Source organism: Segniliparus rotundus DSM 44985, from assembly GCF_000092825.1.
Lineage (GTDB): Bacteria > Actinomycetota > Actinomycetes > Mycobacteriales > Mycobacteriaceae > Segniliparus > Segniliparus rotundus.
In genome coordinates, this window is sequence record NC_014168.1 from 1,167,077 (window position 1) to 1,223,514 (window position 56,438).

At 67.6% G+C, this 56,438-nt stretch carries 53 protein-coding genes and 1 riboswitch (1 of these 54 cut by a window edge); of the genes, 33 read left to right on the forward strand and 20 right to left on the reverse strand.

The features are described from left to right. Positions 1-51 precede the first annotated feature (51 nt). From SROT_RS06005 to SROT_RS06020, 4 genes are all read left to right on the forward strand, one after another. Positions 52-1,443 carry an FAD-binding oxidoreductase gene (locus SROT_RS06005; protein WP_013138125.1) on the forward strand — a complete coding sequence of 464 codons (1,392 nt, stop codon included), beginning with the start codon at positions 52-54 and terminating at the stop codon, positions 1,441-1,443. A gap of 78 nt (positions 1,444-1,521) precedes the next feature. Next, the gene (locus tag SROT_RS06010) at positions 1,522-2,805 is read left to right on the forward strand and encodes a class I SAM-dependent methyltransferase (RefSeq protein WP_083777912.1); all 1,284 of its coding nucleotides are present in this window, start codon (positions 1,522-1,524) and stop codon (positions 2,803-2,805) included. 25 nt (positions 2,806-2,830) lie between these two features. Next, a complete protein-coding gene (locus tag SROT_RS06015) occupies positions 2,831-4,609 on the forward strand; it encodes an HSP90 family protein (protein ID WP_013138127.1) in 1,779 nt (592 codons plus the stop codon). Next, on the forward strand, positions 4,599-5,666 hold the full coding sequence (locus SROT_RS06020; protein WP_013138128.1) for a hypothetical protein: 1,068 nt from the start codon (positions 4,599-4,601) through the stop codon (positions 5,664-5,666). Before SROT_RS06015 ends, SROT_RS06020 begins: the two co-directional genes overlap by 11 nt. Positions 5,667-5,844: 178 nt before the next feature. Here the strand turns inward: SROT_RS06020 and SROT_RS06025 are convergent, their stop codons facing one another. From SROT_RS06025 to SROT_RS17020, 5 genes are all read right to left on the reverse strand, one after another. Continuing rightward, entirely contained in the window at positions 5,845-6,093 is a 249-nt protein-coding gene (locus SROT_RS06025) for a hypothetical protein (RefSeq protein WP_013138130.1), read from the reverse strand. Between the two features lie 257 nt (positions 6,094-6,350). After that, positions 6,351-6,824, reverse strand: a complete 474-nt coding sequence (locus SROT_RS15575) for a hypothetical protein (RefSeq protein ID WP_013138132.1) — start codon at positions 6,822-6,824, stop codon at positions 6,351-6,353. Between the two features lie 17 nt (positions 6,825-6,841). Next, positions 6,842-9,094 (reverse strand): WXG100 family type VII secretion target, encoded by a 2,253-nt coding sequence (locus SROT_RS17265; RefSeq protein ID WP_013138133.1) that lies wholly within the window; start codon positions 9,092-9,094, stop codon positions 6,842-6,844. 35 nt (positions 9,095-9,129) lie between these two features. Continuing rightward, on the reverse strand, positions 9,130-9,465 hold the full coding sequence (locus SROT_RS06040) for a hypothetical protein (RefSeq protein ID WP_013138134.1): 336 nt from the start codon (positions 9,463-9,465) through the stop codon (positions 9,130-9,132). Beyond that, the gene (locus SROT_RS17020) at positions 9,462-9,911 is read right to left on the reverse strand and encodes a helix-turn-helix domain-containing protein (protein WP_013138135.1); all 450 of its coding nucleotides are present in this window, start codon (positions 9,909-9,911) and stop codon (positions 9,462-9,464) included. The genes SROT_RS06040 and SROT_RS17020 overlap by 4 nt, the downstream gene beginning before the upstream one ends. A 213-nt stretch (positions 9,912-10,124) precedes the next feature. Here SROT_RS17020 and SROT_RS06050 point away from each other — a divergent pair, with 213 nt between their 5' ends. Further along, on the forward strand, positions 10,125-11,477 hold the full coding sequence (locus tag SROT_RS06050; RefSeq protein WP_013138136.1) for a M20/M25/M40 family metallo-hydrolase: 1,353 nt from the start codon (positions 10,125-10,127) through the stop codon (positions 11,475-11,477). 86 nt (positions 11,478-11,563) lie between these two features. Then, positions 11,564-12,091 (forward strand): YbhB/YbcL family Raf kinase inhibitor-like protein, encoded by a 528-nt coding sequence (locus SROT_RS06055; protein WP_013138137.1) that lies wholly within the window; start codon positions 11,564-11,566, stop codon positions 12,089-12,091. 7 nt (positions 12,092-12,098) lie between these two features. On the opposite strand, the gene SROT_RS06060 is transcribed toward SROT_RS06055, so the two are convergent. Then, complete coding sequence (locus SROT_RS06060; protein WP_013138138.1) at positions 12,099-13,157, reverse strand: quinone-dependent dihydroorotate dehydrogenase; 1,059 nt, start codon at positions 13,155-13,157, stop codon at positions 12,099-12,101. A gap of 13 nt (positions 13,158-13,170) precedes the next feature. Further along, a complete protein-coding gene (locus SROT_RS06065) occupies positions 13,171-14,109 on the reverse strand; it encodes an aldo/keto reductase (RefSeq protein WP_013138139.1) in 939 nt (312 codons plus the stop codon). Positions 14,110-14,199: 90 nt separating this feature from the next. On the opposite strand from SROT_RS06065, the gene SROT_RS06070 reads away from it, so the two are divergent. Genes SROT_RS06070 through SROT_RS06080 form a run of 3 tightly spaced genes read left to right on the forward strand, consistent with a single transcriptional unit; the run spans position 14,200 to position 16,350 of the window. Continuing rightward, entirely contained in the window at positions 14,200-14,955 is a 756-nt protein-coding gene (locus tag SROT_RS06070) for a histidine phosphatase family protein (protein ID WP_013138140.1), read from the forward strand. Beyond that, positions 14,955-15,515 (forward strand): DUF3090 domain-containing protein, encoded by a 561-nt coding sequence (locus tag SROT_RS06075; protein ID WP_013138141.1) that lies wholly within the window; start codon positions 14,955-14,957, stop codon positions 15,513-15,515. Before SROT_RS06070 ends, SROT_RS06075 begins: the two co-directional genes overlap by 1 nt. 10 nt (positions 15,516-15,525) lie before the next feature. After that, positions 15,526-16,350, forward strand: coding sequence for an SCO1664 family protein (locus SROT_RS06080; protein WP_013138142.1), 825 nt, complete (start codon positions 15,526-15,528; stop codon positions 16,348-16,350). Positions 16,351-16,465: 115 nt separating this feature from the next. On the opposite strand, the gene SROT_RS17025 is transcribed toward SROT_RS06080, so the two are convergent. Then, the gene (locus tag SROT_RS17025; RefSeq protein ID WP_013138143.1) at positions 16,466-16,645 is read right to left on the reverse strand and encodes a hypothetical protein; all 180 of its coding nucleotides are present in this window, start codon (positions 16,643-16,645) and stop codon (positions 16,466-16,468) included. Between the two features lie 10 nt (positions 16,646-16,655). Here SROT_RS17025 and SROT_RS06090 point away from each other — a divergent pair, with 10 nt between their 5' ends. The 8 genes from SROT_RS06090 to dcd all read left to right on the forward strand — a co-directional run bounded on the left by SROT_RS06090 (position 16,656) and on the right by dcd (position 24,456). Continuing rightward, on the forward strand, positions 16,656-18,266 hold the full coding sequence (locus SROT_RS06090) for an alpha/beta hydrolase (protein WP_245535370.1): 1,611 nt from the start codon (positions 16,656-16,658) through the stop codon (positions 18,264-18,266). 5 nt (positions 18,267-18,271) lie between these two features. Continuing rightward, on the forward strand, positions 18,272-18,928 hold the full coding sequence (locus SROT_RS06095; protein ID WP_013138145.1) for an LppA family lipoprotein: 657 nt from the start codon (positions 18,272-18,274) through the stop codon (positions 18,926-18,928). Further along, a complete protein-coding gene (locus SROT_RS06100; RefSeq protein ID WP_013138146.1) occupies positions 18,925-19,248 on the forward strand; it encodes a type VII secretion target in 324 nt (107 codons plus the stop codon). Before SROT_RS06095 ends, SROT_RS06100 begins: the two co-directional genes overlap by 4 nt. 34 nt (positions 19,249-19,282) lie before the next feature. Then, a complete protein-coding gene (locus SROT_RS06105; RefSeq protein ID WP_245535371.1) occupies positions 19,283-19,948 on the forward strand; it encodes an LppA family lipoprotein in 666 nt (221 codons plus the stop codon). A gap of 113 nt (positions 19,949-20,061) precedes the next feature. After that, entirely contained in the window at positions 20,062-21,324 is a 1,263-nt protein-coding gene (gene mshC / locus SROT_RS06110; RefSeq protein WP_013138149.1) for a cysteine--1-D-myo-inosityl 2-amino-2-deoxy-alpha-D-glucopyranoside ligase, read from the forward strand. A gap of 110 nt (positions 21,325-21,434) precedes the next feature. Further along, positions 21,435-22,301 (forward strand): DUF6159 family protein, encoded by an 867-nt coding sequence (locus SROT_RS06115; protein WP_013138150.1) that lies wholly within the window; start codon positions 21,435-21,437, stop codon positions 22,299-22,301. A 34-nt stretch (positions 22,302-22,335) separates the two neighbouring features. Then, complete coding sequence (locus SROT_RS06120) at positions 22,336-23,844, forward strand: alpha/beta fold hydrolase (RefSeq protein WP_245535372.1); 1,509 nt, start codon at positions 22,336-22,338, stop codon at positions 23,842-23,844. Between the two features lie 9 nt (positions 23,845-23,853). After that, the gene (gene dcd, locus SROT_RS06125) at positions 23,854-24,456 is read left to right on the forward strand and encodes a dCTP deaminase (RefSeq protein ID WP_013138152.1); all 603 of its coding nucleotides are present in this window, start codon (positions 23,854-23,856) and stop codon (positions 24,454-24,456) included. A 27-nt stretch (positions 24,457-24,483) separates the two neighbouring features. Here dcd and SROT_RS06130 read toward each other — a convergent pair whose 3' ends face one another. From SROT_RS06130 to SROT_RS17275, 4 genes are read right to left on the reverse strand one after another with little or no spacing between them, the layout of a single operon-like run. Then, complete coding sequence (locus SROT_RS06130) at positions 24,484-25,956, reverse strand: glycoside hydrolase family 32 protein (protein WP_013138153.1); 1,473 nt, start codon at positions 25,954-25,956, stop codon at positions 24,484-24,486. 26 nt (positions 25,957-25,982) lie between these two features. Further along, positions 25,983-26,213 carry an MFS transporter gene (locus SROT_RS17030; protein ID WP_245535373.1) on the reverse strand — a complete coding sequence of 77 codons (231 nt, stop codon included), beginning with the start codon at positions 26,211-26,213 and terminating at the stop codon, positions 25,983-25,985. Next, positions 26,113-26,577 (reverse strand): MFS transporter, encoded by a 465-nt coding sequence (locus SROT_RS17270; protein WP_281042354.1) that lies wholly within the window; start codon positions 26,575-26,577, stop codon positions 26,113-26,115. The genes SROT_RS17030 and SROT_RS17270 overlap by 101 nt, the downstream gene beginning before the upstream one ends. Next, positions 26,534-27,175, reverse strand: a complete 642-nt coding sequence (locus SROT_RS17275) for an MFS transporter (protein ID WP_281042239.1) — start codon at positions 27,173-27,175, stop codon at positions 26,534-26,536. The genes SROT_RS17270 and SROT_RS17275 overlap by 44 nt, the downstream gene beginning before the upstream one ends. Before the next feature lie 323 nt (positions 27,176-27,498). Here SROT_RS17275 and SROT_RS06140 point away from each other — a divergent pair, with 323 nt between their 5' ends. Beyond that, entirely contained in the window at positions 27,499-28,821 is a 1,323-nt protein-coding gene (locus SROT_RS06140; RefSeq protein ID WP_041407736.1) for a UDP-glucose dehydrogenase family protein, read from the forward strand. A 69-nt stretch (positions 28,822-28,890) separates the two neighbouring features. On the opposite strand, the gene SROT_RS06145 is transcribed toward SROT_RS06140, so the two are convergent. From SROT_RS06145 to SROT_RS06155, 3 genes are all read right to left on the reverse strand, one after another. Beyond that, the gene (locus SROT_RS06145; RefSeq protein WP_013138155.1) at positions 28,891-30,255 is read right to left on the reverse strand and encodes a YibE/F family protein; all 1,365 of its coding nucleotides are present in this window, start codon (positions 30,253-30,255) and stop codon (positions 28,891-28,893) included. An 8-nt stretch (positions 30,256-30,263) separates the two neighbouring features. Continuing rightward, the gene (locus tag SROT_RS06150) at positions 30,264-31,517 is read right to left on the reverse strand and encodes a pyridoxal phosphate-dependent aminotransferase (protein WP_041406995.1); all 1,254 of its coding nucleotides are present in this window, start codon (positions 31,515-31,517) and stop codon (positions 30,264-30,266) included. A 99-nt stretch (positions 31,518-31,616) separates the two neighbouring features. After that, the gene (locus SROT_RS06155; protein ID WP_013138157.1) at positions 31,617-34,637 is read right to left on the reverse strand and encodes a (Fe-S)-binding protein; all 3,021 of its coding nucleotides are present in this window, start codon (positions 34,635-34,637) and stop codon (positions 31,617-31,619) included. Between the two features lie 367 nt (positions 34,638-35,004). Here SROT_RS06155 and SROT_RS06160 point away from each other — a divergent pair, with 367 nt between their 5' ends. Together SROT_RS06160 and SROT_RS06165 are read left to right on the forward strand one after the other, a co-directional pair. After that, a complete protein-coding gene (locus SROT_RS06160; RefSeq protein ID WP_013138158.1) occupies positions 35,005-35,517 on the forward strand; it encodes a hypothetical protein in 513 nt (170 codons plus the stop codon). A gap of 84 nt (positions 35,518-35,601) precedes the next feature. Then, positions 35,602-36,237 (forward strand): NUDIX hydrolase, encoded by a 636-nt coding sequence (locus SROT_RS06165; protein WP_013138159.1) that lies wholly within the window; start codon positions 35,602-35,604, stop codon positions 36,235-36,237. Positions 36,238-36,251: 14 nt separating this feature from the next. Here SROT_RS06165 and thiE read toward each other — a convergent pair whose 3' ends face one another. Further along, complete coding sequence (gene thiE, locus SROT_RS06170; RefSeq protein WP_013138160.1) at positions 36,252-36,911, reverse strand: thiamine phosphate synthase; 660 nt, start codon at positions 36,909-36,911, stop codon at positions 36,252-36,254. Positions 36,912-36,957: 46 nt separating this feature from the next. On the opposite strand from thiE, the gene thiO reads away from it, so the two are divergent. The 5 genes from thiO to SROT_RS06195 are packed head-to-tail and all read left to right on the forward strand — an operon-like array spanning position 36,958 to position 40,868. Then, a complete protein-coding gene (gene thiO / locus SROT_RS06175) occupies positions 36,958-38,082 on the forward strand; it encodes a glycine oxidase ThiO (RefSeq protein ID WP_013138161.1) in 1,125 nt (374 codons plus the stop codon). Positions 38,083-38,091: 9 nt separating this feature from the next. Continuing rightward, positions 38,092-38,298 carry a sulfur carrier protein ThiS gene (thiS, locus tag SROT_RS06180; RefSeq protein ID WP_013138162.1) on the forward strand — a complete coding sequence of 69 codons (207 nt, stop codon included), beginning with the start codon at positions 38,092-38,094 and terminating at the stop codon, positions 38,296-38,298. Continuing rightward, complete coding sequence (thiG, locus tag SROT_RS06185) at positions 38,291-39,052, forward strand: thiazole synthase (protein ID WP_013138163.1); 762 nt, start codon at positions 38,291-38,293, stop codon at positions 39,050-39,052. Before thiS ends, thiG begins: the two co-directional genes overlap by 8 nt. A 17-nt stretch (positions 39,053-39,069) precedes the next feature. Beyond that, the gene (locus tag SROT_RS06190) at positions 39,070-40,110 is read left to right on the forward strand and encodes an ABC transporter ATP-binding protein (RefSeq protein WP_013138164.1); all 1,041 of its coding nucleotides are present in this window, start codon (positions 39,070-39,072) and stop codon (positions 40,108-40,110) included. Then, on the forward strand, positions 40,107-40,868 hold the full coding sequence (locus SROT_RS06195) for an ABC transporter permease (RefSeq protein ID WP_013138165.1): 762 nt from the start codon (positions 40,107-40,109) through the stop codon (positions 40,866-40,868). The genes SROT_RS06190 and SROT_RS06195 overlap by 4 nt, the downstream gene beginning before the upstream one ends. Here SROT_RS06195 and SROT_RS06200 read toward each other — a convergent pair. Both SROT_RS06200 and SROT_RS06205 read right to left on the reverse strand, forming a co-directional pair. Further along, the gene (locus tag SROT_RS06200; RefSeq protein WP_013138166.1) at positions 40,865-41,443 is read right to left on the reverse strand and encodes a TetR/AcrR family transcriptional regulator; all 579 of its coding nucleotides are present in this window, start codon (positions 41,441-41,443) and stop codon (positions 40,865-40,867) included. The genes SROT_RS06195 and SROT_RS06200 overlap by 4 nt on opposite strands. A 79-nt stretch (positions 41,444-41,522) precedes the next feature. After that, a complete protein-coding gene (locus SROT_RS06205) occupies positions 41,523-42,836 on the reverse strand; it encodes an ammonium transporter (RefSeq protein WP_013138167.1) in 1,314 nt (437 codons plus the stop codon). Positions 42,837-42,952: 116 nt separating this feature from the next. On the opposite strand from SROT_RS06205, the gene yaaA reads away from it, so the two are divergent. Continuing rightward, positions 42,953-43,696: a peroxide stress protein YaaA gene (yaaA, locus tag SROT_RS06210; protein ID WP_013138168.1), complete on the forward strand. Its 744-nt coding sequence runs from the start codon at positions 42,953-42,955 to the stop codon at positions 43,694-43,696. Positions 43,697-43,950: 254 nt separating this feature from the next. Here yaaA and thiD read toward each other — a convergent pair whose 3' ends face one another. Continuing rightward, a complete protein-coding gene (gene thiD, locus SROT_RS06215; RefSeq protein ID WP_013138169.1) occupies positions 43,951-44,799 on the reverse strand; it encodes a bifunctional hydroxymethylpyrimidine kinase/phosphomethylpyrimidine kinase in 849 nt (282 codons plus the stop codon). A 156-nt stretch (positions 44,800-44,955) separates the two neighbouring features. On the opposite strand from thiD, the gene SROT_RS06220 reads away from it, so the two are divergent. The 6 genes from SROT_RS06220 to SROT_RS06245 all read left to right on the forward strand — a co-directional run bounded on the left by SROT_RS06220 (position 44,956) and on the right by SROT_RS06245 (position 52,243). Further along, complete coding sequence (locus SROT_RS06220; protein WP_013138170.1) at positions 44,956-46,407, forward strand: cytochrome ubiquinol oxidase subunit I; 1,452 nt, start codon at positions 44,956-44,958, stop codon at positions 46,405-46,407. Positions 46,408-46,425: 18 nt separating this feature from the next. Further along, positions 46,426-47,484, forward strand: coding sequence for a cytochrome d ubiquinol oxidase subunit II (cydB, locus tag SROT_RS06225; RefSeq protein ID WP_013138171.1), 1,059 nt, complete (start codon positions 46,426-46,428; stop codon positions 47,482-47,484). Between the two features lie 9 nt (positions 47,485-47,493). Further along, positions 47,494-49,023, forward strand: a complete 1,530-nt coding sequence (locus SROT_RS06230; RefSeq protein WP_013138172.1) for an ABC transporter ATP-binding protein/permease — start codon at positions 47,494-47,496, stop codon at positions 49,021-49,023. Next, a complete protein-coding gene (gene cydC / locus SROT_RS06235; RefSeq protein WP_013138173.1) occupies positions 49,016-50,677 on the forward strand; it encodes a thiol reductant ABC exporter subunit CydC in 1,662 nt (553 codons plus the stop codon). Before SROT_RS06230 ends, cydC begins: the two co-directional genes overlap by 8 nt. Further along, positions 50,674-51,600, forward strand: coding sequence for an AEC family transporter (locus SROT_RS06240; protein WP_013138174.1), 927 nt, complete (start codon positions 50,674-50,676; stop codon positions 51,598-51,600). Before cydC ends, SROT_RS06240 begins: the two co-directional genes overlap by 4 nt. Positions 51,601-51,946: 346 nt before the next feature. Next, a complete protein-coding gene (locus tag SROT_RS06245; RefSeq protein WP_013138175.1) occupies positions 51,947-52,243 on the forward strand; it encodes a hypothetical protein in 297 nt (98 codons plus the stop codon). A gap of 184 nt (positions 52,244-52,427) precedes the next feature. Here the strand turns inward: SROT_RS06245 and thiC are convergent, their stop codons facing one another. Beyond that, positions 52,428-54,086, reverse strand: a complete 1,659-nt coding sequence (gene thiC, locus SROT_RS06250) for a phosphomethylpyrimidine synthase ThiC (RefSeq protein ID WP_013138176.1) — start codon at positions 54,084-54,086, stop codon at positions 52,428-52,430. Further along, positions 54,079-54,187: riboswitch (TPP riboswitch) on the reverse strand. (Overlaps the previous gene by 8 nt.) A 387-nt stretch (positions 54,188-54,574) precedes the next feature. On the opposite strand from thiC, the gene mfd reads away from it, so the two are divergent. Next, positions 54,575-56,438, forward strand: the 5' portion of a protein-coding gene (gene mfd / locus SROT_RS06255; RefSeq protein WP_049773408.1) for a transcription-repair coupling factor. The gene runs 1,712 nt beyond the window's last position; the window shows 1,864 of its 3,576 coding nt (coding positions 1-1,864); the start codon lies at positions 54,575-54,577; its stop codon lies beyond the right edge, outside the window.

Sequence of the window (56,438 nt, forward strand, 5' to 3'; positions counted from 1 at the left end):
GATAGCACCCTGGGCAGGACAGCTCGTGTTCGGATTGGCTACGGTGGAGGCATGGCGGTCGACCACGAGGCCGGTATGCTCCGACTCGCAGACTCGTACCGGCGGATCCCCGCCGGGGAGCCCGTGCGCCTTGCGAAGCAGACGTCGAACCTCTTCCGGGAGCGGGCGAAGCGCTCCGCGCCAGGCCTGGACGTCTCGGGCCTCAGCGGGGTGATCGCCGTGGACCCGCAGTCGCGCACGGCGCACGTCGGCGGGATGTGCACGTACGAGGACCTTGTCGCTGCCACCTTGCCCCACGGCCTCACGCCGCTGGTGGTCCCGCAACTGAAGACCATCACCCTCGGCGGGGCGGTCACCGGCATGGGGGTGGAGTCCGCCTCGTTCCGAAACGGCCTGCCGCACGAGTCGGTGTTGGAGGCCGACGTGTTCACCGCCTCCGGCGAGGTGGTCACCGCTCGGCCCGACGGCGAGCACAGCGATCTCTACTTCGGTTTTCCGAACTCGTACGGGACGCTCGGCTACGCCACGCGGTTGAAAATCGAATTAGAACCGGTCTCACAGTATGTGGCGTTGCGCTCGGTGCGGTTCGACGACCTCGGCGTGCTGAGCGAGGCGGTCGCCTCGATCTGCGCCGAGAAAGCCTGGGAGCGCGAGGCGGTGGACTACCTCGACGGGGTGGTTTTCTCGACCGAGGAGGCGTACCTGCTGCTCGGGCGACGGACCGAAGAGCCAGGGCCGACAAGCGACTACACGGGCCAAAAGATCTTTTACCGGTCGATCCGGCACGCGAGGACCGGCGAAGCGAAACGCGACCGGCTCACCACGCACGACTACCTGTGGCGCTGGGACACGGACTGGTTCTGGTGCTCGCGCGCTTTCGGCGCGCAACACCCGGTCGTTCGCCGGTTGTGGCCGAAAAGATGGCGCCGGTCGAGCGTGTACTGGAAACTGATGGCCTTGGACCGCCGGTTCTGCATCGCCGACCGGATCGAGCGTCGCGCGGGCCGCCCTGCGCTGGAGCGAGTCGTGCAAGACGTCGAGGTGCCGGTGGAGCGGCTTGCCTCCTTCGTCACATGGTTCCTCGCCGAGACCGGGATCGAGCCGGTGTGGCTCTGCCCGATCGTGCTGCGCGAGCCGCATCCCAACACCGACCCGGCGCGGCCATGGCCGCTCTACCCGCTGGAGTCGGGCAAGGTGTGGGTGAACGTCGGCTTCTGGTCCGCGGTCTCGCAGGCCCCTGGCGACCCGAGCCGGACAAACCGCCTGATCGAGCAGACGGTCGCGGAGCACGGAGGGCACAAGTCCTTGTACTCGGAGTCGTTCTACACCCCGGAGGATTTCGAACAGCTCTACGGAGGCCAGCACTACCGCGACCTGAAAGCCCGGTACGACCCGGAGGGCAGATTCCTCACGTTGTACCAGAAGACAGTCCGGAACAAATAACGACAAGAAGCCCAGGAGCCCGCAATGACCACCGCATTGCCGAAAACAGGAGAAGCCAAGGCCGAAGGCCTCGCGCAGATGCTCGCCGCCTGCATGATGCCGCACAAGGCAAGCCCAGAGCTGCCCCAAGCCGGGCGGACGGCGCTGCGGTTCACCGCGTTCGACGGGAGCGAGGCCGGGCCGTCGGATGCGCCGTTCGGCTTCCACCTCGCCAGTGAGCGGGGCGCGCGCTACCTGTTGAGCGCTCCCGGCGAGCTCGGGCTGGCCCGCGCCTATGTTTCGGGCGAGCTGCATTTGTCCGGCGTGCCCGGCGGGGACCCGTACGACGCGTTGAAGCTCCTCGCGGAGGGATTGGAATTCCACCCGCCGTCAGCGAGGGACTTGGTCAAAGCGGTGACGGCGCTCGGCCCCAAAGCGTTCGCCCCGATCGCGCCGCCCCCGCAAGAAGCCCGGCCGCGTTGGCGGCGTGTGGCCGAAGGCATCAGGCATTCCAAGGCGCGAGACGCCGAAGCCATCCACCACCACTACGACGTTTCCAACACGTTCTACGAGTACGTTTTGGGCCCGTCGATGACCTACACCTGCGCCTGTTACCCAGACGCTGATGCGACGCTCGAAGCCGCTCAGGAGCACAAATACCAGCTCGTGTTCGAAAAGTTGCGCCTGAAGCCGGGGGACCGGCTGCTCGACGTCGGCTGCGGTTGGGGCGCCATGGTCCGCCACGCCGCCCGGCAGGGGGTGCGCGCGCTCGGTGTGACGCTCTCGGCCCAGCAGGCTTCGTGGGCGCAGCAGGCGATTGAGCGCGAAGGCCTCGCGGATCTCGCCGAAGTGCGCCACAGCGACTATCGAGATGTGGCGGAAGGAGAGTTTGACGCGATTTCCTCCATCGGGCTGACCGAGCACATCGGGGTGGGCAATTACCCGGCGTATTTCGCATTTTTGCGCGACAAGCTCAAGACAGGCGGTCTGTTGCTCAACCACTGCATCACCCGCCCGGACTCGAAGCTGGTGCACCGCGCGGGGGCGTTCATCGACCGCTACGTTTTCCCCGACGCCGAGCTCGCGAGCTCCGGGCGGGTCACCGCCGAGATCCAAGACGTCGGGTTGGAAGTGCGCCACAGCGAGAACTTGCGCGAGCATTACGCGATGACGCTCAGAGATTGGTGCCGCAACCTCGCAGCCCAATGGGACGCGGCCGTTGACGAGGTGGGCGAGGGCACCGCTCGGGTGTGGGGCCTCTACCTCGCGGGATCGCGGTTGGGTTTTGAGCGCAACAACATTCAGCTGCACCAGGTGCTCGCGGTCAAACTGGGCGAGCGCGGCGAAGCCGGTTTGCCGCTGCGCCCCTGGTGGCGGCCATGACCGCGGGGCCGTACACTGCTCGGCAATGAGCGACGCGTTCCAGGTCGACCTTCGAGGAGTCGTCGATCTCCTGTCCCACCACCTGTACTCGAGCCCGAGGGTCTACCTCCGAGAAATGCTGCAGAACGCCGTCGACGCCATCACCGCCCGCCGGGAGCACGAACCCTCGGCCCCGGCCGAGGTCAGGATCGAGGCGGACGGCGCCGCGCTGACCGTGGCGGACACAGGGATCGGCTTGCGGCCTGAGCAGGCGCGCGAGTTCCTCGCCACCATCGGGCGCTCCTCCAAACGTGACGATTTCGGTTTCGCCCGGCACGAGTTCCTCGGCCAGTTCGGCGTGGGTTTGCTCTCGGCCTTCCTCGTCGCAGACGAGATCGAGGTTGTGACGAAGGCGCAAGGCTGCTCGCCGGTGCGGTGGGTCGGGCGTTGCGAAGGGGCGTACTCCATCGGCCCCGCCGAACGCGACGAGGTCGGCACGACTGTCCGGCTCGCCGCCCGCCCAGGCGCGCAGGAGTGGTTCGACCCCCGAACAGTCCGCGACATCGTCGCGCATTTCGGCTCGATGCTGCCGTGCCCGGTCACCGTCAACGGAGAACGAGTCGCGGGGGACGGGTTGCCGTGGGAGCGCGACGGGCGCAGCACGGGCCGCCGCGCCGCAGACCTCGTCGGTTACGCGCAGGACGTGCTGGGGTTCACCCCGTTCGATTTCGTGGAGCTCGACGTCCCCGAGGCAGGACTGACCGGCGTCGCCTACATCATGGGGAACACGGTGAACCCGGCGCGACCAGGCGCGCACCGTGTGTATGTGAAGCGGATGCTCCTCAGCGAGGAGGCGGACGGGCTGCTGCCGGACTGGGCGTTCTTCGTCCGCTGTGTCGTGAACGCGCAAGAGCTGCGGCCGACCGCCAACCGCGAGGCGCTGTACGAGGACGAGCTTCTCGCGAGCGTGCGCGAGACGCTGGGGGGACGTCTGCGGTCCTGGCTGATCGGTCTTTCGGCGACCGATCCCACCAGGTTGGGCGCGTTCCTCCAGGCGCACCATCTGGCCGTCAAGTCTCTTGCGGCCCATGACGACGAGATGTTGCGGCTGATCGGGAAATTCTGGCCGGTGCAGACCAGCCACGGGCCCAAGACGTTGGCCGAGCTCGCGCAGCGCGAAGGGACGCTCGGCTACACGTCCCGTTTGGACGAGTTCCGGCAGCTGGCCCAGGTCGCGGCGGCGCAAGGCATGGTTTTGATCAACGCGGGCTATGTGTACGACACGGAGCTCGTCGAGCGGTACCCCCGAGTCGATCCGGCGTTTTCGGCGCAGCGCATCGGCCCTGGCGATCTCGCCACCCAGCTTGACGAACTCGAACCAGAGCTCGCCCGCGCGCTCCAGCCGTTCCTCACCGCCGCGGGCCAGGTCCTTGAACCTCTTGGCTGCGAGGTCGTGTTGCGCAGCTTCGAACCAGCCGGAATCGCCGCTTTGTACCTGCTGGACCGCGCCGATGCGTGGCAGAATGATGTGAAGGCCACGAAAGCCCAGGCAGATGAGCTGTGGGCGCAGCTTTTGTCCGTGTTTGAGAAGCCTGCGCCAGCCCGCCCGAGGCTGGTGCTCAACATCCGCAACCCGCTGGTCGAGCAGATCGTCGGCCTCACCGGTCGGCCTTCGTTGTTGCGGCCTGTGCTCGAAGGCGTCTACGGGCACGCGCTGCTTTTGGGGCAACACCCCCTCAAGGACGCTGATGCAGCGTTGCTGAACCGCTCGCTGCTCAGCCTCGCGGAGCTTGCTTTGGCGCAGGGGGCCGCTGATGAACGCTGAAGAAGACCTGATGGTGGAGCTTCGCGAGGCAGTCGCTCTCGGCCATGGGCGCACGCAGATCGAGGCCATGGAGCGGGTGCTCGCCAAGGCGCAGTCCCAGGGGCAGGCCGAGGCGGAGCACGCGGTGCGTGTGCGGCTCATCGAGGCGTACACGTTCGGCGGCGAGCCGCAAAAGCTGTTCTCGTCCTTCGCCTGGTGTCTCGCAGCCTATGATCGGGGCGAGCGGCAGCACGAGTTCCGGCTGCTCTGGGCGTTCAAGTGGATCGCGCATGGGTTCACCAGATTCCCGCAGATACCCCTAGCGCAGGGGCGGGCCATGCACGACGAGATGGAGCGCCGCTTCCGTGAGAGCGGGCAGTCGATGCAGCCGGTGCACCAATACCGATGCCAATTCGCACAGCACATCGGGGATACGGCCAGCGCCGCCGAGGAGTTCCGCCTCTGGGGCCTCAGCGCCAGGGGCGCGCTGTCGAACTGTCCGGTGTGCGATCCGACTGCTCGGATGGCCTACCACAACTGGACGGGGGATTACGACGAATCGGTGCGGATCGCGCGGGCTTCGCTGGATTCGGGCAAGCGGTGCGTCTCTGAGCCTCAGGCGATGCTGACCATGCTCCTCGAGCCGTGCCTGAAGATCGGACGCCCGGATCAGGGCTTGCGCGCGCACAAAGCAGCCTACCCCGCTTTGTGCGACAACCGTTTTGAGACCGGCCTTGTTGCCGAGCACATCAAATTCTGTGCGCACGCGGGCGAGGCGGACCGCGCTTTCGAGCTGGCGCAGAAGCATCTGCATTGGCTGGACGGGGTCGCGACGCCATCGGAGGACATGCGTCTTTCGGCCGCTTGCGCCGTCGCGTTCCGGGTGGCCGCGGCTGCGGGCCGGCGAGGCGAATTAGTCCGCCGCGCAGCGTGGGGGAACCGTCCTGCGGGCGAGACGGAAGTGGCGGAGCTTGCTGACGAGCTCGCCGCGCGGGCTTTCGGGGTCGCCGCCCAGTTCGACGAGCGCAATCAGAGCGCGGAGCAGTCCAATGGCGTGCGGGAGTGGCTTGAGGTGTGAACGCGCTTGTTCAGCTCGCCGGCTTCCGCGCTTGCGCTGCCGTCTTTTTGTTCAGCGTCTTGTTCGGCTCCCCATATCCCAAAAGCTTGTGCCAACCAGATGGAGTGCTCGATGAGGACGTCGTGGAAAGTCGGGTAGACACCGAAGCGCCCGTCGCTGTTTTGGTACACCGGGTCGTTTATCTGGAAGGACGCCGAATCCACGCGCACATCGGAGTGAACGCCGCATGGGCGCGGCAATTCGAGGCGTAGGGGCATTGGGAGGGGAAGTTGATCGTGGGATCGTCCATGACGTGCGCGGCGACGGTCTTGATCCGGCGCTCCCAGGCTTTGTTCATGCGCTGGTGCTTGCCGGGGATGTGCCGTCTGGCGTCCGCCCCGCTGCCTTGCGGCGAAAGGTCGTGGAATTCGCAGTTCTGCTGTTCCACACCGAGATTCGGGTCTTCGCAGAGCAGATTGTCCTGGAGCTGTTTTCTCAGCGATTCGGTTGTGTCCCGCTGCCCGGTGGCGCCCGTTTGCTCGGTGCTTGTTTTTCTTGGTGCTTCTTTTTCTCTGTGCTTGTTTGATGTGCGGGGCTGTTCGTGCGCTTGGGCTTGAGCGGGACGAGGCAGGCGGTCATGGAGAAGGCCATGGCGAGGCGGAGAAGGGCGGCTTTGCCTGGGGAGAAGCGCACCAATCCAGTCCTTCAGTCGTCTTCGTTGTTGTGGTTGCCGATGCGTCTGGTGGAGCGGCCCCAGTCGCGGTGCGGGGAGGGGGTTGGTGGTTTTTCTTCGTGGTGGTTTTGGTCGTGCCAGTGTTGTGGTCTGCGGTAGGGTTCGGGTTCTTCGTCTTCGTCTTCGTCTGGGTGGTTCGGTGTGATGTTGCGGTTGGTGGGGTCGTTGTCTCGGATGGCGCGGGTGTGGGGTGTGTCGGTTCCGGGGTCTTCGTGGGTGTGGCCGATTTTGCGTTGGCTGGCGGCTTCGAGTTCGTCGTGTTTGGCGTGTTGGGATTTCTCGTGGAGTTGTTGTTCTTGCTCTTCGACGAGTTTTTCGTTGGCCGTGGTGGCTTTTCGGTGTTCGTGTCGGATTTGTCGGAAGGCTTCTTGGGTTTCTTTGCGGAATCGGGTGAGCTCTTCGCGGTTGTTTTCGGCGAGTTGCGCGAGTTCTTCGACCATGCCCATTGCGTGTTGCCTCGTTTTTATTCGAATCCGGTGATGTGGCCTTGGTTGCCGGCGGCGGGGCCGATTTGGTGGACGGTGGCTTGGACTTCGAAGTCGCCGTGGTTGTTCTGGGTTTGTTCGTGGGCGTTGTCGTCGTGGGTCGGGGCGGGTGCGCGGCCCATGCCCGCGGGCGCGGCAGCGGTGGGCGCGGCGGGGTGGTGCGGGCTGTTGGGGGCCTGGCTCGGGCTCGCGCCGGGTTGGCCGGGTTTGGGCTGTTCGCTGTTGTTTTCCGTGTCGTCGCCCTCGTGGTCGGTGTTTTTCTCGCCGTTCTTGTCCTTGTCGTCTGGGCCCTGGTCTTCCTCCTCCGGGTCTTCCTCGTGCTCGGTGCGCTGCTCTTGGGCATGTTGCTGCTGTTGGGCTTGTTGCGCGGCCTGGGCGGCGGTTTGGATGATCTGCCCGATGCTGCCCAACAGGCCCGAGAGGACCCCGCCGAGGGCGGAGCCCAGGCCGCTCGCCGCTTGCCCGAGGGCTTGCCTTGCCGAGCCGAGGGCCTGCCCTGCCGAGCCGAGAGCCTGCCCGGCCGAGCCGAGAGCCTGTCCGGCCGAGCCGAGCGCCGAACCCCCGCCGCTCCCGGTCCCGCCGCTGCCGGCGTTGGAGAGCTCCGAGCCGATCGGGGAGCCGTCTGGCGGCGTCCCGCCGCCCGCGCCCCCGCCTCCCGCGCCCGAGCCCGCGCCGCCGTTTTGGCCGGGCGGGGCCGGGGCCTGCCCGGGGTCGGGCGGGAGCTTCTGGAGGATTTCGTGGCCCTTGGCGTGGACTTTGTCGCACAGCCCCGCCACCTTCTGCTCGGCGGTCTGCAAGGCTCTCACGAAGGTCGTCAGCTCGACCATGGCCTGGTGCAGGTTGGGCAGGGACAGCTCGTCGAGTTTGGCTTTGAGCTTGTTCGCCAGGTCGGTCCCGGGGTGGTCCTCGGCTTTCGGGGCGGGCACGGCCCCGAAGGTCAGGGCGTGGGCGGCCGACTGGGCGCGGCTCTTCATCGTGTCGTAGAGCGCGCCGAGGAAGCTCGCCACTTTTTCCGTGATGGAGCGGACGCCGTCCACGGCGTCGACGCCGACCTGCGCGAGCTCGTTGGCGATCTCCGGGATCCCCGGAGTGACGAACATGCCGGGTCTGACCAGGTCGACGAGTTGCTGGTAGTGCTCCTCGGTCTTGTCGCCGACGACGCCGCGGAGCTCGCGGGCGATGTCCTCGACGGTCTGTTTCTTCATGTTGAGCAGTTCGGCGATGGTGTGGGCGCCGAGCGAGATGCCGGCGTTGGCCGTGTGCAAGGCGTTGATGGTGTCGTCCGCGGACGCGCCTTTGTTCGCGCCGTAGTGGGCCCTGGCCGCGTCGGCGCCCTCGCCCGCCCATGCCTGGCCCATCGAGCCCATGTCCGCCTCCTGCTGGCGCGCGCCGTCCCGCGCGGCGTCGTGGGCCTGGCCCGCCCGCTCGGCCAGGGCCCGGATGGCGCCGAGGTCCACCTCGTCCTCCCAGTGGTACATCGCGTAGAGGGCGGGGGCGAGCGAGCCGGAGCCGGCGTCCCCGCCGAACGCGCCGCGCCAGACCCCCGAGGCGCTGTTCTTGAAGACCTCCCAGGCCCTGCCCGCGATGCCGTCGGCGTGCCCGTACCCGTAGAGGCAGAGGACGTCCTTGTTCTTGTTGGCGAAGTCCTCCCACCCCATGATGTACTCGACGAACCCGTCGTCGGCCAGGATGTCCCTGCCGGTCCGCGCGTCACTGGCCGCCTGGTTGTCCTTCTCGCGCTGCTGGCCGTCCACGTCCGCCAACGCGTGCTTGCCCATCGTGTCGCGCACGCCGGTGGAGACCTCCCGCCCACCGCCAGGACGGTCCCCGGGCCCCCAACCCACCGCGCGCTCCCCAGCAGAAACCCCACCCCGAGCACCCCTGGAAACGCTCGGGGCTTCGTTCGCGGCGGGACCCGGCGTGCCGTCGGCGTTCTTGATGATCTTTCCGGCCTTGTCGCGCAGATTCCCTGCCGCGTCGATGATCCCGCCAACGTTTTCCAAGGCGGTCTTCGTCTCACCGGTTCGGTCGGCCACTCGTTTTGTGAGGGGGTCTTTCGGCGTGTAGTGCGTTGTCGTCTCTGTCGACGTCGTGCCGTTGCGGTCGGTGGTTGTTGTGTGTTCGACCGGTCCGGGCCGGTAGCCGCTTGGCGCGAACGGTTTTCTTTGCCGCAGCGGCGGTGTGCGCGCGGTGTTCTGCAGCGGCGGTGTGCCGGCCTCTTCGAAAAGCATGTGCCGCCCCAATTCCCTGTCCTCTCTGGCCGTGGTTAGTTGTTCCCGTCGGCAATGCCGACGTTCGCCAGGCTCTGGCCCCCGTCGTCGTCTTTGCCCTGGTAGTGGTCGACGCTCTCGTGCAGGGCGGCGCCGTAGCCGGCGCAGTACCCGGCCCAGCCGCCCAGGCCCGCCCCGATCTTCTGGACCTGCGCCTCCAACGGTTTCGCCGCCTGCGCCCATGGCCCGTAAGCCGAAGCGATCGCCGCGCCCGCCAGCCCCCGCGCGTGCGGCGCGAGCTCCTCGGCGTGGTCGCGGAAACGCTGCCCAATGCCCCGCACCGCCTCCGGATCAATCCGAAAACGCCCCCCAGCGCCCCCAAGAGCCGTCATCCCCGGCTTCTTTCGTTTTCCGGCGCCTTCGCGGAGTTCCGCCCGTTCGCCTCGGACGTTTTCGGCGCGCCCGGCAAAACCGAGGCTTCGTGCTCGGCCCGCTCCGCCCGTGCCGAGCCGGGCGACGGCTCTTGGAGGGGTTCGAATCGGAGGACCGAGGTTTCGAACTCGAACGGGTCCTCTCCGATGGCGGCCCTCCGCTGCGCTTGCGGTCTGCGCCCGCTGTATCCGGCGTGTTTTGGGAACAACAGGTCCGAGACGCTGATGTCGAGCCATGCGGCCACGGTCTCGATCTCGTCCACGCGCCAGGGCCGCCGTTCTCCGAGCAGGTCGCTCACGGTGCGAAGGCTGACTTTGAGGATGTTCGCCATGTCGTTCCGTTTTAATCTGCGCCGGGCCAGGTGCCCCCGCACCTCCAATGTCACCGTCTGATTGAGATCTCCCATAAACGGATGCTAGCACGCCTTATATGAATCTTAACACCTTAAAAGAGAATAGATTATTGAATAAGCAGAAAAGCAATAACAATACGCAGATGCAACCCATGAAGTAGGTAAAAAATCGCAAAAAACAGCAAGAAATCCACAGAGCGCGTCAACGCGGCGGAATGGCGCGAACGCCGGGTCGCCACCCGCGGCCCCGATCCGCCGATGGTAGACATGGAAGCCATGCAAGCAGCGCAGCCCCAATCCCGAGCCGAGCGCGAAGTCGTGGACTTCGTGTCCCGCCTGATCCAGTTCGACACGAGCAACACCGGCGAGCTCGCGACCACGAAAGGCGAGGCCGAGTGCGCTCGATGGGTCCAGGCGCAACTCGAAGAAGCCGGTTACGAGACGCAGTACGTGGAATCCGGCGCGCCGGGCCGGGGCAATGTCTTCGCCCGGCTCAAAGGAGCCGAAACCGGGCGGGGGGCCTTGCTCATCCACGGGCATTTGGACGTTGTTCCCGCCGAGCCCGCCGACTGGAGCGTGCACCCGTTCTCCGGCGCTGTGCGGGACGGGCATGTCTGGGGCCGGGGCGCGGTGGACATGAAAGACATGGTCGGGATGACGCTGGCAGTCGCCCGCCAGTTCAAAGCCGAAGGGGTCCAGCCGCCCAGAGACTTGGTCTTCGCCTTCGTCGCGGACGAGGAGGCGGGCGGCGCGTATGGCTCGCATTGGCTTGTCGAGCATCGGCCAGACCTGTTCGTCGGGGTGACCGAAGCGATCGGCGAAGTCGGCGGTTTCTCGATGACCGTGCCGGACAAGGAAGGCGGGACCCAAAGGCTGTACTTGATCTCCACCGCCGAGAAGGGCCTCTACTGGATGCGGCTGACCGCCAAAGGACGGGCTGGGCACGGCTCTTTCCTCAACGGCGACAACGCGGTCACCGTCCTCGCTGAAGCAGTCGCCAAGCTGGGCAGGCATGTCTTTCCCATCGTCATCACCGACACGGTCGCGCGGTTCCTGCGAACGGTCTCCGAGGTCACCGGGCTCGACCTCGACCCGGACGCGCCCGATTTGGAGGGGCGGATCGCCAAGCTCGGCGCGTTCTCGAGCTCCTTGAACGCGACATTGCGGGACACCGCCAACCCGACGATGCTCAAGGCCGGGTACAAGGCCAATGTCATCCCGCAGGTCGCGGAGGCTGTGGTCGACTGCCGGATACTGCCGGGGCGCCGAGCTGCTTTCGAGAGGGAAGTGGACGCGATCCTCGGCCCGGACGTCGAGCGCAGCGCCATCACCGACCTCGATGCCTATGAGACGGTGTACGAGGGGACGTTGGTCGACGCGATGAACGCGGCGCTCTTGGCGCACGACCCGCAGGCCAGGCCAACCCCGTACATGCTTTCCGGCGGGACCGACGCGAAGGCTTTCGACAAGCTCGGAATCCGCTGCTTCGGCTACGCCCCGTTGCGACTGCCCCCGGACTTGGACTTCGCGTCCCTGTTCCACGGGGTGGACGAGCGCGTGCCGGTGGACTCGCTGATTTTCGGAACGCGCGTGCTGGCAGACTTCTTGCTCCGCAGCTGACCGCCCGCGGCCCAGAACACTCTCCGCGCAGCGGCGCGCGGCATGTACCGTGGAGCAGACCAAGAGCCACGTTCGAAGGAGCAACCATGTCTCGTGACCCCTTTGCCGACCTTCCCGTTTTGCCGGGCTTCCATGTCAGCTCAGCCGATGTGCCGCATGGCGCACGCCTGAAGAACGACCAGGTCAGCGGCATCTTCGGCGCGGGCGGCAAGGACATCTCGCCGCAGCTGTCATGGTCTGGTTTCCCCGCCGAGACCCAGAGCTTCGCGATCACCGTCTACGACCCCGACGCGCCGACCCTCTCGGGCTTCTGGCATTGGGCTGTGGCCGACCTGCCCGCAACGACGACCGAGCTGCCCACCGGGGCGGGCGACGAGTCCGGCTCGGGGCTGCCCGACGGGGCTGTGCAGCTGGTGAACGACGGGGGCGTGCGCCAATTCCTCGGCGCGGCCCCGCCCGAGGGCCATGGCGAGCACCGTTACTTCATCACCGTGTGGGCTGTCGGGGTCCCCAAGCTTGGCGTGCCCGCCGAGGCTTCGCCCGCGGTTCTCGCGTTCAACCTGTTCAGCCACGCGCTCGCCCGGGCGAGCATCGTGGGCGTCTATTCGCAGTAGCGTCCGCTCATCCCCGCTGCTCGCTGCCGACCGCCTCGGCGACGCTCGCGCAGCCGTGCTCGCGGGCGAGCGCGGCGATTCCGGCGTTGACGCGCCTCGCGTAGAGCGGGCCCTCGTAGATGAAGCCGGTGTACCCCTCCACGAGGCTCGCTCCGGCCAAAATCCGTTCCCACGCGTCCTTGGCCGTGCGCACGCCGCCGACGCTGACCAGGGCCAGCTTTCCGCCGGTCACGGATCGGAGCAGGCGCAGCACCTCGAGCGCGCGTTGCGCCAAGACCGGCCCGGACAGACCGCCCGCCCCGGCGCGCCCGACCAAGGCCGGGTCTGAGCGCAGTCCGGACCGGCTCACCGTGGTGTTGCAGGCGACCAGTCCCGCGAGCTGCAATTTCATTGCCAGGTCGGCGACCGCCGCAACGTCCGCGTCGGCGAGATCAGGTGCGATCTTCAGCAGCACCGGCACCGTGCTCGTCTCGGCGACGGCGCTCAGGATGGGCTCGAGCGCCGACACGGCTTGCAGGTCGCGAAGCCCTGGCGTGTTCGGCGAGCTCACGTTCACCACGAGAAAATCGACCACAGGGGAGAACGCCCGCGCGCACGCGCGGTAGTCCTCGACGGCGTCGTCGGCCGCTGTGGCCTTGTTCTTCCCGATGTTCGCGCCGATCGGCGCCTGCCGCGCCGCGCCGCGCAGTCTGGCCGAGGCGGCTTCGGCCCCGTCGTTGTTGAAGCCCATGCGGTTGATGAGCGCCTCGTCGGCGGGGAGGCGGAACAGCCTTGGTTTCGGGTTGCCCGGTTGGGGTTTGGGCGTGACAGTGCCGATCTCCGCGAAACCGAAGCCGAGTTTGCGCCATGTTTTCGCTCCTCGGGCGTCTTTGTCGAATCCGGCGGCGAGGCCGAAGGGCGCGGGGAAGTCCACCCCGAAGAGACGTTGGGCGAGCACCGGGTCGAACCCAGCGCCCGGCAGCAGCGGAGCTGCCATCCGGATCCCGGCGAAGGCGAGATGGTGCGCGCGCTCCGGCGGCAGCGTGAAAAGCGCAGGCCGCAGCAGGCGGTACGGGGAAAAGCTCATGATTGCTCCTCGCTCATGCGTGGGCTCCGCTCACGTCGTCCAACGCCACGGCGATGGATTTGGGCAAGGTCAGCTCTTCGGCGGCGAGCGCCCCGGTGAGCTGGGCGACGTCCCGTGCGCCGATCAGCACGCTGGACACGCCGAGCCGGTCGCGCACCCACGCGAGCGCGACCGCGAGCGGTGATGTGGCGAGCCCGTCCGCAGCCGTCAGGACGCTGTCGACGATCCGGTTCGCCGTCTCCGTGCGGAATCGCTCCACGGACACGGCGGCTGTCGGGTCCGCGGCCCTGGAGTCCTTGGGCATGCCTTTGCGGTACTTGCCCGTGAGGACGCCTTCTGCGAGCGGCGTGGCCGCAATGGCTCCCACGCCGTGGTGTTTCGCGCAGGGCAGCAATTGGCTTTCTGCCTCCCGGGCGAGCAAAGAGTATTCCACGCCCGACGACACGATGGGGAATTCGGCGCAGCGGGCGGCCAGCGTGGCGAGCTGCCAGCCGGTGAAGCCTCGCACGCCGATGTAGCGCACAGAGCCTCGGCGCACGGCGTGGGCCAGTGTCTGCGCGACTTCCTCGACCGGGGTGTGGGGGTCCCACGCGTCCACCTGCCACAGGTCCAGGTGGTCGACGCCCAGCACCCGCAACGTGTCGTCCAGCTGGGCGAGCAGCGCGCGCCGCGAGCAGTCGACCCTCGGGTGGATCATCGGATGGATGCCCGACCCGCTGGCGAGCACCAAGGACTCGCGGTTGACGTGGTTTTTCAAGAGCCCGGCGAGGATGTCCTGGGACACCCCGTCCGCGTACGCGGGGGAGTTGTCCACGAATGTCCCGCCCGCGTCCAGAAACGCCGTGACCAGACCGGCGGCCTCGTCCGCGTTCGTGCGCAAACCCCAGTTCAGAGTGCCCAGGCCGAGGCGGGAAACACGCAGCCCGCTCGAACCGAGGGTGCGGTACTTCATGGGGCGGTCTCCAAAGGCTGGCGGGGCATCGTGTCCATCTTGCCATGCCGTAGGCGACTCGCTCGGGTCTTCGCCAGCTAGGCTCGGGGTATGACAGTTCTGCTCGTGCGCCACGCGCGGTCCACGTCCAACGTCGCGAGGACATTGGCGGGCCGAAGCCCTGGCGTCGGTCTCGACCCCCACGGGCGGGAGCAGGCGCACGACCTCGTCGACCGCCTCGCGGCGCTGCCGATCCGCCGGATCGTGCGTTCCCCGTTGCAGCGTTGCGCGGAGACGATCACGCCCCTCGCCGCCGCGTTGGGCCTTGCGCAGCAGGTGGACGAACGGCTCAGCGAGGTCGACTATGGCAGCTGGACTGGCCGCAAGCTCGATGAGTTGGGCGGGGAGCCGTTGTGGAAGGTGGTGCAGCGACACCCGTCGGCTGCTGTCTTCCCCGGCGGCGAGGGCCTCGCGCAGGTGCAGGCCCGAGCGCTCGCGGCGATCCGCGATCATGACCGAGCCGTGGCGCAGGAGCACGGACCCGGCGCATTGTGGTTGGCCTGTTCGCACGGCGACGTCATCAAATCGGTGCTTGCCGACGCTGTCGGCTCGCACCTCGACCAATTCCAACGCCTCATGGTCGAGCCCGCCTCGGTGAGCGTGGTGGCCTACACGCCGCATCTGCCGGTGGTGTCCTGCATGAACCACACCGATGGGGCGTTGCCGCCCGCCAAATGCAACATCATGCCCGCCGCCGTCGCTGTCGCCACGTCCGCCGAGCACGAGCAGCCGGAATATGATGGGATGGTCGGCGGTGCCCCCGGCGTTGCGGCCGGGGGGCCTGCGGAGAAGGCTATGGAGGTGTGATGGCAAGGGCGATCCATGTGTTCCGGGGACCAGACCGTTTCATCACCGGCACAGTCGGCGAACCGGGCGACCGCGCCTTCTTCATCCAAGTGGTCGATTCGGTCCAGGTCGTCACCGTCGCGCTGGAGAAACAGCAGGTGCAGGTCTTGGCCGACCGGGTTGAGAGCCTGCTCGACGAGGTCGCGCGCCGTTTCGGCGCCCCGGTGCCGCCGCCGGTCGACGAGGTCGCCGATCTGCACCCGATGGTCACGCCGATCGAGACGGAGTTCCGCGTCGGCGTGATGGGCCTCGGATGGGACGCGCAGTCGGCGACAGTCGTGGTGGAGCTCATGGCGGTCACAGAGGGGGAGCTGGACGAATCGGTGATCCTTGAGGACTCCGAAGAGGGGCCGGACGCTGTGCGCGTTTTCCTTTCCCCCCAGGCGGCCCGTGAGTTCGTCGCCCGCTCCAGCCTCGTCATCTCGGCCGGGCGGCGCACCTGCCCGCTGTGCACGGAGCCCTTGGACCCGCAGGGCCACATCTGTCCGCGCACCAACGGCTACCACCGTCGAGCGGGTTAGGTTTTCGCCGATGCCCCGCTTCTCGGCAGAGACGGAGCTTTTGTTGCGCCGCGCCGAGCTGACAATCCTGGGAAGGGTGCGTTCGGCCTCGAACGCCGTGCTGCTCTGCGAACTCCAAGACCAACCCGCCGACGAAGGCCGACCCGGCGGCTCGGACGGGCTGCTGTGCGTGTACAAGCCTGTGCGGGGCGAGCAGCCGCTGTGGGATTTCCCCCACGGCTCGCTGGCCGGCCGGGAGTTCGCGAGTTATCTCATCAGCGAAGCCCTCGGCTGGTCGCTCATCCCGCCGACGACGTTGCGCGAGGGGCCGTACGGATGGGGGATGGCCCAACAGTGGGTGCGCGGCGCAGAGGGGGCCGAGGACGCGCTTGTCGCGTTCTTCGCGCGGGAACAGGTCCCGCCGCAATGGCGGGCGGTTGTCTCCGGCCGCGACTCGGACGGCGCGGCGGTGGTGCTCGCCCACGCCGACCACCCGAGGCTGCGGCAGCTCGCCGTGCTCGACGTGCTCGTCAACAACGCGGACCGCAAGGGCGGGCATGTGCTCTTGGGCGAAGACGGGGCGGTGTGGGGGATCGACCACGGCGTCTCGTTGCATGAGGACCCGAAGCTGCGCACGGTGCTGTGGGGTTGGTCGGGCGAGCCGGTCCCCGCCGAGCAGCTCGCCGACGTCGCCCGGCTCGCGACCGAGTTGGCCGGTCCGCTCGGCGAGGCGTTGGCCGAGCATCTGACCGCCGCCGAGATCGCCGCCCTTGGCGAACGGGCTGCGCGGTTGCTCGCCGACCAGGTCATGCCGAGCCCGCTGGGCGAGCGCGTGCTGCCTTGGCCGTTGTTGTAGCGGGCGGGGTTTCTCCTTGTCGGGGCGGTGCGCCCCGACGGCGCATTGCGGCGATGGGCGCCGTCCCGTACCATCCATGCTCGACACGGCGTTCTGCCAGACACAGAGGGAGCAGTCAGGTGCATCTTGCGGATGTGCGGCGCGTGGACGTCGCCGCGCTCGGGGATTTGGCGACGAGTCTCGCGTCCCGCGCGTCGTCGTTCGAGGAGGCGCGGGCGTAGTTCTCGAAGATCACGCAGTTCCCCGGCTGGTCGGGAACGGCGAAGGACGCGGCGGCGGGGAGTTTCCAGAACATCGACACGAGCTTGTTGGACGATGTGGCGCGGGTGTCGGCGGTGCATCAGGCGGTGTTGGAGTTGTCCGAGGACTTCGCGCAGTTGCAGGCGCGCGTGCGCGTGTTGGAGCAGGAGGCGGCTTCGATCGGGGCGGTGTTGGACGCCGACGGCAAGGTCAGTTTCTCCGAGGGGGCGCACCCGGATGCGCAGCAGCAGCACCGCGCCGTGGTCATAGGCAGCGAGGCGTACGAGTTGATGGTGGACGCGGATCGGCTCGATGAGAAGGCGGGCGACGTCCTCAGGAAAGCCGAGGACGGGCAGATCGGCGCGGGCGGGGCTGCGAACGAGACCGAGGCGGCGCTCGACGGCGCGGCGCAGGGCACGCTGGGGGTGCCGGAGCCGCCGAAGGGCCAGGACGGCAAGCCCGTATCGCCGACTTACAACACGGCCTGGTGGAACGATTTGACCGAACAGCAGCGCGAGTGGGTGAAGAGCTCGCATCCGGAGTGGATGGAGAATCTGGACGGGGTGCCCGCGAAGGACCGCGACGAGGTGAACCGCAAGAGGCTGCCGGGGGAGATCGCCCGGTTGCAGGCCGAGGTGGATCGTTTGCAGAAAAAGCTGGACAGCGAGTTCGGGCACGGCAAATTCAGCAACACAGACTCGGACCTGTGGTACGCGCAGCGCCGGTTGGAGGGCGCGAAAGCGGTCGAGCGGGCGCTGCGTGACAATAAGGGGACCAAGCTGATGGTGTTCGACCCGGACTACGGCGAGCGGGGCCGTGCGGCCATCGCGACAGGGGAGCCGGACACCGCCGACCACATCTCGGTCACCACCCCCGGCGTGAACTCCTCACCAGGCCAAAGCATCGTAGACATGACCAAAGAAGCGGAAGCTTTGAAAAGAGAGACCGAAACTGTTTTGAACAGCAATGGACATGGGAACGAGACGGTGTCCACCATCGCGTGGATCGGGTACGAGCCGCCGCAGGCGCAGCTCGACCCCCATCACCTCGACAAGACGGGCGATGTTGGGCCTGGCGGGCTGGGGGACGAGCCGGGGGGCTTGTCCGACGTGTCGAGCGATGCGAAGGCGAAGGCCGGGGCGTCGAGCCTGTCCTCGTTCTACGAGGGCCTGAACGCCGCATGGCATCCGGAGTCCGGGGACGCGCAGACGAGCCCGCACATCACCGCGCTCGGGCACTCCTACGGCTCGCTCACCACCAGCCTCGCCTTGCAGCAGACCATGCCGGGGGTGGTGGACAACGCCGTGTTCTACGGTTCGCCCGGTTTGGAGCTGCCCTCTGTGGACCGGTTGCCGGTGGCGGCGGGGCACGCGTTCGCGATGCAGGCCGACAACGACCCGATCCACTACGTCCCCGACGTATTCAAATACGGCGCCTACGGCCCCAACCCCACAGACACCCCCGGCATCACGCGCCTCTCCACCCACGCGGGGGACACCACAGGCGACGCGGCTCCCGGCGCGACCGTGCACCATGAGGGCGCGTCCGGGCACTCGGAGTACGGCCGCAACGGCGACAATGGGCAGTTGCGGATGCCCGGATACAATATGGCGGTGGTGGTCGCCGGGATGACCGGGCAAGACGGACGCCCCGACCTCACCAGGAAGGGGGAGTGATCCCTATGGCGGACCCGGTGCAGGGGAAGGGCTGGCTCAGGCGAAATGCCCCGTGGCTCTTTGCGGGTTTGGCTGTCGCGCTCATCGCCCTTCTGGCCGTGTGCGGGGTGGGGGTGTACCGATTTCTGGAAGGGTTGAAAGGTATGGACGACGCGCCGCGGCACATGACCCCGCAACAAGTAACAGCGTTCGAGGAGCGGTACCGGGACAAAGGCAGCGTCGAACAGGCCGCGAAAGACCTGGAGGCCGTCATCGCCAAGACCGCCGACAAGATCGCCGCCCTCGTCCCCGGCCTCACCTGGAAATGGAAAGACGACACCGCGAACGTCGGCTGTCCGCAAGACCCGGCCAGCGACACGCGGGTGACGAGGTTTTGGGTACGTACCGCTTTACTCTCCGGTCCCATTCCCGAGGACGTGTGGCCCCAAGCGGTCGCCATCGTGCAGAGCGAGGCGCAGTTCTTGGGCATGACGGCGCAGTTCAAGTACCAGGACGCTGCCAAGCAGCACGACCTGGTGTTCTCCTCCGCAGACGGCGGGGAGATCAGAATTGCGACAGCGGTTCAGGCCCTCATCACGGGCAAGACCCCGTGCCGGTTGATGGAGTACTGGTACACCGACCGGGGCATCCCTGTCCCGAGCACGGGCGAGGAGCCGCGATGACCGCCGATGAGGCCCCCGCGGGAGCGAAGGTCACCGTGAGCGTGGAGGAGCTGCGCGACGGGGCGGACCAGCTCCACGACCTCGCAGGAGAGACGGCGAGCAAACTCGCCTCAAGCGATCAGATGTTGGACACCTCGTCGCAAGCGTGGAAAGGCTTGAAATCGGCCGCCGCGTACGCCGCGTACGCGGAGCATGAGACCGCGCGGGGCACAGCCGCCGTGGCGTCTCTCGCTGATGCGGCGGGCAACGTCGCCCATGCCGCCGAGCACTACGAGCGCACGGACGGCGCGAGCGCCGACGCCATCGACCGTATTGTGTGAGCCGCGAATGCCCCGATCTCGCGAAGAGGGGAGAATGACCCCTATGGCGGACCCGGTGCAGGGGAAGGGCTGGCTCAGGCGAAATGCCCCGTGGCTCTTTGCGGGTTCGGCTGTCGCGCTCATCGCCCTTCTGGCCGTGTGCGGGGTGGGGGTGTACCGATTTCTGGAAGGGTTGAAAGGCATGGACGACGCTCCGAAACACATGGCCAAAGACCAGATCGCAGCTTTTGAGGCCTCCTACCAGGATAAAGGCACGGCAGAGCAGGCCGCGAAAGACCTCGAATCCGTGATCGCGAAGACCGCCGACAAGATCGCCGCCCTCGTCCCCGGCCTCACCTGGAAATGGCATCGAGACGGAGGCCCCGGCGGCTGTCCGAAAGATCCAGCAGGTGACACATGGGTGATGAGGATGTACACGCGACACGCTCTGTTCTCCGGTCCCATTCCGGAGGACGTGTGGCCCCAAGCGGTGGCTGTCGTGCGGAGCGAGGCGCAGTTTTTGGGGATGACGGCGCAGTTCAAGTACCAGGACGCTGCCAAGCAGCACGACCTGGTGTTCTCCTCCGCAGACGGCGGGGAGATCAACATCGGTACAGCGGTCCAAGCTTCCATCACGGGCACGACCCCGTGCCGGTTGCGTGAGCAGTGGTACACCGACTACGGCATCCCCGTCCCGAGAGAGAGTGAGGAGCCGCGATGACCGCCGACGAGGCCCCCGCAGGAGCGGAGGCCCGCCGTGAGCACGAGCGCTCCCGTTTTCTCGCCGGAGGCCGCCTGGATTTCCGAGGCTCCGTGAGCGGCTAGAGTAGTGCGGTGCGTTCTTGGCTTGCCCCGTCGGTTCCGAAGCTCGCGGGCGCAGGACCCCGGTTGCGCCTATGGGACTCCGCCGACCGAATCATCCGCCCGGTCACACCGGGCCGCACGGCGACGATGTACGTCTGCGGCATCACCCCGTACGACGCGACGCATCTCGGCCACGCGGCGACCTACCTCGCCTTCGACCTCGTGCACCGCCTCTGGCTGGACGCGGGCCACCAAGTCGCCTACGCGCAGAACATCACCGACGTGGACGACCCCCTCCTCGAACGCGCCGACCGCGACCACCGGGACTGGCAGGAGCTCGCGGCGGAGCAGATCGAACTCTTCCGAACCGACATGTCCGCGCTGCGCGTGCTGCCGCCGCACGAGTACGTCGGCGTGACCGAGTCGGTCGGCTTGGTGGTCGCGATGGTGGAGAAGCTGCTCGCCAACCAGTCGGCGTACGTCGTGGCCGAGGGCGAATACCCGGACGTCTACCACCGGATCGCCGCCACGGAGGACTTCGGCTACGTCTCCGGTTACGGGCGGGAGGAAATGGCCCAGGTGTTCCGCGAGCGCGGCGGCGACCCGGACCGCCCCGGCAAAGCAGACCCGCTCGACGCGCTCCTGTGGCGCGCGGCAAGGCCGGGGGAGCCGAGCTGGCCGTCGCCTTTCGGCCCAGGCAGGCCTGGATGGCATGTGGAGTGCTCCGCTATCGCGTTGGACCGCATCGGGTTCGGTTTCGACGTGCAGGGCGGGGGCTCCGACCTGGTCTTCCCGCATCACGAGTTCTCCGCCGCCCACGCCCAGGCGCAGCACGGCGCAGGCGCGGCGGACGAACACAGAAGGTTCGCGCGCAATTACGTCCACGCGGGCATGATCGGCCTCGACGGGGAGAAAATGTCCAAGAGCCTCGGGAACCTGGTCTTCGTCTCCGCGCTGCGCGAGCGCGGCGTGGACCCCTCGGCGATCCGGCTCGCCCTCTTCGCGGGCCACTATCGCGCCGACCGCTCCTGGGACCAAGGGCTGCTGCGCGAGGCGCAGGAGCGGCTTGCGCGCTGGCGCCATGCCGCCTCCCTCGCGTCGGGCCCTGCCGCGCACGACGTGGTGGCTAGGATGCGCGAGCACCTGGCGAACGACCTCGACACGCCGAAAGCGCTCGCGGCGCTCGACAGCTGGTCGCTGGAGGCGGCCGCCCACGGCGGCGGCGACCAGGAGGCCCCCGCGCTCGTCGCGCGGGCGGCGGACGCTCTCCTCGGCGTGCAGCTCACACCGTGACCAGCATTGGCGAAAAACGCCGGGGCGAAGGCGCTGCGCGTTGCGAGTGCTAGGCTCGCAGTGGCGTCCGGCCCGCAGGAGGCAGGAGCGAGAGGCGCGGAGGACATCGCATGGCTGCATTCGGATTGGCGAAACAATCCTGGGGAGTGCTTCGCGAACACCCGAAACTCGCCTGGTTCCCGATCATCGCGATCCTCGGCGCCGTTGTCGCGTTGGTGTTCGACGCGGTCCTTTTCATCGTGGTGCTCCTCGGCGACGCGGCCATCACCAGCCAGTTCGGCCACAGCAGGGGCGCGAGCGGGGCGGGCGCGGCGGCAGTTGTCCTGGTCATCTTGATCGCGACCTACCTGGCCGCGGTGGTCTCCAGCCTCTGCCGCGCCGCATTGATCTTTGAGACCAACACTGTGCTTGTCAACCCGAACGCCCAGGTCAGTGTTGCCAATGGCTTCGGCGGGGCGTTCCGGCGGCTGCCCGCCCTGCTCGGCTGGTCCGCGATCCAAGCCGTGGTCGGCTCTGTCGTCTCTTTCGTGAAGGACGAGTCGAGCTTGCTGGGGGGCCTGGTCGATCTGGCCTGGAACGTGGTGAGCTTCCTCGCGTTGCCGTTCCTGGTGCTGGACGGCCGAGGCCCGGTCGAATCGTTGAAGCTTTCCTCGGCGACGCTCAAAGACCGGTGGGGCGACAACCTGAAGCTCAATCTCGGGCTTTCCAGCGCGCTGGTGGTCGCGGTGATCGTCATCGGCCTCCCCGCAGGGGGGGTGATGTGGCTGGGGGAGAAGGCGGGCTGGCCGATCCTGGTCTCGATAGCGGCGATTGTCGGCTTGATCTGCTTCGCGGTTGTCGCTCTGGTGATCTCGACGCTCACGAGCATCCTGCGAACCGCGTTCTACCGCTCTGTGATGGACAACCAGATCCCCGCCGCGTTCGCCCAAGACCAAGACCAGCAGGCCCAGTTCCAGCAGCTTGTCTCCTTCCGATAGGGGTTCGATGTTTCTCCGCTCGTCTGTTTTCCGCGTGTTCGCAGCCGCCGTGGCCACGGCGTCCTTGGCGGGCTGTCCGAGGCAATCGGCCCCGCCAGCCCCGCCGCCTGCGCCGCCGACTCAGCAAGTGGCCGCGTTGCGCTGGGATCTGTGCAGGTACGACCACAGCAGGCCCCGCCCAGAGATCACACCGGGAGACGCGCAGTGCGCCGTGCTCAAAGCCCCCGCCGATCCGTCCCAGAAGAACGGGCCCGCCACGGTCGACATCGCCGTCATCCGCCGCACCGCGACCGATCAGCAGAACAAAATCGGCACGCTCGTGTACTTCCCGCCCGCGATGGACGCTTCGGGGGTGGACCAGATCGTGAACGACCCGACGCTCGCCGGGTTGGAGAAAAGTTTCGACCTCGTGAGCTTCAACCCGCGAGGCGTCGCGGGATCGTTCTCGGTTTCCGCGAGCTCGCAGAAAGCCCAGGCGTTCTGCGACAAATCCGTCCTCGCCGAAGCCGAGCCGTTCTTGCGCGCGCCCGTCGTCGAACCCGAACAGCTCGAAGTTGCCAGGTCCAAGAGCGTGTCGGTGTACAACTCGTGCGTGCAAATCTCGAAAGTCGACCATTTCGACGCGGTCACCGCCGCCCAGGACGTCGAACTGCTCCGCCAGTCGCTCGGCGTCGACCAAATCAGCCTCTACGCCCACGGCTACGGCACGCTCGCGGCGCAGGCGTATGCGCGCTTGAACCCGGGCCACGTCCGCGCGAGCGTCCTCGACGCCCCGATCCCCCCGAAACTCACCGCGACGGATTTCGCCAGCCAGCTCGCGGGCTCCCTCGAAGGTGCGTACACGCGTTTCGCGGCTTGGTGCGCGGCCGATCAGAGTTGCGCGCTCGGCAAGCAGGACCCTTGGGAAGTCTATGACTCGCTGGTCGCCAAAGCTGGCTCCGACGCGGGCCTGGTGAATCCCGCTTTCCCGGACTCGCGGCTCGACCAGCCGTACTTGAACTGGCAGATCGACCAGATCCTCGCCAAGGCCGACGACGCGAAGCTGGCGGACTACCTCAAAGCGCTCACCGCGAACCAGCCGTTCCCTGAAGCCCCGAGGGACGAGGCGCCCGCGGATGCCCCGGTCCAATACCCGGTCGTCGAGTTCCGGCTGTGCCAGGACCTCGATCTGAAACTCGCGCCCGCAGACGTGGAGAACACGGCGCGCTCGGCGGCCGCCGCCGCTCCGCACTTTCGCTCCTCTCCGTACGCGAACCGGCTCCTGGCCTTGTGCCTGGGCTTCCCGAGCCCCGCGCAGTCCGCTCCCACCGGCCCGGCGGGCTCGCCGGTGCTGGTCATCGGCGGCGCGGACGACGTCCGCTCGCCCGCCGTGTGGTCGCAGGCCGTCGCCGCCCAACTGGGCGAGAAGGCGACTTCGGTCAGTGTCGACGACGGCACCGACCAGGTCCGGCTCATCTCCGGCGGGCCCGCCGAGCAGGCTTTGGCGAACTTCTTGATCGCGCTGAAGGCTCCCCCGAAAGACACTGTCTACCCGCCCAACTAGGCTAGTGCGATGCTGCTTTCCGACCGTGACATATTCGCAGAGATCCAAGCCAGCAGGTTGTCGGTCGAACCCTTCGACTCGAAGCTGGTCCAGCCCTCCAGCATCGACGTCCGGCTCGACGGGATGTTCCAGGTCTTCAACAACACCCGCTACACCCACATCGACCCCGCGCAGCGCCAAGACGAGCTCACCAGCCTGGTCGAACCAGCACAAGGGGAGCCGTTCGTGCTGCACCCCGGCGAATTCGTGCTCGGATCGACTCTGGAAGTGGTGCGTTTGCCGGACGACCTCGCGGGCAGGCTCGAAGGGAAATCCTCATTGGGTCGGCTGGGACTGCTCACCCATTCGACGGCAGGGTTCGTTGACCCTGGTTTCTCAGGGCATTTGACGCTGGAGCTCTCGAATGTGGCGAATCTGCCGATCACGCTGTGGCCGGGGATGCTCATCGGGCAACTGTGCCTGCTCCGCCTGACCAGCCCCGCGAGCAACCCGTACGGCAGCTCGGCCGTCGCGTCGAAGTACCAGGGCCAACGCGGGCCGACGCCCTCGAAGTCGTACCTGAACTTCCAAGATCGAAATCCTCGAGCCGCTGAACTGGGCGGAAGCCACTGAAGGGCTGATCTGGCGCGCAGTGCCCTCTCACCAGATCGGGCGAAGCCGGTGCGCGATCGTCCGGGTGAATCGGGCTGTTCCTGATTCGGAGAAGAGCACAGCCGACCGAACGCCTTTCCCGAGGAAGGCCAGGGAGCTCACGCACTCGGACCCGTCGCCCACGAAAACCTCCACGCTGGAGCGGTCCACGATCACCCGCAGCTCCAGGAGTTCGCCGCTGCATGGCGCCGCCCGGTATCCGCGCTCGCCGCACCCGGCTCGGCTGCGGTCGATCAACACGCGTTTCGCCAGGTCGTCGTATGCGACGAGGATCTCGTGCCCGGTGTCGGTGCGCAGCGCAACGCCCACCCGCTCCGCGTCTGAGTCGGGCAGTGACACCGTCAGCTCGATGTCCGCGGCGTCGAGGCGGGGGAGCAGGAGGAGCTCCTTGTCGCGTCCGATCGTCACGTCGCCGAGGTCGACGGTGGCTTTGCGCAGCTGGGCGAACTCGCTGACCGGCAGGGCTCTGAGCCGAAGGTCGTCCGCGAGGGTCAGCTCCCGCGGCACGGTGAGCTGACCGCACCACGAATCCCGTTGGGACGGGACTGGATGGTCGAAGTCGCCCATCCAGCCGAACGTGATCCGACGGCCGTCCGGGGCCTCGAAGCTTTGCGGCGCGTAGTAGTTGCCGCCCCAGTCGGCCAGGCGGAAGTCGGTGAGCTGGAGGAAACGCTCGCCCGGAGCCCACTCGCCCACCACGTAGCCCGCGTTGTGACCGTTGCGCAGGCCGTAGCCTTGTGGTTTCGGCCCCATCGGGCAGTACGCGATGACCCACTTGTCGCCGAGCGGGAACATGTCGGGGCATTCGAGCATGTACGCGTCGGGGTCAGGATCACGGAACACGACGCTGTCGAAGTCCCAGGCCACGCCGTCCGCAGAGGTGTAGAGCCACACCTCGCCGCGGTTGTCCGTCGAGCACACGCCGAGCACCATGAACCAGGTGTCGCCCTCGCGCCAGACCTTCGGATCGCGGAAATCAGCCAGCTGGGGCGGACCCGACACGACCACGCCCCCTTTTGTGAAGGTGATCGCGTCCTTGGACCGCGCGACGCACTGGACCTGCTGGCTCCCCGCGTCCCCGTTGACGCCGTTGAGCCAGCGGTTGCCCGTGTAGTAGACCACCAGCTCGTCGCCGTCCACGACAGCCGAGCCGGAGTACACGCCGTCGCGGTCTTCCTTCAGGCTGGGCGCGAGGGCGATCGGCTCGTGCCGCCACGTCACGAGATCCGCGCTGGACGCGTGGCCCCAGTGCATCAGGCCCCACTTCGCGCTGTACGGATGGTGCTGGAAGTACACGTGGTACCGGCCGTCGAAGTAGCTGAGGCCGTTCGGATCATTGATCCAGCCAGCCTTCGCCGCGATATGCACCTGGGGGTACCACCGATTGCGCCGGCGAGACGCCAATGCTGCGACTCCCGCCTCGGCACGAGCGAGCGCGGTCTTCATCGCGATTTTTTTCATATCAAGTCCTTTCCTGTCATTTCTCGTTATGCCACCACCTGCCCATCCCGGTAAAATAGATCGCCGTCCGCCTCTTCGTCGTCCTTTTTCAGGATCAGGTAGCCGACGATGCTGGCCGCCGCCACGATCGCTGCGATCACGGAGAAGGTGGCATGGTCATCGAGACGATCGCGCAGGGCGCCCAGCGGGAGTGATATAACTATCACTCCTAGTTGGGATGTGACTTGGAACCGTACCAGGTAAAGCGTCGCTGACAAGGCAGAATTGAAGTGAATTGTGAAGTATCGGAATGCACCCCAGTATGCACAGCGGCGCCTCGAGAGCGTGGAACATCTTCACCACCGATAGAGCGACAACGTCACTGAAGACCGCAGTGCCGAGGATCCGCGCGCTCATCATGACGAACCCGAGCAGCAGGACGTTGCGGACGCCGATCTTGCGCATGAGCAGCGGGACCACGCCCATCATCACGGCCTCCAGAAACACCTGGGCCGAGTTCAGCGCGCCGTATATTTGCTCCCCGCGCTTGACGTTGTCGAAGAGGTGCGTGTAGAAGTCGGGAAACATCTGCTGCTCGTCAATGGTGTAGAAGGTCCATGTGAAGAAGACGACGCCGATCACCTTCCACAGGCGTCCCATCTTCAGCAGTGCGATCATCTCGCCGACGGACGGCAGCGACGGCCTTCTCGTCCTTCCAGAAGATCTGGACCAATAAGCACGCGCCGCCGAACACCGAGACCGCCATGAAGTTCAGGTGCGGGGCGATCGAGAACAGGAATCCGGCGGCCAGCGCCGCGATCGCGTAGCCGAACGAGCCCCACATCCGGGCTTGGCCGTGCTCGAAGCCGAACTGGCGACTGACGCGCTCGCTGACTGCCTCGAAGAGGCCTGCCGCCGCGAGGAAGCCGAAGGAGAGGTAGACGGCCCCCACGATCACGCCGATCATGAACTGGCTCTTGAGCAGCGGCTCGTCGACGAGAATGAAGAACGGCCCCACAGCCGCCGTCGCGATGGAGGCCAGGATCACCAGGCGCCAGCGAAGTCCCAGTCTGTCCTGCACCGCGGTATACAAGAACATCACGACGACCGCTGCGATCGAATCCATCGAATAGACGGCGCCTTGTTCGGCGGCGGTCAGGCCCAGCCCGCCCTCCTCGGACGATGTGAGCAACCACGGCGAGAAGAAGGACCACCAGACGCCCCACGAGGCGAAGAACAACAGGGAAGAACAACAGGAAAGAAACGGACGAATGCAAATACGCTTTGTTCTTCACAGCCTGGGCGAATGACACGGTCGGGAAATCCACGCTCTCACTCTGATGCGGCCGCCTGGTTTGTGGCGCATGTCCCGCAAGGCAGATGACATCTACCGCGCAGCTGTCTGACCGGCAAGCTCCCCACGAGTCGCGACGCGTCGCGGGGGCGCTGGCAGCACCGGGAGCCAGGCTCTCTTCGCTCGCGCGGCGATCCGTCGTCTCGCGTTCCGACACGCGTCCGCTCGGCTTCACCTGCCGCTCATCTCGCCACGCTGCAATGACAGCTGTGCGATGCGCTGTGTTCGGCACTGGTTATTTGGGAGCGACCCACGCGGCCTGTATGGCGGCTTTGGGCCACGAGGTCCTCGGCGTGGACGTCGACCCTGCAAAGATCGCCAAACTCTCGGCGGGGGAGACCCCGTTTTACGAGCCGGGGCTCGAGGAGGTTCTGCGGGAGAACCTCGCCAACGGGCGTTTGCGTTTCACCACCTCGTACCAAGAGGCCGCCGCGTTCGCGGACGTCCACTTCCTCGGAGTCGGCACGCCCCAGAAGAAGGGCGAATACGGAGCCGACCTCGCCCATGTGCACGCTGTCGTCGACGCCCTCGCCCCGCTGCTGCGGCGGGAGGCGTTGATCCTCGGCAAGTCCACCGTCCCCGTCGGGACATCGGCGAAGTTGCAGGCCCGCGCCCGCGCGCTCGCCACCGTCGACGTCCATGTGGGATGGAACCCCGAATTCCTCCGTGAAGGCCACGCCGTGTCGGACACCATGCACCCCGACCGGATCGTTTTGGGCGTCGACCGGGAGGCCCCGGAACTCGTGGAGCGGTTGACTCGTGAAATGTACGCGGCTCCGCTCGCCGAAGGCTCCCCGATCATCACCACCGACTGGGCCACGGCCGAACTGGTCAAAGTGTCGGCGAACGCGTTCCTCGCGACGAAAATCTCCTTCATCAACGCTGTTGGGGAAGTGTGCGCGGCCGCAGGCGCGGACGTCACCACCCTCGCTGACGCGATCGGGCACGACAGGCGGATCGGCAGGCAGTTCCTCAACGCCGGTCTCGGCTTCGGCGGCGGTTGCCTGCCCAAGGACATCCGCGCGTTCATGGCGGCAGCCGGCGAGCTCGGCGCAGACCGGACCCTCACCTTCCTGCGCGAGGTCGACAGCATCAACATGCGCCAGCGTTCCAAGATGGTGGACCTGGTCACCGAGGCCTGCGGCGGCTCTGTGCTCGGCGCGAACCTGGCGGTGCTCGGGGCGGCGTTCAAACCGCAGTCCGACGACGTGCGGGACTCTCCCGCCCTCAACGTGGCGGGCATGTTGCAGCTGCGCGGCGCGAACGTGACGGTGTACGACCCGAAGGCCCTGGAGAACTCCAAGCGGGTTTTCCCGACCCTTGGCTACGCCACATCCGCGGTGGACGCCTGCGAGAAGGCTGACGCGGTGCTGGTGCTCACCGAGTGGCCGGAGTTCGTCGAATTGGACCCCGCTCGGGTCGCAGGTTGTGTTCGCGAGCGCCGGGTCGTGGACGGCAGGCGCTGCCTCGACGCGGCGAAGTGGCGCTCCCAAGGGTGGAGCTACACGGCCCTGGGCGGCATTCGGTCCTGACCCCGAGGGCTCTGCTGTTCTGGTCGTCGCCCGCGGCCTGAGTTTCGGATGGTCTTCGCGCGGGCTTGGTCAGCCCTGCGCCGCGTCAGGCCGTGCTTGGGGTCCCGTGCCCGCAGATCGCCCAGGGGAGCCGTCGTGGGGGAGCAGCGCGACCGCGACCGCCGTGGTGAGCGGGACGCTCAGCGCGAGGCCGATGCCGCCGACCACGGACCTTGCGAATTCTGTGGCGACCGCGTCGCTGGTCAGCAGGTCTGCGAGCGGCCTGCCGGACACCGAGAGCAGCAGGAACAACGGCAGCGCCCCGCCAGCGTACGCGAACAGCAACGTGTACACGGTGCTGGCGATGTGGTCGCGCCCGACGCGCATGGCGGATCGGAAAACCTGTGCGCGCGCGAGGTTGGCTTCGGCGAGTTCGAAAACGGCGGAGGCCTGGGTGATGGTGACATCGTTGAGCACGCCGAGAGAGCCGATGATGAAACCGGCCAATAAGACGCCAGGCATCGCCACGTTGCCGAGGTACACCTGGAGGTCGTTGTTGGCCTCCTCTGAAAGCCCGCTGACATGCGCGGAGTCGATGATGAGCCAGCCCGCGAGCGCGGTGCAGCCGAGCGCGACGAACGTGCCGGTCAGGGCTGAGGCAGTGCGCCAGTTCAGGCCGTGCGCGAGAGGGAGCACCAGCGCGAGGATCGCGATGGCGGAGACGGTGGCGACGAGCGTCGCCGAGGCTCCGTTCAAGAGAGAGGGCAGCGTGTAGAGGGTCAGCACGGCGAAAGCCACGGCCAGTCCGATGAGCGCGCGCAAACCGCGCCAACCCGCGACCGCGACAACGACCACAGCGAAGAGGGCCGCCCACAGCATCATGGGGGAGCGTCGCTGGAAGTCGTCGAAATTGTACGATCTTCCTTCCGGCCCGTTGTGCGCGATCACCCGGATCTGTTCGCCCGCTTCGAGCCGGGGCTGGCCGGGGCCTGGTCGCACGACGCCGTCATCGGCGCTGCTGGAATCTTTGGCCAGTCCTTGGGTCACCCGGTTGGTCGGGATCTCCAAGAGCACATAGCGGTTCGCGTCGGGGCCGGAAGTCACAACGATGGTCGCGTCGAAGCACATCCCGTCCGGTTGCGGGCTCACCTGCGGCGGGTCGCGCAGCACCTCGCTGACCAATGGGTTGGCGCAGTTGGTGAGGACCACGCCGCGCACGGAGGCCGACTCGGTCCGCAGGGCGTGCCCGTGCTCATCGCGGTACTGGAGCGGGATGTCGTGGCGCCGCTGCTGCGGCCAGGTCAGGGCTATGGTCGAGATGACGGCGATAGCCGCGACGGCGAGCGCGGCGAGCACTGCGGCTGTGGCGCGGGAGCGGGGAAGGGCAACAGGGCCGCTCGAGTGCCCGTGCCCGTGGTGGCTGTGCGCAGCAGGCCCAGTCGCGTGGTGTGTCATGGGGGCGGTTACTGCCGGTAGCTCGCGAGGAAGTTCCCGAACCGTTCTATGGCGTTGCGCAGGTCTCGTTGCGGGGCCAAGGTGACGATCCGCAGGTGGTCGTGGTGGGGCCAGTTGAACCCGGTGCCTTGCACGAGCAGGATTTTTTCCTGCAGCAAGAGGTCGAGCGCGAGCTGCTCGTCGTTGTGGATCGCGTGCACTTCCGGGTCAAGGCGCGGGAAGACGTACATCGCGCCCTTCGGGTTGACGCACGAGACTCCGGGGATTTTCTCCAGCTCTTCCACCACGGCGTCGCGCTGCTCGCGCAGTCTGCCACCGGGTTTGGTGAGCTCACGAATGCTTTGGTAGCCGCCGACAGCGACCTGGATGCCGTATTGCGCCGGGGCGTTCGGGCACAGCCGGGTCGCCGCAAGGGTTTCCAATCCTTCGATGAAGCCTTTCGCGTGGTCTTTCGGGCCGGTGAGCACCATCCATCCAGAGCGGAACCCGGGGGCGCGGTAGGTCTTGGACAGGCCGTTGTAGGTGATGCAGAAAAGATCGTGCGCGCGGGAGGCGATGGAGGTGTGCGCCGCGTCGTCGAAGAGGATCTGGTCGTAGATCTCGTCGGCGAGGATGAGCAAGGAATGTTTCCTCGCCAGACGCACGATGCCGTCGAGCACCTCGCGGGAGTACACCGCCCCGGTGGGGTTGTTCGGGTTGATGACGACGATCGCTTTCGTGTTCGGCGTGATCTTTGCCTCGATGTCGTCCAGGTCGGGGTTCCAGTCCTGGGTCTCGTCGCAGAGATAATGCACCGCCGTTCCGCCCGCGAGCGCGGTCGCCGCAGTCCACAGCGGGTAGTCGGGAGTGGGGATGAGCACCTCGTCGCCATTGTCCAGCAGCGCTTGCAGCGTCATGGTGATGAGCTCGGAGACGCCGTTGCCGAGGAAGACGTCGTCCACGTCCAAATACGGGAAATCGGAGACCAGCTCGTAACGGGTCACGATGGCCCGCCTGGCCGAGAGGATGCCTTTGGCCTCGGTGTAGCCCTGGGCGTGCGAGAGCGCGGCGATCACGTCGCGAAGGATCACATCTGGGGTTTGCAGGTCGAAAACGGGCGGGTTGCCGATGTTGAGGCGCAAAATCCGGTGGCCTTCGGCCTCCATCCGTGCCGCCGCAGCGTTGACCGGCCCACGAATCTCATATGCGACGTTCTGCAGTTTTTGGGATTGGCCGAGAACGCGCAAGCCTGGATTGACGGGGGTGTGCCACGGACTGCTCATCTGTCCAGTCTGCCAGATCGGGGCAAACCGTTTTCGCACGGCAACCATATGGAATCAGGGCGCCGCGTTTTGCCTCGGCGCAACGGGCTGCCCGAAGATCTAGCGCTTGCCTGGCCGTTTCACACCCGGCGCGATGCCAAGCCCGACCGCCGGCTTGGCCGTGCCGTTGCCGCCGGACGCTGGCTTCTCGCCGTTGCCCCCGGATGCGGGCTGCGGTTCTGGTTCGGCTTCCGGCTCGCTTGTGGGCTCTGGCTCGGCCTGCGCTTGTGGCTCGGTTCCCGGCTGCTCCTGTTCGGGGGCCTCCGGTTGCCGGGCCTCTTCGGCGGCGGGTTCGGTCGAGGTCGGCTCCTCGTTCTGGGCAGTCTTGTCCTGCGCGTGCGGCTCAGGCTCCGTGGCCGTGTCCTCCGGTGTCGCCTGCTTTTTGGCTCCGGGCCGTTTGGCGGGTCCGGCGATGCCGAGCCCGACGGTCGGTTTGGCCGCTGCCGTAGTGGCCGGTTTCGGCGCCTCTGCGGCGGACGTGGAGGGCGTTGGGGCGGCGTCCTCCGTTTCGTCCTTCTGAACTGTGTCCTTCCGGCTTGCGTCGGCTGGCTCTGCATCCACGGTCCCGCCAGGATCGGTGGAAGCTGCTTTTCTGGCTCCGGGCCGTTTGGCGGGTCCGGCGATGCCGAGGCCGACGGCGGGCTTCGCCGCAGTCGCGGATGGTTGTGTCGCCTCTGCCGGGGACTCTTCCGATTTCTCGTTTGCGGGCGGGGTGTTTGCCGCAGGCTTTTTGGCTCCGGGCCGTTTGGCGGGTCCGGCGATGCCGAGGCCGACGGCGGGCTTCGCCGCTTGCGCCGCGTCAGGCTTGGGGCTGTCGGCCGCTGGGGCCTCGTGCTGCTCAGGCTTGTCCGCCGGAGCTGGTTTCTCCGCTGGCGCGGGCTTTTGCGCAGGAGCGGCAGAGGTCTCGGCGGCGGCTTGCTTCTCACGGATGACGAGCGGCCCGCCTCGCCGCACGGACTCCAAGAGGAGCTGCGCCACATCGACGACTTGGACGTTCTCGCCCAAGCCGTCCTGTTGCTTCGCGGTCACGCCGTCGGTGAGCATCACCCGGCAGAACGGGCAGCCGCTCGCGATGGTCTGCGCGTTTGTGGCAAGGGCCTCGTCGACGCGGTCGATATTGATGCGCTTGCCGAGTTTTTCTTCCATCCACATCCGCGCGCCACCCGCGCCGCAGCACATGGAGCGCTGCGCGTGTCGGGGCATTTCGGCCAGTTTCGCGCCGGAGGCTTCGATGAGCTCTCGCGGAGCCTCGTACACCCTGTTGTGCCTGCCCAGGTAGCAAGGGTCGTGGTAGGTGAGCGAGTTGTTGCCCTCGACCGGGGCGACCGTGATGAGCTTTTTCTCTCGGACGAGCTTGTTGAGCAGCTGGGTGTGGTGCACCACTTCGTACGCGCCGCCGAGCTCGGGGTATTCGTTCTTGAGCGCGTTGAAGCAGTGGGCGCAGGTGACGACGATCTTGCGTTTGCTCGGCTCGACGCCTTCGAAAACCGCGTCGATGGTCGCGATGTTCTGCTGTGCGAGGGCCTGGAAGAGCATCTCGTTGCCGGAGCGTCGCGCGGAGTCGCCGGTGCAGGTCTCCTCCGAACCGAGCACGAGGTACTCGACTTCGGCGGAGTACAGCAGCTCGGCGACAGCTTTGGTGGTTTTCTTGGCCCGGTCCTCGTACGCGCCGGCGCAGCCCACCCAGAACAGGTACTCGTAGCCTTCGAACGAATCCGCGTCCTGGCCGAAAACGGGCACCGGGAAGTCGACCTCGCTGATCCAGCCGGTGCGCGCCGAGGCGTTCTGCCCCCAAGGGTTGCCCTTGTTCTCAAGGTTCTTGAACAGGTTGGACAGCTCGTGCGGGAACTCGGTCTCGATGAGCACCTGGTGACGGCGCAGGTCGATGATGTGGTCGACGTGCTCGATGTCCACCGGGCACTGCTCGACGCAGGCGCCGCACGTCGTGCAGCTCCACAGCACTTCGGGGTCGATCACGCCGCCGAGCAGATCGCCCTCGCCCACGGGGCCGACGAGCGGGCGTTCGGCTTCGGCCACCGCGGCCGCCGGAGCCTTGTCGCCGTTCAACAGGTACGGGGCTTTCGCGTAGGCGTGGTCGCGCAGCGATGTGATGAGGAGCTTGGGCGAGAGCGGTTTGCCGGTGTTCCACGCCGGGCACTGGGACTGGCAGCGCCCGCATTCGGTGCAGGTCGTGAAGTCGAGAAGGTTCTTCCAGGAGAAGTCCTCGATCTTCCCGGCCCCGAACGCGTCCTCGTCCGGGTCCGCCTCTTCGAGGTTGAGCACCTTGCCGCCCGAGGTCATCGGCTTCGCGGCGCCGAGCGCGACTTTGTCGCCGACCTCGCGCTTGAAGTAAATGTTGAAGAAGGCGGAGAACCGGTGCCAGGCGACGCCGAAGGTGATGTTCTTGCCGACCACGATGAGCCAGATCATGGCGCCGAGCAGCTTTATCAGCGCGAACACGGAGACGAGCTGCGGATTGTCGGGCAGCGTCTGCGCGATGAGCGTGGTGACGGGGGAGGTCCACAGCGGCGGGTCTTCGATGCCCGAGGCGATCTTCCCGGACTTGACCGAGATCATGCCGATGCCTTCGAGAAGGACCATGGCTTCGACGAAGTACGCGGCGAAGAAGTTCGATCCGGCGAAGCGCGAGAGCCGCTCGGCCCGACGCGGATGGTTGAGCTGGCGGATCACGATGAGCGGGACGATGCCGACGACGGTGCCGACGCCGAGGATTTCGTCCAGCATGATGTACAGGCGGGTGTCGCCGATGAAGGGCCAGTGGAACTCTGGGTCGAAGATCTGGCCGTACGCCTCCAAGACCATGGTGAAGCCGATGAGGAAGCCCACCATGACCAGCCAGTGCGCCCAGCCCACGGAGCGGAACTGCACCATGCGGGTGTGCGCGGCGAATTCGACGAACAGCTGTTTGAGGCGGGGGACGAACGGCCCGTTGCGGGTGTGGTCCGGCTGGCCGAGCCGAATGACCCGGATGATCCGCCACACCCCGTATCCGAAGGTTCCCCAGCCTGCGACGCTGAACAGGAGCCCGATAATCCCTATCACGATGGTGGTGGTGTTCACGGCGGGGCTGTCTCCTTACGTTGCAGCGGCCGGGTGGTGGCTGCTTGGCCTACGTACATGTTACTCGCCAGTAAGTTACCCGTCGGTAACTTACTCAGATCTTCTTGACGCAAGCTTAATTCCCCTGCGCTAAGGCACTTTCGCTCAGGGCAGCCTAACTTTTCGGGCGGTTGGCCGCGATCTGTTCACATGCGTCACATGGGCCCCATGCGCCCCAAAAACGCGTATTTGTCGCTACGACACGCCAAAACCCAATAATCACAAAGAACTCACAAAGTAACAACAGACCCTTCTTAAACGGAACGGCTACTCTCGTCTGGGTCCGCGAGAGTTGCAATCCCCGCAACTGTGAGGAGAGACAAACAGGATGTTGCAAACAATCACGAAGGCGCTTGCTGTGAGCGTGTTCGCCGGAGGCCTCGGCCTCATGGCCGAGGGCTCGTTCGCCGCCACCGCGGCGGCCGACCCGGACGACGCCGCCCAGGAGGCTCCTCTGCAGGACGACGACGACGGCGAGGCTCCTGACTGGCAGGAGGCCCCGGACGGGCCTCCTTCGCAGATCGGCATGCTCGACGGCAACGACCAGCAAAACTACGAGGACTACTTGAACGGCGTCTCCGCCGGGCCGGTGAACGTGCCGCAATCCCGAGGCGGCGGCTACGCCCCGGCCCGCGGCGGCGGGGCTGCCCGGCGCCTGCCTCTGCCGTTCGTCGCCCCGAAGGGCAGCAGCTGCGGCCAAATGCTCGCCACCAGCGTCGGGGGCACAATGGACAACGTGGTCGGCATGAGCACGGGCCCCTTCCTCGGATTCATCGGGCACAACGTGCTCGGACCGGCCGCCGGAAACCTGGTCGGCGGCGCGCTCGTGCACCTCTGCTGAACCGAGCGCCAGGGCGCTCTCTGCGTCGGCCCTTCCGCGCCGCGCCTGCCGTGTGGGAAGATAGGCGCAGGAAAGGACGGCAGAGTGCGCGGCGATGGGAACGGCTGGGTCGAAGACCATGACGGGAGCAAACGCTGGGGCCGGTACGGCGCGGCCGGGCTGTTGCTCCGGGCGCCCGGAGCGCACGGCGAAGCGATGGTGCTCTTGCAGCACCGGGCTTTGTGGAGCCATCAGGGCGGCACCTGGTCCCTCCCCGGCGGAGCGCGCGACAGCCATGAGAGCGCGGTCGAGACCGCGTTGCGCGAAGCCTTCGAGGAGACCGGGGTCGACCCGGCGGCGTTGAAAGTCCGAGCCGAGCGCGAGACCGCGCGGATCCAAACGGGCTGGGCGTACACCACCATCATCGCCGACGCCCCGAGGACATTGCCGCTTGTCGCGAACGAGGAGAGCGAGGAATTGCGCTGGGTGCCCGAGGAGCAGGTCGATCTGCTGCCGTTGCACCCGGGCATGGCGCTCGGATGGCCGAGCGTGCGAACCCGACCGGTCACCCTTGCGATCGCCCGCTCGGACGAGGAGCTCGCCCAGCTTTTCGAAGTCCTCGTCCGGGGCCGCCGCCAACGCACAGTCGAGCTTCCCGGCGGCGGTTTCGGCTGGTTGGGGACGCGAGGCGAGGCGCTCGACGTGCCGAGGGAAACCGCGCTCGCCTGGTTGCGCGGCTGATGGCGGCCTGAAGGTCAGGCCAGCGCGGCGCGCAACGCTTGTGCCGCTGCCCTCGGGTCCTCTGCCTCGGTGACGGCGCGGACCACAACTGCCCGGCTCGCGCCAGCGGACCTGACCTGTGGCACGCGTTCGAGGTCGATGCCGCCGATGGCGAACCACGGCTTCTCGGCGCCGAGCGCCGCGACCTGCGCCACCAGCTCCAACCCGACCGCTTCGCGGCCCGGTTTCGTCGGCGTCGACCAGCACGGGCCGACACAGAAGTAGTCCACATCAGGATCATGGATCGCGGCCTGCGCCTGCGGCAGCGAATGCGTGGAGCGCCCGATCAGAACGCGCGGCCCGACGATCTGCCGCGCGATCGCCACCGGCAAGTCGCGCTGGCCGAGATGCAGCATGTCCGCCCCGCAGGCGAGGGCGATGTCCGCCCGGTCGTTCACCGCGAGCAGCGCCCGGTGGGCAATGGTCGACGCCTGGAGCTTCGCGAGCAGGGCCAACTCGTCCTGGGCCTCAAGCGGATTGTGGCCGGACTTCTCGCGCAGCTGCAACGCGTCGAGCCCGCCCGAGAGGGCGGCTTCGGCGAACTCGACGAGGTCGCCTGTGCCCCTGCGCGCGTCCACGCACACATACAGTCTCGCCCGCGCGAGGCGTTCGAGCCGTGCGTCGCGACTGTCCACCCCACGACCCTAACGGCACGGTTGCAGCACAGGTAGTCTCGGGGTTATGACCCGCTCTCTCGACATCCTCGGAGCTGGGGTGATCGGTTTGTCGATCGCCTGGCGGGCGGCCCAGCGGGGGCGGTCGGTGCGGGTGTGGGACCGGTCGGTCGGCGCGCCGTCGCAGCCGGGGGCTTCTGCCTCGTGGGTCGCGGGCGGGATGCTCGCACCGTTCTCCGAGGCGTGGCCAGGGCACGAGCCGTTGCTGCGGCTCGGGGCGGACAGCCTCGCTCGTTGGCCCGCGTTCGCGGCGGAGCTCGGGGCGAACTCTCCGGACGGAACCGTCCTCGCGGCCCAAGGGACGCTGGTGGTCGGCGCGACCGCCGCCGACCTCGCCGCGCTCGCGCCAGGGTTGGAGTCCGCGCGCGGCGCGGGTCTCGACAGTCGCCGAAGCGCGCGCGCTGAGCTGCGTGAGATCGAGCCTGGCCTTGCGGCCGATGTGCGCGGCGGGTGGATTTTGCCGCAGGAGCCTGCCGCGGACAACCGGGCGCTGCTCGCCGCGCTCGCCGCGGCCGCGCGCGGGGCTGGAGTCGAGTTCGTCGCGCAGAGCCCGGCGCAATTGCCTGATTCCGGCGCGGACGACCTCGTGGTGGCAGTCGGCGCGGCGGCCCCGGCGTTGCTGCCGGGGCTCCCGGTGCGCCCGGTGAAAGGGGAGATTTTGCGGCTCGCCGCCTCCTCCCGGACGGCCCCGCCGCCGAAGCGCACGATCCGCGCGCTCGTGCGGGGCAGGCATGTGTACCTCGTGCCGCGTCGGGACGGGGTGGTGGTCGGCGCGACCGAGCTGGAAGGGGACGCGCGCGCAGGCGTCTCGGCGCAGGCGATCGTCGAACTGCTTTCGGACGCTCTCGCGATCCTGCCTGGCCTCGCGGACTACGAGCTGGTGGAGGCTTGCGCTGGTTTTCGCCCGGTCACCCCCGACCGGTGCCCGCTCCTCGGCTGGACCAGCCGTCCCGCGACCGGGCCTCGCTCGGCCGGTCGTTGCCTCGTCGCCACCGGCCACGGCAGGGACGGCATGCTCCTCGCCCCCCTCACCGCGGACCTCGCCGTCGCGTTGTTGGACAACGAACAGGTCAGCGAACAGGACCAGGAGGCGCTGCGAGCGATGGACCCGGCGAGATTCCCCTATGGGTAATCTAGACCCATGGGCGAAATTCTCATCACTGCGAACGGGGAGGAGCACGTCTTTCCCGAAGGGGCGGTGATCGCCGACCTGCTGGAAAAGCTCGGGCTGTCCCCGAAGGGCGTCGCCATCGCGGTGAACGGCGCTGTCGTCCCACGAGGCGAATGGGACCAGCGGCTGCGCCCCGGAGCGATTGTGGAAATCCTGACGGCGGTCCCCGGTGGCTGATGACCAGCTCGTCATCGGCGGGCGATCCTTCGGCTCCCGGCTTATCATGGGCGCGGGCGGGGCTCCCTCGCTCGGCGTGCTTGAAGCAGCGCTGCGGGCTTCGGGCACCGAACTCACCACGGTGTCGATCCGTCGCGCCGGGGCCGTGCCGGGCTCGGGGGTGCTCGATGTGCTCGAACGCCTCAAGATCTCGGCGTTGCCGAACACAGCGGGCTGCAAGGACGCGGCTTCGGCGGTGCTCACCGCCAAGCTCGCCCGAGAGGCGCTCGGCGAGAGCTGGGTGAAGCTCGAAGTCGTCGCTGACGACCGGACGCTTTTGCCGGACCCTGTCGAGCTGCTCTGCGCCGCGGAGTCGCTTGTGGACGACGGTTTCACCGTTTTGGCGTACACGAACGACGACCCGGTCCTGGCCGCACGGCTCGAAGACGTCGGTTGCGCGGCGGTCATGCCGCTCGGAGCCCCCATCGGCACCGGGCTCGGCATACTCAACCCCCATAACATCGAGATGATTGTTTCTCGGGCGCAGGTCCCGGTCGTTCTCGACGCCGGGGTCGGCTCGGCCAGCGACGCCGCGCGCGCGATGGAGCTCGGTTGCTCGGGGGTGTTGCTCGCAACTGCGGTGAACCGGGCGAAAGACCCGGTGCGCATGGCGGAGGCGATGGCGGCGGCGGTGCGGGCAGGCAGGCTGTGCCATCTCGCGGGCAGAATTCCCAAGCGGTTCTGGGCCCAAGCGTCGTCGCCGGATCTGGACTGATGCTCTAGGCTCGTCCTGTGACAGACGAAGCGTCGCCGCACCGCACCGCGCCGCCAGTCGAGGCTCGGGGTTTGACCAAACGCTACGGGTCCCGCACTGCGGTGGCAGATCTTTCCTTCACCCTTGAGCCCGGCCGGGTGACCGGCTTTCTCGGCCCGAACGGGGCGGGCAAGTCCACCACCTTGCGCATGATCGTGGGATTGGACGCGCCGAACGCGGGGAGCGCTTCGATCTTCGGCAAGCCCTATCGGCTGCTCGCGCATCCGCTCAAGACCGTTGGCGCGCTCCTCGACGCGAAATGGGCGCACCCGAGCCGGAGCGTCCAGAACCATTTGCGGTGGATCGCTGCGGCGGGAGGAATCCCCGCCAGCCGGGTCGCGCAGGTGCTTGACCTGGTCGGGCTCGCCTCGGTCGCCAAACTTCCCGCGCGCCAACTCTCCCTCGGCATGGCGCAGCGGGTGGGGGTGGCGGCAGCGCTGCTCGGCGAGCCGGACGTGCTGCTCTTCGACGAACCGGTCAACGGCCTCGACCCGGAGGGCGTGACCTGGATTCGCTCGCTCATCAAAGAGCTCGCCAGACGCGGGGCCGCGGTGCTCGTCTCCAGCCACTTGTTGGCCGAGATGGCCTTGACCGCCGACCACTTGGTCGTCATCGGCCGGGGCAGGCTCATCGCCGACTGTTCGGTCGAGGAGTTCATCGACCGGGCGACCGACGACGTGGTGCTGGTGCGCAGCCCGCAGGCCGACGCCCTGTCCGCGGAGTTGCAGCGGCTCGGCCATCGGGTCGAGCACGGCCAGGACGGCGCGTTGGCGGTGCATGACGCGACGAGCGCGGACGTCGGCGAGCTCGCCGCCCGCAACGGTTTCGTGCTCCACGAGCTGACCGTGCGCCGCGCCTCGCTCGAAGAGGCGTATTTGAAACTGACCGAGAGCGCGGTGGAGTACCACAGCCGCGCGCTGCCCGAGCAGACGGCTGCCGGGGCTCCGCCCGCAAGCGGGGGCGGCTCTGGAACATCGGGAACGGCAGACTCGCCGGGAACAGCAGGAGGGGCGCAGTGAACGCGATCAAAGCCGAATGGATCAAGCTCTCCTCGGTTCGCAGCACACGCGTGAGCTTCCTCTTGGTCGTGCTGCTCACCGTTGGTCTGGCCGCCATTGTCGCCGCCGCATCGGATTCTGCGGGCAATGCCGCCGCGTTGAGCGGGCTCGCCGGTGTGACCAGCGGCGTGCCAGGCCCGGGCCTGGTCCTGCTGTTGGTGTCGGCGACGGTCGCTGCGACCGGGGAATGGCGGTCCGGCACATTCCGCGTCACCTTCCTCGCGATCCCCGACAGAGCGTGGGCCCTCACGGCGAAAGCCCTGACGGTCGGTGTTCTTGGAGCGGTTGTCGGCTTTCTCTCGGCCGGGGCGGGCGTCCTGGTCGCAGGCGCGCTCGCCCGGCCTTCGGCGACCGAACTCGGCTTCGGCGGCGACCTGCGTCTGCTCTGGACGGTCCCGGTCGCAGTTTTCTTCGGCGCGTTTTTCGCGATCGGGGTCGGCAGCCTGGTCCGGCACAGCGCCGGGGCGATCACCGTGCTCGTGGTCTGGATGCTCGTCCTGGAGACGTTGGCGCAAACTCTGGTCGTCGGGATATCGGCCAAGGCCGTCAGCATCCCACAGGCGCTTTTGCCGTTCACAAGTTTTGAGAAATTCGTCTCCGGACATGGCTCTTCCATGCTCACCCAGTACTCGCCGACGATGTCGCTGTTGGTGTTCGCGACCTGGTCGCTGGTTCTTTTCGGGGCAGGCGCACTTGTCACGCTGCGCCGGGACCCCTAAGGCTGCCGCTCGTCGAGGGCGACGCGCAGCGCCGCGTCGATGAGTTCGACCGCCCGCTCCGGGGGCATGCGCGCGGGCTCCACGACAATGGCGCAGGCCAGGCCGTCGGCGACCGCGAGCAGTGTCGCCGCTCGGTTTTTCGCGTGCTCTTCGCAGATGTTCGGCCGGCTTTCGACCAGAAGTTGGGCGAGGAGTTTTTCCACGGCGGCCCGGTCGTAGCGATGCCGCCGCGCGGTCGGCTCGTCCACGGCCGCGCGGGCCATGCGCAAGGCCCACAGCACAGAGAGCTTGCGATGCGCCGGGTCCGGATTCACCAAAGCGAGCACAGCGCCGCGCAGGCGTTCCTCCGGCGGCTTCTCCTCGGCGGCCTCCTGGTGCAACCGCTCCATGAACACGCCGCCGAGCTGGTCGTTCGCGGCTTGGAGCATGAGATCTTTGGTGGGGAAGTGGTGCTGCACCGAACCGATGGACACCCCTGCGCGCGTGGCGACTCGTCGAACGCTCACCGCGTCGAAACCGCCTTGCGCCAAGAGGTCCGCCATGGCGGCGACGATGCGCCCATACTGGCTCTCCATACATGCGTACGGTACCCGCTTGCGCGAGTCGGGCCAAGACCCCTTGCGCCGGCGCTGTTTGTGGGCCCGCGCCTTTCGCTCAGTGTTCGAGGCTGGCGACGCGACCGCCTTTGGCCACCGAGAAGTCATAGGCTGATTCCGCGTGCTCGGTCTCGTCAAGGCCCTCGGCCTCGTCTTGGGGATGGGCGCGCAGGCCCATGACAGCCTTGAGCGCGAAACCAATCAGCAAGGTCATGGCCAGCGCGTAGCCCAGCACCGCCAGGGCGGCGACGATTTGCCGCCACAATTGGTCGAACCCGCCCCCGTAGAACAGCCCGTCCACGGGGCTCGCGCCAGCGGATTTGCTCGCCACAAGGCCGATCATGACGGTGCCGACCAGGCCGCCGACCAAATGCACGCCGACCACGTCGAGGGAGTCGTCGTAGCCGAGCTTGTACTTCCACTCGATGGCCACCGAGCTGGCCGCCCCGGCGACGGCGCCGATGGCCAAGGCTCCGGTCGGGGTGACATAGGCGCAGGAGGGGGTGATGGCCACCAGGCCCGCGACCGCGCCCGAAGCCGCCCCGAACGAGGTGGGCTTGCCGTGGCGGACGCGCTCGACGACCAACCAGCTCGCGAGCGAAACCGCCCCGGCGGCCAAGGTGTTCGCCAAGGCCAGCGCCGCGACGGAGTCCGCCTTGAGCGAGGAGCCCGCGTTGAAGCCGAACCAGCCGAACCACAACAGGCCCGCGCCGAGCATGACGGCGGGCAGATTGTGCGGGCGCATGGGGTCTTTCGGCCAGCTGCGGCGCTTGCCGAGCACCAGCGCGAGCGCGAGGCCCGAAATCCCCGAGTTGATCTCCACGGCGGTGCCGCCCGCGAAATCGAGCGATTTGAGGTGGTTGATGATCCAGCCGCCTCGGGAGGCCGTCAAATTGTCGGGGCAGAACACCCAGTGCGCGACGGGGAAGTACACCAAGACGCACCAGACCGCCGTGAAGACGATCCACCCGGTGAAGCGCATGCGGTCGGCGACGGCTCCCGCGATGAGCGCGACGGTGATCATCGCGAACCCGGCCTGGAACACCACGAAGACGAGCGCGGGGATGGTCCCCACCGCAGGCGCGGCTTCGTTCTGCCCGGCGAAGAGCCCGCGCAGGCCCGCGAACTGCGTCGGATCGCCGAGGAGGCCGCCGCCGAGATCCTCGCCGAAGCCCATCGAATACCCGAAGGCCATCCACAGCACCCAGACGACGGGGATGGCCGACAGGCACATCATCATCATATTGAGCACATTCTTCGCCCGGACCATGCCGCCGTAGAAGAACGCCAGACCCGGCGTCATGAGGATGACGAGGGCCGCGCTGGCGAGCACCCACGCGGTGTCCGCCGCGTTCAGGGCGTGATCGTTCACAAACGGGCTCCTTTGGTGCGTGCGTGTGCGGGACACACCGGCAATGCGGGCGATAGGGACCATAGCAGCGCCGGTCGGGACGGCTGGCGGGAGACCATCCGCTAAGGTCGAAATCCGTGCTGGTCCTTCTTCCCCCTTCGGAGACCAAGGCCGCCGGCGGCGACGGAGCCCCGTTGGATCTCGACGCGTTGTGGCTGCCCGAGCTCGCCGCTGCCCGACGGGCGCTGTTGGACGCGCTGGCCGGCCTCTCCGCAGATGTCGAGGCCACCGCTGGCGCGCTCGGGATCAGCGCCGCCCGCGCTGTGGGGCTGGCGCAGGTCAACGCCGCTGTGTGGTCGAGTCCGACGCTTCCTGCGCTGGCCAGGTACACCGGCGTGCTGTACGACGCGCTCGACGTGGCCTCGTTCACCGCCGCGCAGCGGGCGAAAGCCGAGACGCGTCTGGCTGTGGGATCGGCGCTGTTCGGCGTGGTCCGCGCCGGTGACCAGATTCCGAACTACCGGCTTTCGGCTGGTTCCAAGCTCCCCGGCTTCGGCGCTCTCGCCGCGCACTGGAAGCCAGTGCTCGAACCTGCGCTCAAGGACCAAGAATCGGGCCTTGTGGTGGATTTGCGCTCGGGCGGCTACCGCCAGCTCGGCAAGGCAGCCGGGGCGGTCACCGCGACTGTGGTGACCGAGCGCCCGGACTTCTCGCGCAGCGTGGTGAGCCATGACAACAAACACCACAAAGGCCTGTTGGCCAGGGCCTTGGCGATTTCCCGGGCTGAACCGGCCGACCTTGAAGGCGTGGCCGCTGTCGCCCGCAAAGCGGGTTTGCGGGTGGAGACTCCGTCCGCGACGGAGCTGGTGATCGTCACCTGAGCTGTCTGTCGGCGCCGAGGGGTTCGCCCATTGCGACCGTCGCGCCTGGCGCATAGGGGCCGCATAGGGCATTGGGACCTGCCGGCCTGGCTGGTCGGCAGTGCGCACGTCGCGGCCGCTGGCGGTGGGGCTTCGGCGCGCACACGTCGCGTCTCGGGCGAGCGCCCACTATTCCTGATGCCCGCAGGAGCTGTGGAGCTGGTTTTTGCGTCCGAGGTCGCAGGCTGCTGCTCCACGAGTTCTGGCTGGACGGTTCACCCCAGCCGCCACAGCGGGTTGACCGGGCCGTGCCCGCCGCCGATGCTGTAGGACCAGCGCAGCGATTCGGTCACCCAGTCTTTCGCGAAGGCCACGGCTTCGGGCACGCTCGCCCCTCGTGCCAGCGCGCATGTCATCGAAGAGGCGAGGGTGTCGCCGCCGCCGTGGTCGTTCTCGGTCGGCACACGGGGTTTCGCGAATTCCAGGAACGACTCCCCGTCGTAGAGGATGTCGACGCTTTGCGGGTCCGAGCGCAGATGCCCGCCGGTCACCAAGGCCCAACGCGCGCCGAGGCCGACGAGCCTGCGCGCCGCCTCCTCCGCGCTCGCGCGGCCGGTGACCTCGACGCCGACCAGAAGGCGGACTTCGTCCAGATTGGGGGTGACCACGGTCGCGAGCGGGAAGAGCTCGGCGCGGATCACATCCAGCGCGTCCGGCTTGAGCAGGGGGTCGCCGTGCATGGACGCGCACACCGGGTCCACGACGAAGGGGACCCCGCCGCCGCCGATGCCCGCCTCGGCGCACGCCGACACGACGGCTGAGACGACAGGGCCCGAGGCCAGCATGCCGGTCTTCGCGGCCTGCACGCCGATATCTCCCGCCACGGAGCGGATTTGCGCTCCCACGGTCTCGGCCGGGATCTCGGCCACGCCGCTCACCCCGAGAGTGTTCTGCACGGTCACCGCGGTCACCGCGGTCATGCCGTGGCAGCCGGCCAGCGCGAAGGTGCGCAGGTCGGCTTGCAGCCCGGCTCCGCCGCCGGAGTCCGAGCCCGCGATGGTGAGCACTCTGGGCGGAGTTTGCCCCGGTTGGAGCTGGCCGGGTTCGAGAGAGGGGGTTGGCACGCCTTAATGGAATCATGAGGGCGCTGGGGCGCGGCTTCGCGGGGAGGGATAGTATGAATTCTACTACTTGCTGTAGTAGAATTCCGGCCTCGGCGACTACGGTGAGAGTCGGGCGGACCACCCAGAGACGCCCGCAGCCCACGATGAGGAATGGCTATGACCGCGCTCGACGTCGCCCGATGGCAATTCGGGATCACCACCGTCTACCACTTCCTCCTCGTCCCGCTGACCATCGGCCTCGCGCCGCTCATCGCCCTGATGCAGACGATCTGGAACATCACCGCAGACGAGCGCTGGTACCGGGCGACCAAATTCTTCGGCAAGCTCTTCCTCATCAACTTCGCCCTCGGCGTGGCGACGGGGATCGTGCAGGAATTCCAATTCGGGCTCAACTGGAGCGAATACTCGCGCTTCGTCGGGGACGTGTTCGGCGCGCCGTTGGCGCTGGAGGGGATCGTCGCGTTCTTCATGGAGTCCACGTTCTTGGGTCTGTGGATCTTCGGCTGGGACCGCCTGCCCCGTGGCGCGCACCTCGCCTGCGCCTGGATGGTCGCGCTCGGCACGAACGCCTCGGCGTACTTCATCATCGCCGCGAACTCCTTCATGCAGCACCCGGTCGGCGTGCGCTACAACCCGCAGAAGCGCCGGGCAGAGCTCACGAGCATTTGGGAGCTGCTCACGAACAACACGACCCTGGCCGCGTTCCCGCACACCGTCGCGGGCTCGTTCCTCACGGCTGGGACGTTCGTGGCGGGAATCGGTTCGTGGTGGCTGGTGCGGGAGAAGTCCGGCAGGGGGCAGTTGCTCCGCCCCGCCGTCAAGCTCGGCCTCTGGACCATGGTCGCCGCGGGCGCCGTGCTGGCGGTCACCGGCGACGTCCAAGGCAAGCTCATGTTCCAGCAGCAGCCTATGAAGATGGCCTCCGCCGAGTCCCTGTGCCGCACCGAGACCGACCCGGACTTCTCGGTGCTCACCACCGGCACGCACAACAACTGCGCTTCCATCTCTCGTGTCATCGAAGTCCCCTACGCCCTGCCGTACCTGGCGAAAGGCAAATTTTCCGGGGTCACGCTGGCGGGGGTGGAGAATCTGCAGCAGGACGACGTCGAGAAATACGGCCCAGGCAATTACCGGCCGAACCTCTTCGTCGCCTATTGGGCGTTCCGGGCGATGATCGGCTGGGCGCTCGGCTCGGCGGCGCTCGCGCTCGTCGGGCTCTGGGCCACCAGGGGAGGGCGCACGCCCCCGAACAAAACGTGGTTCCGCCGCCTCGCCCTGTGGTCGCTCCCGACGCCCTTCCTCGCGAACAGCGCAGGCTGGGTGTTCACCGAAATGGGCCGCCAGCCTTGGGTGGTGGCTCCGAACCCGACCGGCGTGCGCGAGATCCATCTGACCGTGCAGCAGGCCGTTTCCGGGCACTCGGCCGCAGCCGTCGCCGGGTCGTTGGTCTTCTTCACCCTCCTCTACGGCTTCCTCGCGATCGTGTGGTTCGGGCTCATGCGGCGTTACGCCCTCGAAGGCCCGTCGGAGCACGACGCCCATCCTCCTGGCGACCGCGCCCAAGCGGACGAGGATCATGCGCCCAAGCCCCTGAGCTTTGCCTACTGATCGGAAAGGAGAAAAGCCATGGATCTGACCCACGTCTGGTTCTTCCTGGTCGCGGTGCTCTTCGGCGGATATTTCCTCCTGGACGGCTTCGACTTCGGAGTCGGCATGCTCATCCCGATCCTGGGCCGCGGCGACGAGACGAAACGGCGTGTGCTGCTCAACAGCATCGGGCCGGTGTGGGACGGCAACGAAGTGTGGGTGATCACCGCGGCCGGCGCGATGTTCGCGGCGTTCCCGCAGTGGTACGCCGCGGTCTTCTCAGGTTTCTACGCGCCTTTGCTGTTGATATTGTTCGGGCTCATCGCGCGCGTGGTCTCGATCGAATGGCGCGGCAAAATCGAGGACCCCCGATGGCGCAGATGGTGCGACGCGGGCATCGGACTGGGCTCATGGCTGCCCGCGATCCTCTGGGGCGTCGTCTTCGCCGACATCGCGGTCGGCGTGCCGCTCACCCCTGACGGGTACGTCGACGGCGGGTTGTCCGACCTGCTGCAGCCAGCGGCCCTCCTCGGCGGCGCTGCCTCATGCCTCCTGTTCCTCGTGCACGGAGCCGTGTTCGTGGCGTTGAAGACGGACGGCGACGTGCGCGAAGCGGCGCGCAGGCTCGCGACGCGGCTCGTGTTCGCGGCCGCCGCCGCCATGCTCGCGCTCGGCGCTCTGGTCGCGTTGCGAAAGTCTGACGCGTTGCCTGCGCTGGCCGGGGCTGTCGGGGTCCTCTCGCTCGGCGCGGCCGCCCTCGCGCTGCGCGCTGTGCGCGAGGGCTGGTCGTTCCTGCTCACCAGCGTCGCGGTGCTGGCGCTGACCGTGCTGTTCTTCGGCTCGCTCTTCCCGGATCTCGTCGTCTCCGCTCCTTTCCCCGAACGCAGCATCACCATCGAGTCCGCCGCCTCAAGCCCCTACACCCTGAAAATCATGGCGTGGGCCGCTCTGCTCACGGGGCCGTTCGTCCTCGTCTACCAGAGTTGGAGCTACTGGGTCTTCCGCAAGCGCGTCTCCAAGGCGCATATCCCGCCTTCAATCGGTCTCAGCCTGCGCCCCGTGGCCCCGGCCGGCGGCCAGCCCCACGAGGAGAATTGAGCAGCGCCGATGCCGCCCCCATTCGATCCCCGGTTGGCCCGAGCGAGCCGCTCGGCGCGCTGGTACCTGGCCGCGACCGGCGCGATGGGCCTTGTCACAGCAGCGCTTGTCGTCGCTTCGGCGGTGCTGGTCTCCACCCTCGTGCAGCGCGTGGCCGCGCCGGGACAGGCGGGGGGCAACGCAGAGTTTGTCGCCCTGTTGGCGGCAGTGTTCGCCGCGCGCGCGGCGGTGGCCTGGCTGCACGCCAGATACAAGCACCGGGCGGCTCCCCGCGCTGTCGCCGAGTTGCAAACCGAGCTGCTCGTCCGCATGGCCGCCGCCGATCAGCGCACGGCTGCTCTGCATCGTGATCTTGCTGCCACGCTCGTGGCACGCGAGCTCGACGGGGTTCGCGCCTACCTCACGGGATATTTGCCCGCGCTCGTGTTGTCCGCGACGGTCACCCCCGTGACGGTCGTCGCCATCGCGGTGCTCGATCCCCTCTCTGGCGTGGTCGTCGCATGCGGGATTCCCCTCGTTGTGCTATTCATGGTTTTGATCGGCCAGTACAGCCAAGGGCGCTCGGCCAAGCGGCTCGCCGCGCTCTCCCGGCTGTCCGCCGAGCTCATGGACCTCGTCGCAGGTCTTGCGACACTGCGGGCTTTGGGCAGAGAGTTCGGGCCCGCGCGTCGGGTGCGCGAGCTCGGCCGCGCGCATTATCGGGCGAGCATGGCCACCTTGCGCACTGCTTTCCTGTCCAGCCTCGCGTTAGAGCTGCTCACAACATTCTGCGTCGCCATCGTCGCTGTCATGGTGGGGCTCCGGCTCGTCAACGGCCAGATGGGCCTGTTCGCCGGGCTCGCGGCGCTGATGCTCGCCCCGGAGGCATACGCGCCGATCCGGTCGGTCGGCGCGCAGTTCCACGCGGCCCAAGACGGCGCGGCCGCCTGCGCGAAGGCCTTCGAGCTGCTCGAATGCCTGCCTGTTCGACAGCGGGGCAACCGCACGGGCGAAGCGGCCTCGGCGCTGCGGCTGTGCTCGCTCACAGTGGCGGGCCGGGACGCGAACGCCCCGGAGCGCATGGACGCGGTCCTGCGCCCCGGCGAGATCACTGTGCTCACTGGACCGAATGGAAGCGGCAAATCCACGACGCTTCGTGTGCTGCTCGGACTGGTCTCGCCCGACCAGGGCGAGGCTTTTCTCGGCGACACGCCGATCCGGGAGCTTGAGCCGCGATGGTGGTGGGACCAGGTTTTTTGGGTTCCGCAGCAACCAGTGCTGCGCCCAGGGGAGATCGGATCGAATGTCGGGCTCTCGCTCGGAGAGGTCCAACGTGTCGCGCTGGCCCGCGCGCTGGCTTCGTCCGCGCAGGTGTATCTGCTCGACGAGCCCACAGCGCACTTGGACGCGGACTCGCAGGCCCAGCTGCTGCGCTGCCTGCGGGAAAAAGCCCAATCCGGGGCGACGGTTGTGGTGGTCTCGCACCGCCCCGCGGTTGTGGAAGCCGCCGACGAGGTGGTTCGTTTCGGCCCGCGAGTCCGGGAGCGCGCCTGTGGCTGAGTTCTGGGGGGTGCGGCGAGGCGTCGCTTTGCTGTCCTTGCGCCCGGCGCGGGTCGCGCTCGCGCTCTGCGCCGGGGCGGCGACGCATCTGTGCGCGCTCGCGCTCACCGCGCTCTCCGGTTGGCTGATCCTGCGGGCTTGGCAAATGCCCCCGGTGCTCTCCCTCTCCATCGCCATCGTCGCGGTCCGCGCGCTCGGCCTTTCCCGAGGGCTTTTCCGGTATCTCGACCGGTTGGCCGCGCACCGGGTGGCGCTCGGCGGGCTCGTCGGCGCGCGCGAACGGGTGTACTCGGCGTTGGCCGCTGGGAACCCGTCCGCGACATGCGGCATGCGTCGAGGAGAGCTTGCCGAACGTCTCATGGCCGACCTCGACGCTGTCGGCGATGTGGTGGTCCGGGCGCTGTTGCCGTTCGGGGTCGCTCTTGTGACAGCGGCTTCGGCGGTGATCGCGATGGTGTTTTTCGCCCCGGGGGCCGCCGTGGTCCTCGCGATGGCCGCAGTCCTTGTGATCGGCGCAGTCCCCCTGCTCGCCGTGCGCGCCGCGCGCGCGGACGAAGAGGCGGGCGTGCTCGCGCAGACCACATACGTGGCGGAGGCGGCGACCGTTCTGGAACATTGCGACGAGCTCCAGGTCGCTGGGGCGTTGCCGAAGGCATTGGCAGTGATCGGCGATTCCCAGTCCAGCGTTGTCGCGGCTCGGGACAGAGCGGCGAAGCCCCATGCCTGGGCGGCTGCCGCATTGCCGTTCGGGACGGGGCTCGCCGTGTTGGCGGTGTTCAGCGACACCGGGTTGGCCCAATCCGCCTCGGCGCATCCGGCGGCGCTCGCCGTTGCGGTGTTCTTGGCGCTCGCCGCGTTCGACGCGGCTTCCGCCTTGCCGGAGGCGGCCGGGCGCTTGGTGGTGGCGAACGCGGCGGCGGTCCGCGTCCTTGGCCTTCTCGACAGGGCCGGGACACGCGCGGGGTCGCGGTCGGACCGGGGCCGGCCGCCTGCCGCTGTGGCTCCTGCGCACATCCGGGCGGAGGAGCTTGCCGTGGGTTGGTCCGCCTCCTCGGCTCAGCGGCTCGGCAGCATCGACATCGCCCCTGGCTCCCGGCTCGCGGTGCTCGGCCCGAGCGGCAGCGGCAAAACGACGTTCCTGTTGACGCTCGCCGGCCTTGTGCGGCCCCAAGGCGGCGAGGTGCGCGGGCTGGCGCCCGATCCTGCGGCGTTGCGCGCCCAGGTGGCGTATTTCCCTGAGGACGGCCATCTGTTCGCCACCACGGTCCGAGAGAACCTTTTGGTGGCGAATGGCGCGGCGGCCGCGGACGAGATCGAAGCCGCCCTCGCAGCCGTGGACATGCTCAGCTGGGCGCGCGGGCTCCCCCAAGGGATGGACACCGTCCTGACCGGGGGAGCGCAGGCCGTGTCGGCTGGGCAGCGCAGGCGGCTGTTGCTCGCGCGGGCATTGGTCTCGCAGGCCCCGGTGCTGCTTTTGGACGAGCCGACCGAACACCTGGACGCACAGTCCTCAGCGGTGTTGCTCCGCAGGCTGCTCACGCCAGAGGGCTCCTTGGTCCCCGCCGGACGCACGGTCGTCCTCGCGACGCATCATCGTGAAGCAGTGTCGGGTTGTCGCGCGCTGGAAATGCCCGCGAAGGGGGCGAACCGGTGACCGGCGCGCTCAACGGTTTCGCGGTCATTTTCGTCCTGGTGGCGATTGGTTATTGCACGGCGAGGTTCCGGGTGCTCGGCGAGCACGGCGTCGTCGTGCTCGCCCGCCTCGTCTACTCCGTCGCCACCCCGGCCCTCTTGTTCGAGATGCTCGCGAAAACACCGATGTCCTCGGTCTTCTCGCCCGAAGTCCTCGTCGCGGGGGCGGCCGTGCTCGTGATCGCCACAACGTATTTCTTCGTGGCCAGGTTGCTCTGGCACAAGGACATGCAGTCGAGCGTGCTCGGCATGCTCGCCGCCTCGTACGCCAATTCGACGAACCTCGGCATCCCGATCGCCGCCTTCATCCTCGGCGGGCAGCAGTACGTCACGCCGCTTGTGCTTTTCCAAATGGTCTTCTACCAGCCGTTCGCGATCATGCTGCTCAGCCTTGGCAAGTCCGTTCCGGGCAAACGGCGCCTCGTGGAGGCTTTGCGCGGCTTCGCGAACCCGATGCTCGTCGGCGGACTGCTCGGCGTGGCGGCGAGCGCAACCGGATTGCCGCGGCCGGTGTTCTTGGACTCCTCGCTCGCCATGATCGGGGCAATGACCGTGCCCTCGGCCCTTTTGGTCTTCGGGATGTCGTTCGTCGCAGGCTCGACGTCGGATCAGGAGAAGGCTTCTCGGCGCGAGCTCTGGTTCGCGGTCCTGCTCAAGAGCGTCGCCTACCCGGTTGTCGCCTATGCGCTCGCCCGTTTCGCGTTCGGCTTGGACATGTCCGCCGCGCGGGCTGCGACGGTGCTCGCCGCCTTGCCGACCGCGAACATGGTGTATGTCCTTGCGGTCCGGCACAACCGTTGCCAAAGTCTGGCACGAGACGTCTCGCTGGCGACCACCCTCGTTTCGATTCCCGTCGTGTTCGCGATTGTCTGGTTCTTCGGCTGAGCTCATGCCAAGCGGACAAGTTCGAAGACAGGATTTCGGCGAGCCCCGCCCGATTGGTATTCAGTGAAAGCAGCAAGCCCGCTCCACGAGCGCTCGCATGCTCGCCTCGTGGTCCTCGCCGAAAAGCTCGCGAGCGGGCTCCCGAAGAACAATTTTGTTCGCCAGTTCGGTATTCCGCGCAATTCGGGCCGCACTTCGCTGACCTGGGAATTTTTTCATATTTCATAAAAATGATCCGGGAAGCCGATGGGGTCGGAGAATTCGCCGATGCCATGCCTCACAGAATTTGTTAGCATGGCAAGGCGCGCATGTCGTGCGATGAATGGCATCGGAAGGAACCAGTTTCATGACAAACACCTCCAGCAACTCGAAGGCCAAAGACAGCACGAAAGACGAAGAAGCGGCGGACGGCACTCGCGCCCGCAGCGCTATCACGGGAAAGTTCGTGAAAGAATCCACGGCGAAACGCCATCCGAAGAACACAGTCGTCGAGTCCACGGACAACGACGGCGCCGAGAAAAATTCGGACGGCAAACAGCCGAGGAGCGCTATCACGGGAAAGTTCGTGAAAGAGTCCACGGCGCAGCGCCATCCGAAACAGACGGTGGGCAAGACGTACAACAGGTCGTCGGCAAAGGACTGAACGCATCCTTGTGGCGAGTCCCGTCGAACGCCGGACGGATTCGAAGGCAGGGAGCGCGCAGCGCTCAGCAGCTCCGTGATCCCGTCCTGGTCCACGGGCCGACCGCAATGCGGCCCGTGGACCAGGACGCTCCTTGCCTCGCTTCGCGTGTCACACGGGGCTGATCGGCAGATACAGTCGCGTGTCACACAGGGCTGATCGGCAGATACACTTGTGCGCCCGCCTCGGCGAACTCGCGAGACTTCTGCTCGAAGCCTTCGGCGATGAGGGCCTCGTGCGCGGCGGCTTGCTCCCTGATGTCGGCGGAGATCCGCATCGAGCAGAACTTCGGCCCGCACATCGAGCAGAAGTGCGCTTTTTTCGCGGGCTCGGCGGGCAGCGTCTCGTCGTGGTAAGCCATTGCGGTGTCCGGGTCGAGCGACAGCGCGAACTGATCGTGCCAGCGGAACTCGAACCGGGCCTTCGAGAGCGCGTCGTCGCGCTCCTGGGCTTTGGGGTGCCCCTTGGCCAGGTCTGCGGCGTGGGCTGCGATCTTGTAGGCGATCACGCCCGCTTTCACATCGTCGCGGTTCGGCAGGCCCAGATGCTCCTTGGGAGTGACGTAGCAGAGCATCGCGGTTCCTGCTTGCGCGATGATCGCGGCGCCGATCGCGGAGGTGATGTGATCGTATGCTGGAGCGATGTCCGTGGCCAGCGGCCCGAGCGTGTAGAAGGGGGCCTCCTCGCAGAGCTCTTCCTCCAAGCGGACGTTCTCCACGATCTTGTGCATCGGGACGTGTCCGGGCCCTTCGATCATGACTTGCACCCCGTGGGATTTCGCGATTTTGGTGAGTTCGCCCAAAGTCCGCAGCTCGGCGAATTGCGCCTCGTCGTTGGCGTCGGCGATGGAACCAGGTCGAAGGCCGTCCCCGAGGGAGAAGGTCACGTCGTAGTCGCGCAAGATCTCGCACAGCTCCGCAAAGTGCGTGTAGAGGAAAGACTCCTGATGGTGCGCCAGGCACCACGCGGCCATGATCGAGCCGCCGCGCGAGACGATGCCGGTGACGCGCTTGGCGGTGAGCGGCACATGGCGCAGCAGCACTCCGGCGTGCACGGTCATGTAGTCCACGCCTTGCTCGCACTGTTCGAGGACGGTCTCGCGATACAGCTCCCAGGTGAGCTTGACCGGGTCGCCGTTCGCTTTCTCGAGCGCCTGGTAGATCGGGACCGTGCCCACCGGCACGGGGGAGTTGCGCAGGATCCATTCCCGCGTCTCGTGGATGTCGTTGCCGGTGGAGAGGTCCATGATGTTGTCCGCGCCCCACCGGGTGGCCCACACCATCTTTTCGACCTCTTCGGCGACGGAGGAGGTGACGGCCGAGTTGCCGATGTTGGCGTTGATTTTCACCCGGAAGGCTTTGCCGATGACCATCGGTTCGACTTCGGGGTGGTTGCGGTTGGCGGGAATGACCGCGCGCCCCGCCGCGACCTCGCGCAGGACCAGTTCCGGGGCCACGCCTTCCCGAACGGCGATGAAACGCATCTCAGGTGTGAGGACCCCGGCGCGGGCGTGTTCGAGCTGGGTGCGGAACGGCCCCCCGGGGCGGGACCACTGATCGCGCAGTTTCGGCAAGCCCCGGCGCAGGTCGATGGCCGGATTGTCTTCGGTGTACGGGCCGGAGGCGTCGTACAGGTCCACGTTCTCGCCGTTGGTGAGGTGCACCCGGCGCACGGGCACGCGCAGCTCGCCATGCTGTTCGTACTGTTTGGCACTGCCGGTGAGCGGCCCAAGGGTGAGCGCGTGCGCGTCCGGGTCGGTGTGGCCGCTGCGGCGTGAGGCCTGCGCTCCTGCTGCGATAGTCATATGAAGTGCTCCCTACGTCGGTGTTAACCGGACAGGTTCAGTCGGTCGGCAGGTCGTCCTGCCCTCTCAGCCCGCGTCCACGGGCCCCCGAGCGATGTGTGCGGCCAGGCTGTCGACCGCAGGCCCAGCCTACAGCGCGAATCTCGCCGCCGTCGGCCAATCCCGCGCGGGACGCGCCTCCGCCGTCGCGCCTTCGCCGGGCGCGCGTGTTCTGGTAGGCTTTTTTGGTCCCAGTCTCGCAAGGCGCAGACCGCAACGAGCTGCCGAGAAGAAAGTCCGGCGAACTGGCCACCACCGCAGACCTATGCGCCTGATAAGGACTTTCAGCATGCAGCCCCGGGCTTTGCCGCGAGCGGCTCGGCCGGCTGGCGGCTTCTTGAAGGGCCGAGTCGGCGGATACTGTGTACCGAAGGAGTGTCTTGCACGTTTCAGAGTCCCCCCTGCCTCTCGCAGGGCTCGCGACTCTCATCGCGCGGCCCCTCGGCGCGATGGCGGGCGGGCGCGACGGCGGCCAGATCCTTTCCCCGTCCGGCGCGCTGGCGTTCGTCGTGTCGGCGGTGGCGCAGAGCGGCCCCGCGTTGGTGGTCGTGCCGGGGGAGCGGGAAGCCGGGACGCTCGCGCAGGAGCTCGCCGACCTCATCGGCGCGCAACGCGTCGTTCTCGTCCCGGCCTGGGAGACTTTGCCCCACGAGCGGCTTTCGCCGAGCCTTCGCGTCGTCGGAGAGCGTCTATGGGGATTGCGCCGCTTCTTAGGGCGAGAGCCGAGCGAAGGCCGAGCGCCCGATGTCGCCGTCATGAGCGCGCGGTCGTTCATCCAGCCCGTCGAACCCGCTGTGCTCGACGTCGAGCCGGTGCGATTGCGGGTCGGCCGCGAGGAGGACCTGACAGAGCTCGCCGAGCAGCTGACCGCGCTGGGCTACACGCGAGTGGACTTGGTCGCCGAGCGCGGCGACTTCGCGGTGCGAGGCGGGATCCTGGATGTTTTCTCGCCCCTGGACGACCACCCGGTGCGGGTCCAGTTCTGGGGCGACGAAATCACGGAGCTGCGGTCCTTCTCGGTGATCGACCAGCGTTCGCTCAGCGGCGGGTCGGAAAACGGCGCCGGACAAGACCGGACGGAGCTCATCGCCCCGCCAGTTCGAGAATTGCTCATCACACCGGAGGTCCGCGAGCGGGCTCGCGCCGTGGCGGACGGCGCCTCCATGCCCGCGCCGGTTCTCGAGGCGCTCGCCAAACTGGCCGAAGGGGTCGCGACTCCCGGTGTGGAAGCGTTGCGGGACGTGTTGTCGGGGGCGCCGCTGAAGAGCCTGGCCGATATGCTCGAACCTGGAACGCGGCTCGTGCTCGGCGAGGTCGAGCGGGTCGCCGCCCGCGCGGTCGACCTCATCCGCACCGACGAGGAATTCCGCGCCGCCGCCTGGCAGGCCGCGTCCGAGGAATCGGCTCCGATCGACAGCACGGGCTGCGCGTACCGCGATGTGGCGTCTCTGCGAGAGCAAGCTCGGGCGCGGGGTTGCGCGATCTGGGAGGTCTCCTCCCTGCCGAACCCGGCCCAGCTCGACTTCGGGCTCTCGCTGCCAGAGGTCGCGCGTCCCGGCGAGCCGGTGCTCGAATCCGTCGTCGTCGCGCTCCGAGGCCAATTGGCCTCCGGTGGCGTCGCAGTGGTGGTCGCCCAAGGCCAAGGCACCGTGCAGCGCGTTGTGGAGCAGCTGCGCGCAGCGGATCTTCCCGTGCGTGCCGGGGCGGGCGGCGAGACCCCGCAAGCGGGCGTGGTGACTGTTCTGCGCGGCGCTTTGGCGAACGGCGTCCGGCTGGCCCCGCCCGGTGGCGGCGCTGTGCCCGACCCGCCGAACGTCCTCGTCCTCACCGAGGCGGAGCTGACGGGCGCGAAGACGACGAATATCGGACCGCCCAAACGGCTCGGCACGCGAAGGCGCGACCAAGTGGACCCGCTCGCGCTCAAAGCGGGCGACTATGTGGTGCACGACCAGCACGGCATCGGGCGGTTCGTGGAACTGGTGGAACGGACTGTTGGCGGAGCCAGACGCGAGTACGTGGTCGTGGAGTACGCCTCCAGCAAACGAGGCCATCCGCCTGATCGGCTCTATGTCCCGATGGACGCCCTCGACCAGCTCAGCCGGTACGTCGGCGGCGAGTCCCCGGCGTTGTCGAAGATGGGCGGCTCGGACTGGGCGACAACCAAGCGCCAGGCCCGCAAGGCGGTGCGCGAAGTCGCCTCCGAGCTGGTCCGCCTCTATGCGGCGCGGCAAAGCGCCAAGGGCCATGCTTTCGGCCCGGACTCCCCGTGGCAGAGCGAACTCGAAGGCGCTTTCGCCCACGCGCCGACTCCGG

Coding starts and splice junctions, on each gene's coding strand:
- SROT_RS06040 (WP_013138134.1), bottom strand. CDS start 9,465: ATGACGGCTCTTGGGGGCGCTGGGGGGCGTTTTCGGATTGATCCGGAG.
- SROT_RS17025 (WP_013138143.1), bottom strand. CDS start 16,645: ATGTTCTGGAAACTCCCCGCCGCCGCGTCCTTCGCCGTTCCCGACCAG.
- SROT_RS06145 (WP_013138155.1), bottom strand. CDS start 30,255: ATGACACACCACGCGACTGGGCCTGCTGCGCACAGCCACCACGGGCAC.
- SROT_RS06245 (WP_013138175.1), top strand. CDS start 51,947: ATGACAAACACCTCCAGCAACTCGAAGGCCAAAGACAGCACGAAAGAC.
- thiO (WP_013138161.1), top strand. CDS start 36,958: ATGACCCGCTCTCTCGACATCCTCGGAGCTGGGGTGATCGGTTTGTCG.
- SROT_RS17020 (WP_013138135.1), bottom strand. CDS start 9,911: ATGGGAGATCTCAATCAGACGGTGACATTGGAGGTGCGGGGGCACCTG.
- SROT_RS06095 (WP_013138145.1), top strand. CDS start 18,272: ATGGCGGACCCGGTGCAGGGGAAGGGCTGGCTCAGGCGAAATGCCCCG.
- SROT_RS06010 (WP_083777912.1), top strand. CDS start 1,522: ATGCTCGCCGCCTGCATGATGCCGCACAAGGCAAGCCCAGAGCTGCCC.
- SROT_RS06160 (WP_013138158.1), top strand. CDS start 35,005: ATGTTGCAAACAATCACGAAGGCGCTTGCTGTGAGCGTGTTCGCCGGA.
- SROT_RS06220 (WP_013138170.1), top strand. CDS start 44,956: ATGACCGCGCTCGACGTCGCCCGATGGCAATTCGGGATCACCACCGTC.
- dcd (WP_013138152.1), top strand. CDS start 23,854: ATGCTGCTTTCCGACCGTGACATATTCGCAGAGATCCAAGCCAGCAGG.
- SROT_RS06100 (WP_013138146.1), top strand. CDS start 18,925: ATGACCGCCGATGAGGCCCCCGCGGGAGCGAAGGTCACCGTGAGCGTG.
- SROT_RS06065 (WP_013138139.1), bottom strand. CDS start 14,109: ATGAAGTACCGCACCCTCGGTTCGAGCGGGCTGCGTGTTTCCCGCCTC.
- SROT_RS06075 (WP_013138141.1), top strand. CDS start 14,955: ATGGCAAGGGCGATCCATGTGTTCCGGGGACCAGACCGTTTCATCACC.
- SROT_RS06080 (WP_013138142.1), top strand. CDS start 15,526: ATGCCCCGCTTCTCGGCAGAGACGGAGCTTTTGTTGCGCCGCGCCGAG.
- SROT_RS06005 (WP_013138125.1), top strand. CDS start 52: ATGGCGGTCGACCACGAGGCCGGTATGCTCCGACTCGCAGACTCGTAC.
- SROT_RS06150 (WP_041406995.1), bottom strand. CDS start 31,517: ATGAGCAGTCCGTGGCACACCCCCGTCAATCCAGGCTTGCGCGTTCTC.
- SROT_RS06200 (WP_013138166.1), bottom strand. CDS start 41,443: ATGGAGAGCCAGTATGGGCGCATCGTCGCCGCCATGGCGGACCTCTTG.
- SROT_RS15575 (WP_013138132.1), bottom strand. CDS start 6,824: ATGGGCATGGTCGAAGAACTCGCGCAACTCGCCGAAAACAACCGCGAA.
- SROT_RS06060 (WP_013138138.1), bottom strand. CDS start 13,157: ATGAGCTTTTCCCCGTACCGCCTGCTGCGGCCTGCGCTTTTCACGCTG.
- SROT_RS06105 (WP_245535371.1), top strand. CDS start 19,283: ATGACCCCTATGGCGGACCCGGTGCAGGGGAAGGGCTGGCTCAGGCGA.
- SROT_RS06130 (WP_013138153.1), bottom strand. CDS start 25,956: ATGAAAAAAATCGCGATGAAGACCGCGCTCGCTCGTGCCGAGGCGGGA.
- SROT_RS06020 (WP_013138128.1), top strand. CDS start 4,599: ATGAACGCTGAAGAAGACCTGATGGTGGAGCTTCGCGAGGCAGTCGCT.
- SROT_RS06230 (WP_013138172.1), top strand. CDS start 47,494: ATGCCGCCCCCATTCGATCCCCGGTTGGCCCGAGCGAGCCGCTCGGCG.
- cydB (WP_013138171.1), top strand. CDS start 46,426: ATGGATCTGACCCACGTCTGGTTCTTCCTGGTCGCGGTGCTCTTCGGC.
- SROT_RS17265 (WP_013138133.1), bottom strand. CDS start 9,094: ATGCTTTTCGAAGAGGCCGGCACACCGCCGCTGCAGAACACCGCGCGC.
- SROT_RS06115 (WP_013138150.1), top strand. CDS start 21,435: ATGGCTGCATTCGGATTGGCGAAACAATCCTGGGGAGTGCTTCGCGAA.
- SROT_RS06055 (WP_013138137.1), top strand. CDS start 11,564: ATGTCTCGTGACCCCTTTGCCGACCTTCCCGTTTTGCCGGGCTTCCAT.
- thiS (WP_013138162.1), top strand. CDS start 38,092: ATGGGCGAAATTCTCATCACTGCGAACGGGGAGGAGCACGTCTTTCCC.
- thiC (WP_013138176.1), bottom strand. CDS start 54,086: ATGACTATCGCAGCAGGAGCGCAGGCCTCACGCCGCAGCGGCCACACC.
- SROT_RS06015 (WP_013138127.1), top strand. CDS start 2,831: ATGAGCGACGCGTTCCAGGTCGACCTTCGAGGAGTCGTCGATCTCCTG.
- SROT_RS06050 (WP_013138136.1), top strand. CDS start 10,125: ATGGAAGCCATGCAAGCAGCGCAGCCCCAATCCCGAGCCGAGCGCGAA.
- SROT_RS06070 (WP_013138140.1), top strand. CDS start 14,200: ATGACAGTTCTGCTCGTGCGCCACGCGCGGTCCACGTCCAACGTCGCG.